The following is a 56,956-nucleotide window of genomic DNA, read 5'->3' as shown; positions in this document are numbered from 1 at the left end:
CTTCTGCCATGGCCAGGCCAGGCGTTACGAAGGACAACAGGGCTCCTAGCCCTGCGAATTTACGCAGAGTCATATTGTTTTCTCCTGGGGCGTTGGGTTTGGCGGCTTAGATTGCGTCGGTATCGGTTTCGCCGGTACGGATGCGAATAGCCTGTTCCAGATTGACCACGAAGATCTTGCCGTCACCAATCTTGCCGGTGTTGGCGGCTTTGGTGATCGCCTCGATAACCCGGTCCAGATCCTTGTCGTCAATAGCGACATCGATCTTCACCTTGGGCAGGAAATCAACCACATATTCCGCGCCGCGATACAGCTCGGTGTGACCTTTCTGCCGACCGAAGCCTTTGACCTCAGTAACGGTAATGCCCTGCACGCCGATTTCAGACAGCGACTCGCGCACGTCGTCCAACTTGAACGGCTTGATGATGGCAGTGACTAGCTTCATGAAACTTTCTCCCGAATTGGTGGACTTGCCCCAGGAAAACAAACCCGACTCAAGTCTAAGCGCAGTGCCTGGCTTTGTAACGCATCGTCGGCCCAAGTTGCCCGACCGGTGCCAGCTAACCACTCTGACGAAGCTCCCCGCTCCGCCGGCTGCACTGCATTCGTCACAGCGACTGCATCAGTGCATGGGTCATCAGCCACTAAGCAGAAACCTTGCCATCTGTGCCCAAACCTTCTGATTTCAGCCTCTTACCCACTGTGCCGGCTTATGCCGCCGCCCGAACCGGAGCAATACGCACAACAACAGTGCGACGACGCCCGGTCCCGTGCGCGAAAAGCGTGCACTCCTTGCTCGCCAATTGAATATAGACGCTGCGTGATACACTGCCCTCATCGTTATCAGGACACCTGCCATGCTTGCGCCCAAAGACCTCCTCGACGCCCTGAGTGGCCACGCCTCCCGCCTCTTGAGCGGCGATACACCCCTGCCCAAAAGCGAAATCGAAAGCCAGTTCAAGGCGCTTTTGCAAAGCGGGTTCAGCAAGCTGGATCTGGTGAGCCGGGAAGAATTCGACAGTCAGATGGTCGTACTGGCCCGGACCCGGGCGCGGTTGGAGAGTCTGGAGGCGAAGGTGGCGGAGTTGGAGGCGAAGGTAAATCCACCTACCGAATAACACCTCCGGTAGGAGCTGCCGAAGGCCGCGATTTTCTGTCTCGCCCCATTGCCCCCCCTATTGCCTCACAAAGTTGGCGTTCCAGTGTACAAGGCCGTGCGTATTCTAATGGTGCCGGGGAGGCCCCATCACCCGTTCAAATGATCACGCTCGGCAGGCGAAACCAAATGCTTTCTAGTAGCCCATCGCCATTGCATTTTTACACCGCCGTGCTATACAACGCTGGTTAACGTGCTGTTTGCTGTTGAACATAGGTTTACGAACATGCTTAAACCACATGAGGACACCGGCTAGTGGGCTAATGCTAGTCAACCCTATAAGTCTGGTAGTACCTGGAACGTCAAAAAAGTAACCACGGAGATTCAATGACTCTACCTGACGATTTTTCCCCTGATAAGTATTTAGAGTTACACCCAGATGTACTTAAGGCAGGATTAGATCCCGCACTGCATTACTTGAAATTCGGCATACCGGAAGGACGAGCTTACAAGGGTGCCGCACGTTATGTTGAAAAAAAATACAATCCATTACACCCAAAAATTGATGAAACCTATCATCACGACGGTTTGGCCTCCAGACACAACCATGACTTCATGATTGATCCCGCTTTCAGGGCCGCCTATGGTCGCGGCGTAGCTGCCACGGGCATGGATTACAAATGGTTCTGGAGAGTTCATGTTGGGCTTTGGGCCGCGAGATCTGCTGCGAAACTCACGGGTGACTTCGTGGAGTGCGGTGTCAATCGTGGATTTTTAAGTTCCGCAATTATGCATGACTTGGACTGGAACAAGACCAACCGAGTCTTTTATCTCTTAGACACTTTTGCTGGCCTCGATGAGCGTTATCTATCAGATGAAGAACGGGAGGGCGGTGTGTCTGAGCGTAACCGCAGAGAGATAACCTCCGGTTTCTATACAACCAATCTCGAGTCAGTGAAACAAAATTTTGCAGAGTGGCCAAGAGCAACCATTATTCAGGGCAGCATTCCGGACACGCTCCCCCAAATTGATTCGACCCAAATTGCATTCCTGCACATTGACTTGAACTGCACAATACCTGAAGTGGCGGCCATTGATTACTTGTGGGATCGCCTGGTACCTAATGCGTTTGTTTTGTTGGATGATTACGCCTACTTTGGCTATCAGCCGCAAAAAGAAGGCATGGATCAATGGGCAGAAAAAATGAATTTGTCGATTTTGAGTTTACCTACCGGTCAAGGTCTGTTGATCAAGCCTTGAGCTCGTATGAGGGAGATACGTCCAAGCATATGAGTAACAAAACTCTCGGTATCTATTGAGCATTCAGGTAGCGGCGGTCCGAGAGGCTGCCCTCCCTTATACCTTCCCCCGGCAACGTTTCCACGCCAGGGTTAGGGTGGGGACAATTTCTTCTACGCATCATTAATTTGTAACATCCGGTCCATATTTGACGGCTACATCCTCACGCCAACTCGCCATATCGCTACTACCCTTCCCAAACCGCAGGACGCGGTTTTTGCCCCCACCAAAGGAACTATCCATGTCTCTGGCCATTGTCCATAGCCGCGCCCAAGTAGGTGTGGAAGCGCCCGCCGTTACCGTCGAAGTCCATCTGGCCAATGGCTTGCCGTCGCTGACGATGGTCGGTTTGCCTGAAGCGGCAGTGAAGGAAAGCAAGGACAGGGTACGCAGCGCGATCATCAACTCGGGCCTGAATTTCCCGGCGCGGCGCATCACCCTGAACCTGGCGCCGGCGGATCTGCCCAAGGACGGCGGGCGGTTCGACCTGGCGATTGCCCTGGGGATCCTGGCGGCCAGCGTGCAGGTGCCGACCCTGATGCTGGACGATGTGGAATGCCTCGGCGAGTTGGCGTTGTCCGGCGCGGTACGTCCGGTGCGCGGTGTGTTGCCTGCGGCGCTGGCGGCGCGCAACGCCGGGCGTACGCTGCTGGTGCCGCGAGCGAATGCCGAGGAAGCCTGCCTGGCGTCAGGGCTGAAGGTGATCGCCGTGGATCATTTGCTCGAAGCGGTGGCGCACTTCAATGGCCATACCCCGGTGGTGCCTTACGTTTCCAACGGGCTGCTCTCGGCGAGCAAGCCCTATCCTGACCTGAATGAAGTACAAGGCCAGGTCGGGGCCAAGCGCGCGTTACTAATTGCTGCTGCGGGGGCTCACAACCTGTTGTTCAGCGGGCCACCGGGCACCGGCAAAACCTTGCTCGCGAGTCGTTTACCGGGGTTGTTGCCACCACTGGCTGAATGCGAGGCCCTGGAGGTCGCCGCGATTCAGTCGGTCGCCAGTTGCGTACCGTTGAGCCATTGGCCGCAGCGCCCGTTTCGCCAGCCGCATCACTCGGCGTCCGGCCCGGCGCTGGTGGGTGGCGGATCAAAACCGCAACCTGGGGAAATCACCCTCGCCCACCATGGCGTGTTGTTTCTCGATGAATTGCCCGAGTTCGACCGCAAGGTCCTGGAAGTCTTGAGGGAGCCCCTGGAGTCCGGCCACATCGTGGTTTCGCGCGCTCGTGACCGGGTGCGCTTTCCGGCGCGCTTCCAGTTGGTGGCGGCGATGAATCCCTGCCCCTGTGGATATCTTGGCGAGGCCAGCGGCCGATGCTCGTGTACGCCAGACATGGTGCAGCGCTACCGCAATAAACTCTCAGGCCCTTTACTGGACCGCATCGACCTGCACCTGACCGTCGCCCGGGAAGCCACGGCGTTGAGTCCCAAGGGCAAACCCGGTGACAATACAGCTACCGTAGCCGAGCAGGTGGCCGAGGCCCGCGAACGCCAGCAAAAGCGCCAGGGTTGTGCCAACGCGTTCCTGGATCTGCCGGGTTTGCGTCGGCATTGCAAGTTATCCACAACCGATGAAACCTGGCTGGAAACTGCCTGCGAACGGCTGACCCTGTCGCTGCGAGCTGCCCACCGCCTGCTCAAGGTCGCCCGTACGCTGGCGGACCTTGAGCGGGTGGATCAAATCAGCCGGGAGCACTTGGCCGAAGCATTGCAATACCGGCCCGCCACACCCTGATGGGCATCATGGCTTGCTCAGGTCCACCAGCGGCGTATTTCGTACCTCGGTTTCCTGGGCACCCTGGATTTCATCGATACGTTTGAGGGCTTTATCCACGGCGCCTTTATCCGCCAACAGGCTGTAGTGGATCTGGAACTGCTTCTGCTCTTTTGGCGCGATGGTGGGCACCAGGCCCAATGACCGTTGATACCGGCGGTTATAGGAAAAACTGGTGCCCGGCTCCAGCCCGGTCACGTATCCCTGACCTTGGGTATCGGTGTTTTTCCACAGGGAGAACACGGGAAGCGTCCCGGTGTTGAAGCCCACTGATACACCGAGGCTACCGGCCTTGTTGTGCAGCACGGTAAGTGTGTCGCCCTTGGCATCGGCATAAGGCACGACGTTGTAGACGGTTTCGTCGTAGTCCTTGGTTGGCGCCCGGTAGGTTTGCCAATCCGGCAGATCGCCTTTGGCCTTATCGTTGAACGGCGAGACCTGCTTGACCGGTGCCGCGAAGCGAGCCCCCTGCTCCAGGAACGGTGTACTGAAATTGCTGTGGTAGAGCGCCTGGTATTCCTTCGGATAGTCGCCGTTGTTGGTCAGGGTGTCCTTGAGTGCAAAGGTCACGCTGCCGGGCTCGGTCAACAGTTCGGTTTGTACCGAGAAATCGACTTTCTTGAAGGCTTGCTCCTTCAACTCGCCCCGCAGAGTAATCGCATAGGGCGGTTTTTCATCGATGTGCAGAGTCACTTTGTTGGCTGGGATGTTGGCGGCGCGGCCATGCAGGGTCAGCAGTTCGCCGTTGTCCATGCCCGGATGGCCGACCCATTCATAGCCACAGCGGGTCACCAGTTCGTTGAAGCCTTCGAGCCAGCCCAGCCCGCCGCGGCCGTTGAGTTCGATGAAAGACGGATTGACCACTTCCTTGACCGGCGAATCCCAGCCCATACGCACAGTCCCGACCGAAGCTTGCAGCACGTTCATGCCCCGCGTCGGGACGACCGAGAGCTTCATGGTGCCGTTGTCGATATCGACGATGCTGACGCCTTCCTGTCGACCACCATGCAGAGTGCGCATCGTCACGGAAAAGGGCTTGTCGGTTTTCACGCCTAGCTGCTGGCTGGTGATTTTCCAGGGTTGAGCGGCTTTATCGGTGTCGAGCAGGACGTAATCCCAGGCCATGGCATGGGACGTAGCGCTCAGGGCGCTGAGGGCAATGACAAGTTTGAGCGGAGTCATAGGAGCAGCCTTTTCTTGGAGTTGTGCGGTTTTTATAGACTTGAAGAAACGTTTCAGCAAGCTTAAAAACAGCGATAACCTTGAAAAAGGCAATGCTTGAACAAATTGCTTTTGCGCGGGGGGGGACGGGCTTGCTTTGTAATATCGCTAGGTCTGTTGCTCGGACGCTGGCTGCAAGGCCGCTATCGCGAGCAGGCTCGCTCCCACACTGATCGAGGATGGCCGCAAAATGTTTGTCCGCCGCCAAGCCCCTGTGGGAGCCCGCCCGCGATAGCGGTGGGTCAGTTGCGCTGATGTTGGCTATGCCGCCGCCTTCGCGAGCAGGCTCGCTCCCACACTGATCGAGGATGGCCGCAAAATGTTTGTCCGCCGCCAAGCCCCTATGAGAGCGAGCCTGCTCGCGATAGCGGTCGGTCAGTTGCGCTGATGCCAGCTATGCCGCCGCCTTCGCGAACAAGCCCACTCCCCTAGGGATCTTGGTGAACTTGCTCGCGATGGGTCTGCAGGACGCCTCAGCGGAACCGGTCAACCTCTTTGCGCAGGTCCTGCGCCAGCTTTTCCAGTTCCTTGGCGGTGATCGCCAGGTTAGAGACCACTTCGCGCTGTTCGCTGTTGGCCATGGCGATGCTTTGCAGGTTGCTGCTGAGCAGGGTCGCGGTGCTGCTCTGCTCCTGGGTGGCGGTGGTGATCGCCGCGAATTGCTGACCGGCCGAACGGCTTTGCTCGTCGATGCGCGCCAGGGCCGAGGCCACGTTGGCATTGCGCGACAAGCCTTCTTGCATCAACAAGTTGCCTTTTTCCATCGTGCTGATGGCGTTACCGGTTTCCTGCTGGATGCTGTTGATCATGCCGGAGATTTCGTCAGTCGCCTCACGGGTACGAGACGCCAGGCTACGGACTTCGTCAGCCACCACGGCAAAACCCCGGCCCTGCTCGCCCGCACGGGCGGCTTCGATGGCAGCGTTGAGCGCCAGCAGGTTGGTCTGCTCGGCGATCGAAGTGATGACACCGACGATGCCGCCGATTTCCTGGGACCGCTGGCCCAAAGTGTTGATGACCGTAGCGGTGCTGTTCAGGGCGCCAGCAATTTGCTCCAGCGACGAGGACGCTTCATCCATCGACGTACGACCGATGCGGGTTTGCTGGGCATTATCCTGGGCCAGACGCTCGGTGTTGCCCATGTTATCGGCGATGTTCAACGAGGTAGCGCTGAATTCTTCCACTGCGCCGGCCATGCTGGTGATTTCGCCGGACTGCTGCTCCATCCCTTCATACGCCCCGCTGGACAATCCGGACAGGGCCTGCGCGCGGCTGTTGACCTCTTGAGAGGCCTTGCGGATATGCTCGACCATGGTCGACAGGGCCTGGCTCATCTGGTTGAAGGCACGGGCCAGTTGACCGATTTCGTCGTGGCTCGACACGTCCAGACGCACGCTCAGGTCGCCGGCGCCCAGCGCCTCGGCCTGGCGCACCAGATCGCCCAGCGGTGCCAACTTGCTACGCAGCAACCACACCGCCGAGCCAACGGCCAGCAACATCGCCAGCAAGCTGCCGATAGCCAGTTGCGTACCGACACTCCAGGTCACGGCGCGAATCTCGGCTTTCGGCATGCTCGCCACCACCGCCCACGGACCGTCCTCGAACGGCACGGCGACGCTGTAGAAGTCTTCGGCGGTATCGCTCCAGAACGCACCTTTGCCCGGCTTCTTGACCAGTTCCTTGATGGTCGCAGTCGCCTTCTCCAGCGCCTGCACACCCGCTGGCGGAACCAACCACTTGTTTTGCTCATCCAGCACGGCCAGCGAACCGGTCTGACCGATACGGAAGCGCTTGAGGTTCTCGAACTGGGCGTTCTGTGCGTCGGTGTAATCAAATCCCACATACAACACGGCAATGATCTTACCGCTGCTATCGCGTACGGGTGTGTACTGCGACATGTAGAAGCGCCCGAAAAGCAGGGCCCGACCAATGTAGCTCTGCCCACTCATCACCGGGGCATAAGCCGGGCCGGCACGGTCGAGCAAGGTACCGATCGCCCGCGTACCGTCCTGCTTGGTTAATGAAGTGCTCACGCGAATGAAATCATCGCCGCTGCGCACAAACACCGTCGCCACCCCGGCGGTCGTCTGCTTGAAGTCATCAACTTCCTTGAAGTTGTTGTTCAGCACTTCGCTGCCCAGTCTCAGGCTTGGAGCCTGCACGCCTGCTACCGCGACCGGCTGGTCCGGGTGCACGCTCAGGCCCACGCTGAAGCGCTTATCGAATAGCCCGCTCAATCGCTGCGTGCTTTCACGCAAGGTGCCATGGAAGGTATTGAGCTGGTCGGCCATCAGGCGCGCTTCGCTTGCCAGGTGTTCTTCACGGGTCGCGAGGTTGGCGGAGTCCAGCGAGCGCAAGGCAAAGACGGTGCTGCCGGAGATCACAATCGCCAGTATCACGGCAAGGGCGAGGCCCAGCTGTGAGGCGATTCGGGCACGAGGTTGAGACATGACGGCTCCTGGCCAAGTGACCGGATCATCCTGATCACGTCGCACACTCGGCAATTTTATTCGGGTGATGTGTAGGCAGTCCCTTTCTAATACGAAAGTACTACCTCCACACATTCGGCGGCGAAACCGAATACTTGAGCGGTTTGGAAGGAATAATGCCGAGTGGCTAGCACGGGCGCTTCAACGATTCAGCCAAGACGTTTTACGTCGGGCAATTGCATGGCCTTGACTTCACCCTGGAGAAAATCGCTCAAACGGCGCAAACGTTCGCCCCCTGGCCGGGTTTTCGGCCAGACGAGGTAATAGTGCTCGCCGCTGGCGACGGCGGTAGGCCATGGCAGGCTCAAGCGCCCCTGGGCCACGTCCTCGGCCACCATCAACAGATCTCCCATGGACACGCCGTAGCCGCGCGCTGCCGCGATCATGCCCAGCTCCAGCGTATCGAACACCTGCCCGCCCTTGAGCGAGACCTGATCGGACAAGCCCATGCGCAAAAGCCAGTTGCGCCAGTCACGACGGTCCGGCGTGGGATGCAGCAGTTCTGCGCTGGCCAACCGCGCCACATCCCAGGGCTGGTCGTTCAGCAGGTTCGGCGCGCCTACCGGGATCAGTTCCTCGGGAAACAGCAAACTGGCCTCCCAGTCGGTAGGAAAATGTCCGTTTCCCAGTAATACCGCGCAATCGAAAGGTTCGGTGTTGAAGTCCACCGAGTCGACATCCATCCAGGCACTGGTCAGTTGCACCTCATTGCCGGGTTGCAGATGCCGGAAGCGACTCAGGCGCGCCAACAGCCAACGCATGGTCAGTGTGGACGGCGCCTTCATGCGCAGGATGCCATCTTCGCCATGCAAGGTATGACAAGCCCGTTCCAGCGCCATGAACCCCTCACGCACGCCCGGCAGCAGCAACCGCGCCGCTTCGGTCAGTTGCAAGTTGCGGCCACTGCGCTGGAACAGCCGACAGGCAAAGTGCTCTTCGAGTGTACGAATATGCCGGCTGACGGCACTTTGAGTAATCGACAGTTCTTCGGCCGCCCGGGTGAACGAGCTGTATCGCGCCGCCGCTTCGAATGCCCGCAACGCATAAAGAGGAGGGAGACGACGAGACATCGGGAAAGCTCCTATGGCGATATTCACGCACCCTATCAGAAAGCTCTCAGCATGAGTTTTAATCATGCCAGTGATCGCTTTTATCCTTTTGTGCAAACCGCTGAGAGCGCCGAGAATCGCCGTTTTACAGCCTTGTTTGAACATGGAGTGTGATGATCATGCAGCATCCGGTGCGAATCGAACTGTGGGCTATCCTGCGGCTGGCAGGGCCGTTGATTGCCTCGCAGTTGGCGCACATGCTGATGGTCCTGACCGACACCCTGATGATGGCGCGCCTGAGCCCCGAAGCATTGGCCGGCGGCGGGCTCGGCGCAGCGACCTATTCGTTCGTCTCGATTTTCTGCATCGGTGTGATCGCCGCGGTGGGCACGCTGGTGGCGATTCGTCAGGGCGCCGGTGATGTCGAAGGCGCCACCCGACTGACTCAGGCCGGGTTGTGGCTGGCCTGGTTGATGGCGTTGGTGGCCGGGCTTCTGTTGTGGAACCTCAAGCCGGTCCTGTTGCTGTTCGGCCAGACCGAAACCAACGTCCTCGCTGCCGGCCAGTTCCTGCTGGTGCTGCCATTCGCACTGCCCGGCTATCTGAGTTTCATGGCCCTGCGCGGCTTCACCAGCGCCATCGGCCGGGCCACGCCAGTGATGGTGATCAGTCTCGGCGGCACGGTGGCCAACTTCCTGCTCAATTACGCACTGATCACTGGCATGTTCGGTCTGCCAAAACTGGGCCTGATGGGAATCGGCCTGGTCACGGCCATCGTCGCCAACTGCATGGCCCTGGCGCTGGCCTGGCATATTCACCGGCATCAAGCCTACCGCGCGTATCCGTTGCTCAAGGGTCTGTCGCGGCCCAATCGTCAGTACCTCAAGGAACTGTGGCGCCTGGGTTTGCCAATTGGCGGCACTTACGCGGTGGAAGTCGGTCTGTTCGCGTTCGCCGCGCTGTGCATCGGCACCATGGGCAGCACGCCATTGGCGGCGCATCAGATCGCGCTGCAGATTGTCTCGGTGGCATTCATGGTCCCGGCGGGGATGTCGTATGCGATCACCATGCGCATCGGCCAGCACTACGGCGCCGGACAACTGCTGATGGCGCGGTTGGCCGGTCGGGTCGGAATTGGCTTCGGCGCTGCGGTAATGCTGGCGTTCGCCATGGTGTTCTGGCTGTTGCCAAACCCATTGATTGGCTTGTTCCTGGACCACGACGACCCGGCGTTTCGCGGGGTGATCGAGCTGGCGGTGAGCCTGTTGGCGGTAGCGGCGTGGTTCGAACTGTTCGACGGCGCGCAAACCATTGCCATGGGCTGCATACGCGGGCTCAAGGACGCCAAGACCACCTTCCTGGTGGGCCTGGGTTGTTATTGGCTGATTGGCGCACCAGCGGCATGGTGGATGGCCTTTCACCTGAATTGGGGGCCGACCGGCGTCTGGTGGGGCCTGGCCCTGGGGCTGGCCTGCGCGGCGGTGAGCCTGACGCTGGCATTTGAGTGGAAGATGAAGCGGATGATCCGCAGTGAACCTGGGCTCCGGCGTTTCGAAAGCATCCAGGCTGAATGAGATTCCCTATGTGGGAGCGGGCTTGCTCGCTCCCACAAGGGGTTGTGTTAGACCACGAGGACCCGCGTCGACTGGCTGCCGTCAAACGTCAGGTATTCAACCAACTCAGGCAACGGCAACGGCTTGCTGATCAAAAAACCCTGCACCTGATCGCAACCGTAACTTCGCAGCAAATCCAGTTGCTCCCGGGTTTCCACACCTTCGGCGACTACTTCCAGGTTGAGGTTGTGGGCCAGGTTGATCATCGCGTGGACCAACTTGCGATTCTCTTCGCGCTGTTCCATGCCACCGACAAAGCTCTTGTCGATCTTGAGCAAGGCGATGGGCAGGCTGTTGAGGTGCACGAACGAGGAGAAGCCGGTGCCGAAGTCATCCAGGGAAAAGCGCACGCCCAGGCGACCCAGGGCATCCATGGTCTGTTTGACCAGTTCGCTGCGGCGCATGACGGCGGTTTCGGTCAGTTCGAATTCCAGCCATTGAGCCTCGACACCCCGCTCGGCGATCAAACGGCTCAGGGTCGGCAACAACTGGCTGTCCTGAAACTGCCGGAACGACAGGTTGACCGCCATGTGCAACGGCGCCAATCCCCGCTCGCGCAGCGATTGCATGTCCCGTAGCGCCCGGGAAATCACCCAATAGCCCAGCGGCACGATCAGGCCGCTTTGTTCGGCCAGCGGCACGAACTCGCTGGGGGGTAACAGCCCGCGTTCGCTATGACGCCAGCGCACCAGGGCTTCGAGGCCGACGATGGTGCCGCCATCCAGGCTCAGCCGGGGTTGGTAATGCAACTCCAGTTCGTCGCGACGCAGCGCCCGGCGCAACTCGCTCTCCAGGTCAGCGAGGCTGCGGGCATTGCGATTGATGCGTTCGTTGAAGATGTGAAAGGTGCAGCCCTGCGTGCTCTTGGCCTGCTGCATGGCGATATGGGCGTGCCACATCAGCGGGTCCGCGCCGGCCTGGGCACGAGCATGGGCGATCCCCAGGCTGCAACCGATCAGCAGGCTTTCACCGTCTACCCAATAGGGTTCGGCCATGGCTTCGGTGATGCGCTCGGCCATCCATTCAGCCCGCTGAGGCGCCCGGCGGGTGTCGATCAGCAGCGCGAATTCGTCGCTGCCCAAGCGCGCCAGTTGATCGCCGGCCTCAAGCGAACCTTTGAGCCTCGACACTACTTGCAGGATCAAACGGTCACCGGCCTGGTGGCCAAGGGAGTCGTTGGCGTGGCGGAAGTTATCCAGATCCAGATGACCGAGCACCAGGCCACGGCCTTCGTTTTCAGCCAGGCGCGCCGTCAGCAGCGTCTGGAAACCCTGGCGATTGGCGATGCCGGTCAGTGGATCCTGTTCGGCGAGACGCTGCAGCGTGTTTTCCAGCACGCCACGCTCGCGCACATGGCGCAGGCAACGGCGCAGAGTGGCACCATCGAGTACATCACGTACCAGCCAATCGCTGACGCCATCAGGCGGGATCGTAGGCTCGTGCTCGAGCAACAGGACAGTCGGCAAACGGCAACGACCGGGTGCCGGTTGCAGCGCCGCAACAGTCAGCAGTACCGCGTTGTGGGTGTCTTCGAACAGGCTGCTGACCGACTCCCAGCTCGGGGCACTGATCAACACGACCGACGGCCCCATGGGGGTCAGGCACTCGCGCAAAATCGCTGACCATACCGGCTCTTCGGCCAATAGCAGCAAACGCAAGGGTTCGACAGACGTTGACAAGCTGACTCCCTAGACTCTGCAAGGTAATAGGCGCGGGGCATTATGACCTGCTGACCGCCAATGACCAATGCCAATGGTTCTCAAACACTTGCTTTAGACGGCTTTTTTTACGCTCAAAGTCGAACGTTAGACGCAAATTCGCCCCACATCCTGCGTGAAAGTAGCAAAAGCGGCAAATGACAATACTGTGTTACGTCACAAGTCGGACAGAGCAGCACAATTCTCTGAGCCTGTTAAAATGCCGGCCCATTTCGCAAACGACTCCCTGACCCTGTCATGTCCCGACTCAATCCCCGGCAGCAAGAAGCCGTGAACTATGTCGGCGGCCCTCTTTTGGTGCTCGCCGGTGCAGGCTCCGGCAAGACCAGTGTGATCACCCGCAAGATCGCGCACCTGATCCAGAACTGCGGTATCCGCGCCCAGTACATCGTCGCCATGACCTTCACCAACAAGGCCGCCCGGGAAATGAAGGAACGGGTCGGCGGCCTGCTGCGCGCCGGTGAAGGTCGTGGCCTGACGGTCTGCACCTTCCACAACCTGGGCCTGAACATCATCCGCAAGGAACATGCACGGCTGGGCTACAAGCCGGGTTTCTCGATTTTCGACGAGACCGATGTCAAGGCGCTGATGACCGACATCATGCAAAAGGAATACTCGGGCGACGACAGCGTCGACGAGATCAAGAACATGATCGGCGCCTGGAAAAACGATCTGATCCTGCCGCCCCAAGCCCTGGAAAACGCCCGCAATCCCAAGGAACAGACCGCCGCCATCGTCTACGCCCATTACCAGCGCACGCTCAAGGCGTTCAACGCGGTGGACTTCGACGACCTGATCCTGCTGCCGGTCAAGCTGTTCCAGGACCACGCCGACATCCTCGAAAAATGGCAGAACAAGGTCCGCTACCTGCTGGTGGATGAATACCAGGACACCAACGCCAGCCAGTATTTGCTGGTGAAGCTGCTGATCGGCATCCGTAACCAGTTCACCGTGGTGGGCGACGACGACCAGTCGATCTACGCCTGGCGCGGCGCGCGGCCGGAAAACCTGATGCTGCTCAAGGAAGATTACCCGTCGCTCAAAGTGGTAATGCTGGAGCAGAACTACCGCTCCACCAGCCGCATCCTGCGTTGCGCCAACGTGCTGATCTCCAACAACCCCCACGAGTTCGAAAAGCAACTGTGGAGCGAGATGGGTCACGGCGACGAGATCCGTGTGATCCGCTGTCGCAACGAAGACGCCGAAGCCGAGCGCGTGGCCATGGAAATCCTCAGCCTGCACCTGCGCACCGACCGGCCGTACAGTGATTTTGCCATCCTGTATCGCGGTAACTACCAGGCCAAGCTGATCGAGCTGAAGTTGCAGCATCACCAGATCCCGTATCGCCTGTCGGGGGGCAACAGCTTCTTCGGGCGCCAGGAAGTGAAGGACCTGATGGCTTACTTCCGCCTGATCGTGAACCCGGACGACGACAACGCCTTCTTGCGGGTGATCAACGTCCCGCGCCGGGAGATCGGCTCGACCACCCTGGAAAAACTCGGCAACTACGCCACCGAGCGCAAAATTTCGATGTACGCCGCCACCGATGAAATCGGCCTGGGCGAGCATCTGGACAGCCGCTTCACCGACCGTTTGGCGCGCTTCAAGCGCTTTATGGACAAGGTGCGCGAACAGTGCGCCGGCGAAGACCCGATCTCGGCGCTGCGCAGCATGGTCATGGACATCGACTACGAGAACTGGCTGCGTACCAACAGCTCCAGCGACAAGGCAGCGGACTACCGCATGGGCAACGTCTGGTTCTTGATCGAGGCGTTGAAAAACACCCTGGAAAAGGACGAAGACGGCGACATGACCGTCGAGGACGCCATTGGCAAACTCGTGCTGCGGGACATGCTTGAACGCCAGCAGGAAGAGGAAGACGGCGCCGAAGGCGTGCAGATGATGACTCTTCACGCCTCCAAGGGTCTGGAATTCCCCTACGTGTTCATCATGGGCATGGAAGAAGAAATCCTGCCCCACCGCTCCAGCATCGAAGCCGACACCATCGAAGAAGAGCGACGCCTGGCCTACGTCGGTATTACCCGCGCACGTCAGACGCTGGCCTTTACCTTCGCCGCCAAGCGCAAGCAATACGGCGAGGTGATCGACTGCGCCCCGAGCCGCTTCCTCGATGAGCTGCCGCCGGACGACCTGGCCTGGGAAGGCAATGACGACACACCGACCGAGGTCAAGGCCGTTCGCGGCAACAGCGCCCTGGCCGATATACGAGCGATGCTCAAGCGCTAGAATCGACTACTTTTTACCGAACTTTTTTCCAAATCCAGGGGCGCCGAAGGCGTCATTAAAGGAGGCTTGATGGAAGCCCTGCACCAGAAAATTCGTGAACACGGCATCGTACTTTCCGACCAGGTTCTGAAAGTCGATGCTTTTCTGAACCACCAGATCGACCCGCAATTGATGAAGCTGATCGGCGACGAATTTGCCGCGCTGTTCAAGGATTCGGGCATCACCAAGATCGTCACCATCGAAGCCTCGGGCATTGCCCCAGCGATCATGACCGGCCTGAACCTGGGCGTTCCGGTGATTTTCGCCCGCAAGCAACACTCCCTGACCCTCACGGAAAACCTGTTGTCCGCGACCGTGTATTCGTTCACCAAAAAGACCGAAAGCACCGTGGCCATCAGCCCCCGTCACCTGACCAGCAGTGACCGGGTGCTGATCATTGATGACTTCCTGGCCAACGGCAAAGCGTCCCAGGCGCTGATCTCCATCATCAAGCAGGCCGGCGCCACCGTGGCCGGCTTGGGAATCGTGATCGAAAAGTCGTTCCAGGGTGGACGCGCGGAGCTGGATGCCCAGGGGTATCGGGTTGAATCCCTGGCCCGCGTGCAATCGCTGGCCGGGGGGGTCGTGACGTTTATCGACTGACCACCCTGCATCCGGCCTGTGGGAGCAAAGCTCGCTCGCGAGGCGGCCTGACAGCCGGCCTGGTTCTTTCGGCTGTATACCCATCGGACCAGTTTGAGCAGAACCTGCATCCCTGTGGGAGCGAGCCTGCTCGCGATAGCGGTGGATCTTTGTTACATCGATGTGCCGACAGATCGCTATCGCGAGCAGGCTCGCTCCCACAGGGGGTTTTGCAACCTGTTAAGGCGCGGTGATCTTAAGACCAGCGAGCAACAAGCGCTGGCCCAGCTCTTCTTTCAGCCCTTCGGGGCTCGCCAGCTGCATCCGCTCCAAATGCTCGGGAAACTCCGACGGCGGCGGCGCATCCAGCGCCGCCTTGCCCAGCTCCAGCATTTCGGTGAGTTTGAACTTGCTCTTGAGCCAGTTCAGCGCTCGCAGCAGGTCCCGTTCTACACCGTCAAAATCACAACCCAGCGGGTATTCCGGAAACAGATTCGGATGCCGCGCCTCGATGGCGTGCAAGCGCACCGAGGTGTTATCAGTGAACCGTGGATCAAGGCGGAAATCCTTCGGCAACTTGCCGGCATTTTGCGCCTGCTCGATCAGCTCCGGCTGGAAGCGTGAGTCGCTGATGTTCAGCAGCGCCTCGATCACTGCGGCATCAGTCTTGCCCCGCAGGTCAGCGATACCGTATTCAGTCACCACGATGTCTCGCAGGTGCCGGGGAATGGTGCAATGGCCGTATTCCCAGACGATGTTCGAACTGATCTCTCCCCCCGCCTCGCGCCAACTGCGCAGGAGCAAAATGGAACGCCCGCCCTCCAGCGCATGGCCTTGGGCAACGAAGTTGTACTGCCCGCCCACGCCGCTGAGTACGCGACCATCTTCCAGCTGATCCGCCACCCCGGCGCCCAGCAAGGTCATGGTGAAAACCGTGTTGATGAAGCGTGCGTCGAGTCGCTGCAGACGCTTGAGTCGTTCCTGGCCGTACAATTCGTTGATGTAACTGATGCGGGTCATGTTGAATTCGAGGCGCCGACTCTGTGGCAGCTCGCGCAAGCGCTCGTAAAAGCTGAGCGGACCGAGGAAAAATCCGCCATGGATGCAAATGCCGTCGGGTTGCGCCGCCTCGTCGAGGGTGCCGGCGTTGGCCTGTTCCTGGGTCGGCTCGTCGGGATAGACCTTGCGCCGGATGATCCCGGCCTCCGCCAGCACCAGCAAGCCGTTGACGAACATTTCGCTGCAGCCGTACAACCCTTTGGCAAACGGTTCGACCCCGCCCTCGCGCTCGATCAACTGCGCCCACTGGCTGAGATTCAGCTCCGCCAGCAACGCCTGGTAACCGGCATTATCGGCCTGACGCGCCAGCAACGCCGCCGTCAACGCATCGCCCATGGAGCCGATGCCGATCTGCAACGTACCGCCGTCTCGCACCAGAGTACTGGCGTGCAGGCCGATCATATGATCCTGAAACCCCACCGGCATGTTCGGCGTGGAAAAAAGCGCGTGGCTGTCCTTTTCATCGATCAGCAGGTCGAACGTGTCGATGCCAACTTCCGCATCACCGGGCATGTAGGGCAAATCGCTGTGAACCTGGCCCACCATGAGGATGGTCTCCCCCGCCGCGCGCCGCTTGGCGATCATCGGCAACAGGTCGAGAGTGATGTCCGGGTTGCAACTCAGGCTCAGGCGGTCAGGATGCTGCGCATCACTGGCCACCAGTTGCGCGATCAGGTTCAAGCCGGCAGCGTTGATGTCCCGCGCGGCGTGGCTGTAGTTGCTGCTGACGTAATCCTGCTGGGCCGACGCGCTGTGTAACAGGCTGCCCGGTTGCAGGAAGAATTGCTGGACGTGGATGTTGGCCGGCAGGCTGTCGCGGTGCAGATCGGCGAGGTAATCCAGTTCCGGATAATCGCCAAAGACCCGTTCGATAAAGGGTTCGAGAAAACGCTTCTGCAACCCATCACCCAGGTTTGGTCGGCCCAGGCTCAGAGCGGTGTAGATGGTCAGGTGTCGCTCGGGCAATTGCGCGATACGCCGGTACAGGGCGTTGGCGAACAGATTGGGTTTGCCCAACCCCAGAGGCATCCCCAGATGAATGTGCGCCGGCAGGCGCGCGAGTACGTCATCCACCGCCTGTTCGATTGAACACAACTGCACCATCCGACCCTCCGGGACATTCCATGAATGTGGGTTGGACCGAGCTTGCCGGGTCTTGGTTGCGATGAACAGTCTTTGTAAAACCACCGGGCACAAAAAAGCCGCTCGCAAGCGGCTTTCTTGCGGAAGATGCTGGTTATTACAGACCCGACATCTCTTTGATGGCGCCCTTGAGTTCGTCATCCGAGCAATCGGCGCAAGTACCTTTAGGCGGCATGGCATTGATGCCAGAGATAGCTTTGGCAAGCAGCCCATCAAGGCCGCCTTCTTTCTTGGCACGTTCACCCCATGCCGCTGCATCGCCGATCTTCGGAGCATCCAGCAGGCCGGTGCCGTGGCAAGCGTTGCAGTGTTTTGCAATAACATCCTTCGGCGTCTTGGCTCCACCTCCGCCAGCCGAAGCCACGACTTCCATGCCCTTGCATTCCTGCCCCTGAACGCAGACCTGGCCGACCGGTTCAAGGCGCTTGGCGATTTCGTCGTTGGGCGCCGCTTGGGCGCTGGCTGCCCATAGGGCCAATACGGTTGCTGGTACAGCCAGCATTTTCATAATTAGATTCACGCGTACACCCTCAATGGTGGCTAGTCACGCCTGCGGCCACGGTTTGCAGGCGGGCGCAAGTATAGCGGTAAGGCCGTCACACTGAAACAACCCCAAAGTCGCAAGGGTCTTGTTTGTCATGACAGCTTATCTTTCGGGCGCCTTTGCCGTGCAGGCCCGGCGCCTCTTTTCCTAGAAATTGGCCGGTGTGGCTGCGCTGATCAGTCGCGCCGGCGCATCGAACGGATTACGGAAACGATGTGGTTTGGTGCTCTCGAAATAGTAGCTGTCGCCCGCTTCGAGTACGAATGTTTCGACGCCGACCACCAATTCCAGCCGCCCTTCCACCAGGATCCCGGTTTCCTCACCCTCATGGGTAAGCATCTCGTCACCGGTATCGGCGCCAGGCGGGTAGATTTCGTTCAGAAAGGCAATCGCCCGGCTCGGATGCGCCCTGCCCACCAGCTTCATGGTGACGGCACCGTCGGAAATGTCGATCAATTCGTTGGCTTTGTAGACGATCTGAGTCGGTTTCTCCTGAAGGATTTCCTCGGAGAAAAACTCGACCATGGACATGGGAATCCCGCCAAGAACCTTACGCAGCGAGCTGATCGAGGGGCTGACACTGTTTTTCTCGATCATCGAAATGGTGCTGTTGGTGACGCCCGCGCGCTTGGCGAGTTCACGCTGGGAAAGGCCTTTGAGTTTACGAATGGATTGCAGTCGTTCACCGACGTCCAATGCTGGAGCCTCCAGGGAATCAGGTTGTGTGGAAAGTGAGCGTTATCATGGCGACAGCGTTCAGTATTTACAACACTTTGACCCCAATCCCGTGCGGTGAAGCGACTTTCGGTAGGTTGCGCTTTTGCGTCAGCCCCCGGAATAGAGCCGTGGCACCCGTCGCAGGTTGCAGAAAATCTGATAAGGAATCGTGCTGGCCGCTTTTGCGACATCGCTGGCCAGGATCGTCTTGCCCCACAGTTCCACGGTCGAACCGAGCCCGGCCTGGGGGATATTCGTCAAGTCGACACACAGCATGTCCATGGAGACCCGTCCAACCAGCTGACTGCGCTGCCCGTGCACCAGCACCGGCGTACCGTTCGGCGCCTGGCGCGGGTAACCGTCGGCGTACCCCATGGCAACCACGCCGACCCGCGTCGGTTGCGCGGTGACAAAACGGGCGCCATATCCCACCGGCTCGCCGGCGGGCAATTCACGCACGCTGATGATCTTCGACTCCAGTGTCATGACCGGCTGCAGCCGCGCGGCAACGGCGTTGGCTTCCTCGAAGGGTGTCGCGCCGTACAGCATGATGCCTGGCCGCACCCAGTCGCTGGGCATTTGCGGCCAGCCCAGCACTGCTGGGGAGTTGCGCAAACTGATCTGCGCTGCCAGCCCCTGGCGGGCCGCCTCGAACACCGCCAGTTGCTCGGTGCTGCTGGGATCGTGCAGCTCGTCGGCGCGGGCGAAGTGACTCATCAACACGATCTTCGCCACCTTGCCGCTGGCCAGCAGTCGACGATAGGCCGCCTGATAATCCGCCGGATGCAGCCCCACCCGATGCATCCCCGAGTCGAGCTTGAGCCAGACCGTAATCGGCTTGTTCAGGGTCGCGTTTTCAATCGCTTCGAGCTGCCACAACGAATGCACCACACACCAGAAATCGTGTTCGACGATCAGCGACAGTTCATCGGCCTCGAAGAATCCTTCCAGCAGCAAGACCGGCCCACGAATCCCGCCGGCCCGCAGTTCCAGCGCTTCTTCGATGCACGCCACGGCGAAACCGTCGGCCGTGTCCTGCAAAGCCTCGGCGCAGCGCACCGCGCCATGCCCATAGGCATCGGCCTTGATCACCGCAAGGGCTTTGGCCCCCGTGACTTCGCGGGCCAATTGGTAGTTGTGACGCAAAGCTTGAAGGTCGATCAGGGCACGGGCTGGACGCATGGCGGCAGGCTTCTAGGCGGACTCGGTAAAAAAACGGTGCTGGCTGACGGCGTGAACCACCAACAGCACCGCAAGAGGGATCGTTTTCCGGGTTTAAGGCAGCGCCGCCACGACGGACAGTTCCACCAGGATTTCCGGTTCGCACAGCTTGGCTTGCACAGTGGCCCGGGCCGGCGCGACGCCGCGGGGCAACCATTTGTCCCAGATCGCGTTCATGCCTTCGAAATGGGCGTCAATGTCCTTCAGGTAGATCGTCACCGACAACAGATGATTTTTGTCGGTCCCGGCCAGGTCCAGCAAACGCTCGATATTGGCCAGGGTTTCGCGGGTCTGCTGCTCGATACCGGCACTCATGTCCTCGCCAACCTGCCCGGCCAGGTAAACGGTGCCGTTGTGCAGGACGGCCTGACTCATGCGGTCATTGGTGAGCTGGCGCTGGATTGACATGTTTTGCAGACTCCTGGTGTTTACTGCCATAACGGGAAATATCGAGGCCTTCGGCGCTGATCTGTGGTTTTTTCTTCGCCATCAAATCCGCCAGCAAGCGACCGGAACCACAGGCCATGGTCCAACCGAGGGTGCCATGGCCGGTGTTCAGGAACAGGTTCTTGAACGGAGTGGCCCCCACGATCGGCGTGCCATCCGGGGTGGTCGGACGCAGGCCGGTCCAGAAACTGGCCTGGGCCAGATCGCCGCCCTGAGGATAAAGGTCGTTGACGATCATCTCCAGGGTTTCACGCCGCCGCGGGTTGAGGGACAGGTCAAAACCGGCGATTTCCGCCATGCCGCCGACGCGGATGCGGTTGTCGAACCGGGTAATCGCGACCTTGTAGGTTTCGTCGAGAATGGTCGAGGTCGGTGCCATCGCCGGGTTGGTGATCGGCACGGTCAGGGAATAGCCCTTGAGCGGATACACCGGCGCACGAATGCCCAGCGGCTTGAGCAATTGCGGCGAATAGCTGCCCAAGGCCAGGACGTAGCGGTCGGCGGTTTCCAGCTTGCCGTCGATCCAGACGCCGTTGATGCGATCACCGGCGTAGTCCAGGCGCTGGATATCCTGGCCAAAGCGGAATTGCACACCGAGTTTCACAGCCATTTGCGCCAGACGCGTGGTAAACATCTGACAGTCGCCAGTCTGGTCATTGGGCAGCCGCAAGGCGCCGGCCAGGATATCGGTGACATTGGCCAATGCCGGCTCGACGCGGGCAATGCCTTCACGGTCCAGTACTTCAAAGGGCACACCGGACTCTTTCAGCACGGCGATGTCTTTGGCCGCGCCATCAACCTGAGCCTGGGTACGGAACAATTGAGTAGTCCCCAGACTGCGGCCTTCGTAGGCAATCCCGGTTTCGGCGCGCAGTTCGTCGAGGCAGTCGCGGCTGTACTCGGACAGGCGCACCATGCGTTCCTTGTTGACGGCATAACGATTGGCGGTGCAGTTGCGCAGCATCTGCGCCATCCACAGGTACTGGTCGATGTCGGCGGTGGCCTTGATCGCCAGCGGTGCATGGCGCTGCAGCAGCCACTTGATGGCCTTGAGTGGCACACCTGGCGCGGCCCACGGCGAGGCATAACCCGGCGATACCTGGCCGGCGTTGGCAAAACTGGTTTCCATGGCTGGCGCCGGCTGACGATCAACCACCACGACTTCAAACCCGGCACGGGCCAGGTAGTAAGCACTGACGGTACCGATGACGCCGCTACCTAAAACCAGAACGCGCATGTTGATGCCCTCATCGCGGATAACCGCTGACGTTTTGTTGTACAGCCCCTAATGTGCGCAGTTTAGAAAAGATCAGGCAGTGCTTTTCACTATATAAATGCCTATATTTGGCGAGAATTCTCGGCAAAAACCCTTTTCATGGAGGCGCATCACCTGTGCGGACCAACACTCAGACCAAACGTGAGCTGGACAAGATCGATCGCAACATCCTGCGCATCCTCCAGGCAGATGGACGAATTTCCTTTACGGAGCTTGGGGAAAAGGTCGGCCTCTCCACCACGCCCTGCACCGAGCGGGTTCGTCGCCTGGAGCGCGAGGGCATCATCATGGGCTACAACGCCCGGCTCAATCCGCAGCATTTGAAGGGTAGTCTGCTGGTGTTTGTCGAAATCAGCCTCGACTACAAGTCCGGCGACACCTTTGAAGAGTTCCGGCGCGCGGTGCTGAAATTGCCTCACGTGCTCGAATGCCATCTGGTTTCAGGCGACTTTGACTATCTGGTGAAAGCGCGGATTTCCGAGATGGCTTCGTACCGCAAGCTGTTGGGCGACATCCTGCTCAAACTGCCCCACGTGCGCGAATCCAAGAGTTACATCGTGATGGAGGAAGTGAAGGAGAGCTTGAACCTGCCGATTCCGGATTGAGGGCAGCCTTCTGGCAACGGTCGTCTGGATGGCTGCTTCGCGAGCGGGCTCGCTCCCACATCAGGCGGTGGGCAACGGAGATCCATTGTGGGAGCGAGCCTGCTCGCGAAAGCCCCGACTCGGTATCCCTGCCTGCTAAACCAACACCTGCCGGGTGCTGGCCATGTACTCATGAATTTGCTTCTCGACCCGGGGATGGATCAACTCCACCGGCCGTCGTCCGTTGGGACACGGCAAGGTGGCGGTGGTGCCGAACAACCGGCAGATCAGCGGCCGCTCGTCATAGACCGTGCAGCCATTGGGCCCCAGGTGCACGCAGTCGAGCGCTTCCATGGCCGCGTCCTGTTCGGCGCGGGTCTTGCGTGGCAAGCGGGCCATTTCCTCGGGCGAGGTGGTCACTGGCCCACAGCAGTCATGACAGCCCGGTACGCACTCGAACGAGGGAATCTGTTGGCGCAGCGTGCGGATCTTTTGACTGTTACAGCTCATCGAGGCGGCTACCAAGGCGGGACAATCCAGGATTCTGCACGAAAAGCCTTATCCCAGACAGCGCCAACCGACCGGTGTTGCCCGTGGATGAATCCCCGGCTTATGCTCCGTAAAATTTCTCAAACACGATAATCAGGATTACGCACATGAACGCCCGTGTTCAGCAACCTGTCCCGAGCCATTCGCACGCCGCCTCTTACTACGCCGCCAGTAGCCTGCCGCAACCGGACCATCCGCTGCTGCAAGGCGAACTGGTGGCGGATGTCTGCGTGGTAGGCGGCGGGTTCTCGGGGTTGAACACGGCGATCGAACTGGCCGAGCGCGGCATGAGCGTAGTGCTGCTGGAAGCGCACAAGATCGGCTGGGGTGCCAGCGGGCGCAACGGCGGCCAGTTGATTCGCGGCGTCGGTCACGGCCTCGATCAATTCGCCCCGGTCATCGGTGCCGACGGCGTACGCCAGATGAAACTCATGGGCCTTGAGGCGGTGGAAATCGTCCGACAACGGGTCGAGCGTTTTCAGATCCACTGCGACCTCACCTGGGGTTATTGCGACCTCGCCAACAAAGCGGGCGATCTGGATGGTTTCGCTGAGGACGCCGAGGAGCTGCGCAGTCTGGGTTATCGCCATCAGACCCGGCTGCTGCAAGCCCACGAAATGCACAGTGTGGTGGGTTCGGATCGCTACATCGGCGGCCTGATCGACATGGGCTCGGGCCATCTGCATCCGCTGAACCTGGCCCTTGGCGAAGCCAGCGCCGCGCAGCAACTGGGGGTCAGGCTGTTTGAACAATCAGCGGTCACACGCATTGATTACGGTCCTGAAGTGAAGGTGCATACCCAACAGGGCGCGGTCCGGGCCAAGACCCTGGTGCTGGGCTGCAACGCTTACCTCAATGGACTGAACAACGACCTCAGCGGCAAAGTACTGCCCGCCGGCAGCTACATCATCGCCACTGAACCTTTGAGCGAGGCTCAGGCCCAGGCATTATTGCCGCAAAACATGGCGGTCTGTGATCAACGGGTGGCGCTGGATTACTACCGGCTTTCAGCGGATCGACGCTTGCTGTTCGGCGGGGCCTGCCATTACTCGGGGCGCGATCCGCAAGACATCGGCGCGTACATGCGTCCGAAAATGCTCAAGGTGTTCCCGCAACTGGCGCAGGTGAAAATCGACTATCAATGGGGCGGGATGATCGGCATCGGCGCCAACCGCTTGCCGCAGATCGGCCGACTCAAGGATCAGCCCAACGTGTACTACGCCCAGGCCTATTCCGGTCATGGGGTGAATGCCACGCACCTGGCCGGCAAGCTATTGGCCGAGGCCATCAGCGGACAGCAAGGCGGTGGCTTCGATCTGTTCGCCCAGGTGCCGCACATGACCTTCCCGGGCGGGAAGCATCTGCGCTCGCCACTGTTGGCGTTGGGGATGCTGTGGCATCGGTTGAAAGAGTTGGTCTAAAGAACTTCAGCACTACGGATGACGCTATCGCGGGCAAGCCTTGCTCCCACAGGTCAATTTCAAATCTGTGGGAGCAAGCAAATCGGTGGGAGCAAGGCTTGCCCGCGATAGCAATCTCAGGACCCACACCGCTTTAAAGCCGCCAGAACGGCTTCAACCCCTCCTCCCGCGCCTGCTCCCGACTGAGTCCGATATCACGCAACTGTTCGGGTGTTAGTTCCAACAAGGCCTTGCGTGTATGCAGGCGACACCAGAACAGGGCCCAGCGGCTCAGGCCGGACGGGGCACTGCGCAACACCGCATTGCGTAGCTCCTTTTCCTGCCCCGCCGCCAGCTCCTGGCTGTGTAACGTCAGCCGCACATCGCTCAAGCCGTTCATTTTGATCGCTCCTGTTTACTTGGGTAGCCAGAGCTTTCATGATGCGCGGACGGCCAGAACCAATACAGATTCAAACAGTGTGTTTTATATACATACAGATTGCGACTTTTTGACGCTGAATTGTCTTTTTCCACCCCAACTGTATTGGTTCCCGTTGTCCACTTCATCGAGAGCGCGCCATGACCCTTTATGTGAACCTCGCCGAATTGCTCGGCACCCGCATCGAACAGGGCTTCTACCGTCCCGGTGACCGGCTGCCGTCAGTACGCGCGCTGAGCATGGAGCACGGCGTCAGCCTGAGTACGGTGCAGCAGGCCTACCGCGTGCTGGAGGACAGTGGGCTGGCGATGCCAAAACCCAAATCAGGGTATTTCGTCCCGGCCAGCCGCGAACTGCCGGACCTGCCGGTAGTGGGTCGCCCAGCCCAACGGCCGGTGGACATTTCCCAATGGGACCAAGTGCTGGAACTGATACGCGCGGTGCCGCACAAGGATGTGGTGCAACTAGGCCGCGGCATGCCGGATATCAACTCGCCGACCATGAAACCGCTGCTGCGCAGCCTGGCGCAGATCAGCCGCCGGCAAGACATGCCGGGCCTGTATTACGACAACATCTACGGCAACCTCGCGTTGCGCGAACAGATTGCTCGCCTGTCGCTGGACTCCGGTTGCAAACTGGGCGCCGGCGACCTGATCGTCACCACGGGCTGTCACGAAGCGCTGTCGGTCAGCATCCGCGCCACCTGTGAACAGGGCGATATCGTCGCGGTGGACTCACCCAGCTTTCACGGCGCCATGCAAACCCTCAAAGGCCTGGGCATGAAGGCCCTGGAAATCCCCACCGACCCGCTCACCGGTATCAGCCTGGAAGCCCTTGAGCTGGCGCTGGAGCAATGGCCCATCAAGGCCATACAGTTGACGCCAAGTTGCAACAACCCGTTGGGCTACATCATGCCCGAGGCCAACAAGCGCGCCTTGCTGACCTTGGCGCAGCGCTTCGATGTGGCGATTATCGAGGACGATGTGTACGGGGAACTGGCCTACACCTACCCGCGGCCCCGCACGATCAAATCCTTCGACGACGATGGTCGCGTCCTGCTCTGCAGTTCTTTTTCCAAGACATTGGCTCCGGGCTTGCGAGTTGGCTGGGTCGCACCGGGCCGCTATCTGGAACGGGTACTGCACATGAAATACATCAGCACCGGCTCCACCGCACCACAACCGCAGATTGCCATTGCGGAGTTCCTCAAGGGCGGACATTTCGAACCGCATTTGCGTCGGATGCGCAGCCAATACCAACGCAATCGCGACATCATGATCGACTGGGTCAGCCGTTATTTTCCGCCCGGCACCCGCGCCAGCCGCCCGCGGGGCAGCTTTATGCTCTGGGTCGAGTTACCCGAAGGCTTCGACACACTCAAGCTCAATCGGGTCCTGCATGACCAAGGCGTGCAGGTAGCGGTCGGCAGCATATTTTCAGCCTCGGGCAAGTACCGCAATTGCCTGCGCATGAACTACGCTGCCAAACCAACGGCACAGATCGAGGACGCCGTACGCAAGGTCGGCGCCGCGGCCATTGCGTTGTTGAACGAAACCCGACTCGACGCCGTCTGAGCTTTACTCAGGGAAGCAGCACCCACAAGCCGATCAACGCAAACAAGCGGAACGAGCCTACGTGAGACCCAGACCCATCCTGCCTGTGCTCCTGCTAGTTACCTCGTTACTGGGCGGCTGCGCCAGTTTTGACATCACCCGCGAACCCTCCCAAGCGCTACCGGCAACCGAATCTTCGTTTGGCCGCTCGGTACAGGCCCAGGCCGCTCCACACGAGGGACGCTCGGGCTTTCGCCTGCTATCTGACAGTACCGACGCCTTCTCCGCCCGGGCCGAACTGATCCGCAACGCCCAAAGCAGCCTGGATTTGCAGTACTACATCGTTCATGACGGCATCAGCACGCGAATGCTGGTGGATGAATTGCTCAAGGCCGCTGACCGGGGCGTGCGCGTGCGCATCCTGCTGGATGACACCACCAGCGATGGCCAGGATCAGACCATCGCAACCCTCGCCGCTCATCCGCAGATCCAGATCCGCCTGTTCAACCCACTCCATCTGGGGCGTGCCACCGGGGTAACCCGCAGCCTGGGGCGGCTGCTCAACCTGTCACTGCAACACCGGCGCATGCACAACAAACTCTGGCTGGCGGACAACAGCATGGCCATCGTAGGCGGGCGCAACCTGGGGGATGAATATTTCGACGCTGAACCCAATCTGAACTTTACCGACATCGACCTGCTTGGCGTTGGGCCGGTGGCCGAACAATTGGGGCACAGCTTCGACCAATACTGGAACAGCGCCCTGAGCAAACCCATCGAACAATTCCTGTCCCGTCGGCCAACCGCCCAGGATCTGGCCAACAGCCGCCTGCGCCTGCAAGAGTCACTGGAGCAGACGCACAAGGAAAATCACGCGCTTTACCAGCAGTTGACTTCCTACCGGACCCAACCGCGCCTGGACACCTGGCGCAGTCAGTTGATCTGGGCCTGGAACCAGGCGTTGTGGGATGCACCCAGCAAAGTACTGGCCGATGATGAGCCAGACCCGCAGTTGTTGCTGACCACACAATTGGGCCCGGAGCTGACGGGGGTCAAGGAAGAACTGATCATGATTTCGGCCTACTTCGTGCCCGGCCAGCCTGGGCTGGTGTACCTGACCAGCCGCTCCGATGCCGGGGTGGCGGTGAGTCTTTTGACCAACTCCCTGGAAGCCACCGACGTACCGGCGGTGCACGGCGGGTACGCGCCGTATCGCAAGGCTTTGCTGCAACATGGCGTACGGCTGTACGAACTGCGCCGCCAGCCCGGGGAGACGGGTGGCAGCAGCCCACACTTGTTCTACAGCAAGTCCTACGGCGAATCGGACTCCAGCCTGCATAGCAAGGCGATCATCTTCGACCGGCAGAAATCCTTCATCGGCTCGTTCAATTTCGACCCGCGTTCAGTGCTGTGGAACACTGAAGTCGGTGTGCTGGTCGACAGCCCGGAACTCGCCGGCCAGGTACGCGAACTGGCCTTGCAGGGCATGGCGCCGGCCCTGAGTTACCAGGCCCGCCTGAAGGACGGGAAGCTGGTATGGACCACCGAAGACAACGGCCAACTGCATGACCTGGAACGCGAACCCGGCAGTTGGTGGCGCCGCTTCAACGCCTGGTTCGCCACCACCGTTGGGTTGGAGCGAATGCTGTAGGAACCACAGGTTCACTACGTCCCCAAGGCTGCACTTGGTTCAGGCAGGTTGCGTGGCGCCAAACGCTCCTTGGCGCAACAACAGAATCACCAACCCGAACGCCCCCGCCGCCATGAACAAGGGCAGCGCATGCCCACTGACCCACTGACTGCCCGCCCCCGCCGCCAGCGGACCAATCAGGCAACCGATCCCCCACAACTGCGCAATATGGGCGTTGGCCCGCACCAGTGCATCGTCGCGATAACGCTCGCCGATCAGAATCAGTGACAAGGTGAACAACCCGCCCGCGCTGGCGCCAAACAGCACCCACAGTGGCCAGATCAGCAAGGTATCGATCAGCAGTGGAACCGCCAGGCTCGACAACATCAGCGCCACTGCGCAGCCCGTGAACAGCGACCGGCGTGACAGGCGGTCAGCAAGGGCGCCAATGGGCAACTGCAACAACGCATCACCGACCACTACAGTACTGACCATCGCCAGCGCGATGTCGGCGCTGAAGCCCTGACGCAAACAGTAAACCGGCAGCAAGGTCAGGATCATTGCCTCGAACGCCGCGAACAAGGACACCGCCCAGGCGATTGCCGGCAACCCCCGACAAAACGCCCATAGATCCTTGAAAGTGACGCCGCAGGCTTCACTGGTGGGTGCGCCGCTACGTCCCAGCAACAGCAATGGCGAGACCAGCAGCAGACCGACACCCACCCAGAAGCCGTAATCGTGATCAGTCCCCAGCGCGCCCAGCAGCAAAGGGCCAGACAACTGACTCAGGGCGTAGCTGCTGCCGTACAGCGCCACCAACCGTCCGCGCCATTGTTCGATCACCAGTTGGTTGATCCAGCTTTCGCCAAGAATGAACACCAGGGTCAGGACTACGCCAATCATCAGCCGCAGCGCCAACCAGACCGGATAGCTGGGCAACAGCGCCAGCAACCCGATGGATAGCGCCCCACCCCATAGGCACAAGCGCATCAACGCCGCCGTGCCAAAACACGCCGCGAGCCGGCTCGACACCTTGGCCCCGACCAGCACCCCAACGGCCGGCATGGCGGCCATCACTCCGATGGCAAACGAACCATAACCCCAGCCTTCCAGACGCAGCGACACCAGCGGCATGCTCACGCCCAGGGCAAGGCCGACACTCAGGACAGACGCCAACACGGCGAAATAGGTCGCCCAACGCATTTCCACGCTCCTGTGGATGGTTATCGATTTTCAGGCATCACCACAAAACACTGTGGGAGCGAGCCTGCTCGCGATAGCGGAGCAACATTCAACAGAGTCGTCGACTGTCACACCGCTATCGCGAGCAGGCTCGCTCCCACAGGGGACCAGCGCTGCATGCAGCCCCGAACAGGATCCGGGGCCGTCCCTGTCAGAGCTTGATCCAGGTCGCCTTCAGTTCGGTGTACTTGTCGAACGCATGCAGCGACTTGTCGCGGCCGTTACCCGACTGCTTGAAGCCGCCGAACGGTGCGGTCATGTCGCCGCCGTCATACTGGTTGACCCATACACTGCCAGCACGCAACGCCTTGGCAGTCAGGTGAGCCTTGGAAATGTCCTTGGTCCATACCGCCGCGGCCAGGCCGTACGGCGTGTCGTTGGCGATCTGGATGGCCTCTTCGGCGGTGTCGAAAGCGATGACCGACAACACCGGACCGAAAATCTCTTCCTGGGCGATTTTCATGGCGTTGCTCACACCGTCGAAAATCGTCGGTTCGACATAGGTACCGCCGGTTTCTTCGAGGATCCGCTTGCCGCCGGCCACCAGCTTGGCGCCGTCGCTGTGACCGGCCTCGATGTAGGACAGCACGGTGTTCATCTGCTGGGTATCCACCAGAGCGCCGACATTGGTGGCCGGATCCAGGGGGTTGCCAGGTTTCCAGCCCTTGAGGGCCTCAATCACCAGTGGCAGGAAGGTGTCCTTGATGGAACGCTCCACCAACAGCCGCGAGCCGGCGGTGCAGACTTCGCCCTGGTTGAAGGCGATAGCGCTGGCGGCGGATTCGGCGGCGGCTTGCAGGTCCGGGGCATCGGCAAAGACGATGTTCGGGCTCTTGCCGCCAGCTTCCAGCCAGACACGCTTCATGTTGGATTCGCCAGAGTAAACCATCAATTGCTTGGCGATTTTGGTGGAGCCGGTGAACACCAGGGTATCAACGTCCATGTGCAAGGCCAGGGCCTTGCCGACGGTATGACCGTAGCCAGGCAGGACGTTGAGCACGCCTTTGGGAATACCGGCCTCGACAGCCAGCGCAGCAATGCGGATGGCCGTCAGCGGGGATTTTTCCGACGGTTTGAGCACCACCGAGTTACCGGTGGACAGCGCCGGGCCGAGTTTCCAGCAGGCCATCATCAGCGGGAAGTTCCACGGCACGATAGCGCCGACGACGCCCACCGGTTCACGGGTCACCAGGCCCAACTGATCGTGCGGGGTCGCGGCCACCTCGTCGTAGATCTTGTCGATGGCTTCACCGCTCCAACTGAGCGCTTGAGCTGCACCGGGGACGTCGATGTTCAGGGAGTCGCTGATCGGCTTGCCCATGTCCAGGGTTTCGAGCAGGGCCAGCTCTTCGGCGTTCTGCTTGAGCAGACCGGCGAAACGAATCATCGTCGCTTTGCGCTTGCTCGGCGCCAGGCGCGACCAGACGCCGGAATTGAAGGTCGCGCGGGCGTTTTCGACGGCGCGCTGGGCGTCGGCGACATCGCAACTGGCGATCTTGCCCAGCACACGGCCGTCCACCGGGCTGAGGCATTCAAAGGTTTCGCCAGACACCGCATCGGTGTATTCGCCGTTGATGAAGGCACGGCCTTCGATGGTCAGGTCGCGGGCGCGTTGTTCCCAGTCGGCACGAGTCAGGGTGGTCATGCGAGTGTCCTCCTCTTATTGAGTACGAACGCCACGCTAGGCGTAGCGCTCCAAGAATTCTGCCCTGCCAGCCTGTTTTCGGCGCTGTTTTCGGCGCGGGGCACCCGCCACCCTAAACCAGCGGCTGGTAATGTTTCAATATATTTGACACAACGCTGGCAAACGGCCTTGCGATGTTCGTTTTAATAAACATAGACTTTGGCTCTTCCAGCCATTCGCGCCGTCATTACCGGGGGAATTACCGTATGAGCATCCAGGACATCGTCGATTTCAGCCAGGCCAATACCACCGCCGAACGCTATCGCCCGGACCCGGCCAAAGTGCTCAAGGGCGACCCCGAGCAAGCGGTGTTCAATCACTACAACAGCCCTTGCGGGCAAATGAATGCAGGTGTGTGGGAAGGTGCAGTCGGCCAGTGGACTGTGAACTACACCGAACATGAGTACTGCGAAATCGTCCAGGGCGTTTCCGTGCTGCGCGACAGCGAGGGCAATGCCAAGACCCTGCGGGCCGGCGACCGTTTCGTGATCCCGGCGGGGTTCAAGGGCACTTGGGAAGTGTTGGAGCCGTGTCGCAAGATTTATGTGGTGTTTGAACAGAAGGCTTGAGGATTTGCATCGTTAGATCTGGCCTCATCGCGAGCAGGCTCGCTCCCACAGGGAGTTGTGTTTGCCTAAAACTCAGGCATTACACAGCTGCAATGTGGGAGCGAGCCTGCTCGCGATGAGGCCCCGACCGGCAACAAAATCCGGCAACAAAAAAGGCCCGTATCTCGCGATACGGGCCTTTTTCGTAAGTAGGGAAAAATCAATTACTTGATTTTGCCTTCCTTGTAGATCACGTGCTTGCGAACAACCGGATCATATTTCTTGATCTCGATTTTGTCCGGGGTAGTACGCTTGTTCTTGTCGGTAGTGTAGAAGTGACCAGTACCGGCGCTCGAGATCAAACGAATCAATTCACGCATGATTAGCTCCCTTAAATCTTGCCATCGCGGCGAAGTTCGGCGAGCACGACACTGATGCCACGCTTGTCGATGATACGCATGCCTTTGGCAGATACGCGCAGACGCACAAAACGTTTCTCTTCTTCAACCCAGAAGCGGTGATGCTGCAGGTTCGGCAGGAAACGACGACGGGTTTTGTTGTTTGCGTGGGAAATATTATTCCCAGTCACCGGACCCTTACCGGTAACTTGACAGACTCTCGACATGCCTCAGCCCTCTAAAACCACATGCCCAACCCGGCATGGGTTGGCCGCTTAATCTCTCAGTCATTTGGCGCCAGGCGCCGCGTTTCTTTAAGGGTCTTACCGGCTACACCTACAGTGAAGGAACCGGGCCCCTAGAAAAGAGCGCTGCTTTATACCAGAAAGACCACAGCGCAACAACAGCCGGTGTGATTTGTCTTCGTTGGAAAGCGCCGAGCAACGCCCCCGAACGGCTGGGGCACAGGCTGGCGCCGCCTTTGACCGCTCGTCGCTGCCGGCCGGTTTTTTTAACCGATGCCGAGCTTGAGCCGCTAATACTGCGGCGCAGGGTGCCGGAAAATGCAAAAAGGGGATAGTCATTTTCCAACGAGGCCACTAGGGTAGGTCTTTTCCAGACTGCACATGCAGATGGGCCTTCGACTTGCACAGGAAACCGACCATGCGCCTCGCTGCCCTCCCACTGTTGCTCGCCCCTCTGCTGATCAGCCCGCTGGCTCAGGCAGCCGCCCTGAGCGTTTGTACCGAGGCCAGCCCGGAAGGGTTCGATGTCGTTCAATACAACTCGCTGACCACCACCAATGCGTCCGCCGACGTGCTGATGAATCGCCTGGTGGATTTCGACACCGCCAGCGGCAAGGTCATCCCCAGTCTCGCCGAGAGCTGGGAAGTCTCGTCCGATGGACTGACCTATGTGTTCAAGCTGCGCCCCCAGGTCAAATTCCACCGTACCGAGTACTTCACACCGCGCCGCGATCTGACCGCCGAGGACGTGAAGTTCAGCTTCGAGCGCATGCTTGACCCGGCGAATCCCTGGCACAAGGTCGCGCAGAGCGGTTTCCCCCACGCCCAGTCCATGCAGCTACCGACGCTGATCAAGAAAATCGACGCGCTGGATCCGCTGACTGTGCGCTTCATCCTCGATCACGCGGACTCGACCTTCCTGGCCACCTTGAGCATGGGCTTTGCCTCCATCTATTCGGCTGAATACGCCGACCAATTGATGAAAGCCGGCACACCAGAAGTGCTCAACAACCAGCCCATCGGCACCGGCCCGTTCATTTTCAGTCGGTTCCAGAAAGACGCTTCGATTCGCTACAAAGCCAACCGCGACTATTTCGACGGCAAGCCTCAAGTGGATCCACTGATCTTCGCCATCACGCCAGACGCGAATGTGCGCCTGCAAAAACTGCGGCGCAACGAATGCCAGATCGCTCTGTCACCCAAGCCGCAGGACGTACAGGCCGCCAAGCAGGAGCCTACGTTGAAAGTGGCGCAGACCGACGCTTTCATGACCGCATTCGTGGCGATCAACAGCCAGCATCCGCCCTTCGACAAGCCCGAGGTTCGACAAGCCGTCAACCTGGCCTTCGACAAGGCCAGCTACCTCAAGGCGGTCTTCGAAGGTACCGCCGAAGCGGCCAAGGGCCCCTACCCACCGAACACCTGGAGCTATGCCAAAAACTTGCCCGGCTACGCCTATGACCCTGCCAAGGCCCGTGACCTTCTGGCCAGGGCAGGTTTGAAGGAAGGCTTTCAGACCACCATCTGGACCCGCCCTTCCGGCAGCCTGCTGAACCCCAACCCCAGCCTGGGCGCGCAACTGTTGCAGGCCGACCTGGCGCAAATCGGCATTCAGGCCGAGATCCGGGTGATCGAATGGGGCGAACTGATCCGTCGCGCCAAAGCCGGCGAACATGATTTGCTGTTCATGGGCTGGGCCGGCGACAACGGTGACCCGGACAACTTCCTCACGCCGCAGTTTTCCTGCGCGGCGGTCAAGTCCGGCACCAACTTCGCCCGTTACTGCAACCCGGACCTGGATAAAGTGATCAGCGCCGGCAAGACCACGAGCGAACAAGGCGTGCGCACCAAGCTCTACGAACAGGCCCAGGCACAAATCCAGCAACAGGCCCTGTGGCTACCCCTGGCGCACCCGACCGCGTTCGCGCTCACCCGCAAGGATGTGCAGGGTTATGCGGTGAGTCCGTTTGGGCGCCAGGATTATTCGAAGATAAGCTTCAAGCCGTAAGCTTCAAGCTTCAAGCGCAAGTCAAGAGCAAACCGCTCTAGCTTGAAGCTTGAAGCTTGAAGCTTGAAGCTTGAAGCTGATAGCTTCCCGCTACTTCACATCCACCCACACTCCGCCATCGACAACGGCTCCCCGTCGCCGACGATGAAATGGTCGAGCACCCGCACGTCGATCAGCTCCAGGGCCTCCTGAAGCCGCTCAGTGAGCACCCGGTCGGCCTGGCTGGGCTCGGTGTTGCCGGAAGGGTGGTTGTGGCACAGGATCAGCGCAGCGGCGTTGTGGGCCAGGGCCCTCTTGACCACCTGCCGGGGATGGACACTGGCGCTGTCGATAGAACCGCGAAACAGCGCCTCGAAGGTCAGTACCTGATGCTTGGAATTAAGAAACAGGCAACCGAACACCTCGTGGGGTTCGTGGCGCAGCATGGACTTCAAATACTCACGAACCGCGAATGGGCTTTCCAGCGATGTCTTTTCCCGCACCTGTTCAGCCAAATGCCGCCGACTCATTTCCTGAGCCGCCTGCAGTTGGGCAAACTTCGCCGGCCCGAGCCCCATGTGATTGCTGAACGTGATCTGATCCGCTTCAAGCAGCGCGCGCAGGCTGCCAAATTGAATCAACAGTTGTCGCGCCAGATCTACCGCGCTTTTGCCGGACACCCCGGTCCGTAAAAAAATCGCCAGCAATTCGGCGTCCGAAAGACTTCCCGCCCCTAACGCCAGCAACCTCTCCCTTGGCCGCTCGGCCACCGGCCAATCGCGAATACTCATAGCATCTCCCTGATTGTGGGCGCCGCTGTTCCGTAGCGGTCGCTGTGATATCGTAGCCCATCTTTTTTGCAGGCGATTTGCACCCAGGCAGGCTGCTGCCCCGGGGTTCGCCCTGCACTGACCACTGAAATCGAAAGGCAGGCCTATGCAGCGGCTGTATCGGAAACGCATCGTTCTGGGCGTCGGCGGCGGCATTGCCGCCTACAAGAGCGCCGAGCTGGTCCGCAGGCTTATCGACCAGGGCGCGGAAGTGCGGGTCGTCATGACCCGTGGCGGCAGTGAATTCATCACCCCGCTGACCATGCAGGCCCTGTCCGGGCACCCGGTCCACCTGGATCTGCTCGACCCGGCGGCTGAAGCCGCCATGGGTCATATCGAACTGGCCAAGTGGGCCGACCTGGTGCTGATCGCCCCGGCCACGGCCGACCTGATCGCCCGCTTGGCCCAAGGCATCGCCGATGATTTGCTGACCACCCTGGTGCTCGCCACCGACGCCGTGGTTGCCATCGCGCCGGCCATGAACCAGGCCATGTGGCGCGATCCGGCCACCCAGGCCAACCTGCAACTGCTCCAAAGTCGCGACCTGAAAATCTTTGGCCCGGCTTCCGGCAGCCAGGCCTGCGGCGATGTCGGCATGGGTCGCATGCTCGAAGCCAATGACCTGGCCCAGTGCGCCGCCGACTGTTTCCAACGCCAGGCCCTGACCGGCAAGCATGTGCTGATCACCGCCGGACCGACCCAGGAAAACATCGACCCGGTGCGCTACATCACCAACCACAGCTCCGGGAAAATGGGCTTCGCCCTGGCCGAAGCCGCCGTGGAAGCCGGTGCCCGGGTCACGCTGATCACCGGCCCCGTGCATTTGCCAACCCCTGATCGGGTGACCCGCATCGACGTGGTCAGCGCCCGGGACATGCTGGCGGCCTGCGAAGCGGCCATCCCGTGCGACCTGTTCATCGCCTCGGCGGCGGTGGCGGACTACCGCCCCGAAGTCGTCGCCCCGCAAAAATTGAAGAAAGACCCTACAAGCGGCGACGGTCTGCTACTACAAATGGTGCGTAACCCGGACATCCTCGCTACCATTGCTACCCGTCCCGACCGCCCGTTCAGTGTCGGCTTCGCCGCCGAAACCGAGCACCTGCTCGATTACGCCGCGCGTAAGCTCAAGGACAAGAACCTGGACCTGATAGTCGCCAACGACGTCGCCAACCCGAGCATCGGTTTCAACAGCGAAGAAAACGCCTGCAGCGTGATCGACCGCCAGTTGCACGCCACACTTTTCGCCCAGACCAGCAAGAGCAAGATTGCCCGCCAGCTGATCACTTTTATCGCCGAACGGCTGAACCAGGTTTAATTGACATGCACGCTCTACAAGCCAAGATCCTCGACCCTCGCATCGGCACCGAATTCCCGCTGCCGCACTACGCCACACCGGGCTCCGCCGGCCTCGACCTGCGGGCGATGCTCAAGCAGGACACGCTCCTGGAGCCGGGCCAGACCTTGCTGATCCCAACCGGCCTGTCGGTGTATATCGGCGACCCGGGCCTGGCCGCCCTGATTCTGCCGCGCTCGGGCCTGGGCCATAAGCATGGCATCGTGCTGGGCAACCTGGTGGGCCTGATCGATTCCGATTACCAGGGCGAACTGATGGTGTCGTGCTGGAACCGCGGTCATACGACATTCAATATCGCCGTGGGCGAGCGCATCGCCCAACTGATGCTGGTACCGGTGGTCCAGGCCCACTTCGAACTGGTAGAAGAGTTCGACGAGAGCCAGCGCGGCGCTGGCGGCTTCGGACATTCCGGCAGTCACTGATCTGCTGCTTCAGGCCGGGCGCCCTTCCCGGCCCGTTTATTAAGCTTCTGTTTCAGGACGAAAAATGCGCCCAGGCTCGCTGCAAGGTTTCCCGCCCGGAATCAACGTATTAGGCGATGGAGGTCGAGGTAACGCTGTCTCATGGCACTTTCCCACCACGAACTCTCTGTCAAAAACGCCGTCATACCCTTCAGTTTGAGCCTGCCGACGCGAACCGTCGGCCTCTCCAGTCATTTTCCTGATAGAGCGCCCCGCCCATGAACACCCCAGCCGCAATCGCCCCGATCTTTCCTGACAGCATCTTCCGCGCCTACGACATCCGTGGCGTGGTACCGGAAACCCTCACCGCCGAAACCGCCTATTGGATCGGCCGCGCCATCGGCTCCCAGAGCCTGGCCCAAGGTGAACCGAACGTGTGCGTCGGTCGCGATGGCCGCTTGTCCGGCCCCGAGCTGGTTGAACAATTGATCAAAGGGGTTGCCGACAGCGGGTGCCATGTCAGCGACGTGGGCCTGGTGCCGACGCCAGCGCTGTACTACGCCGCCAACGTTCTGGCCGGTAAATCCGGTGTGATGCTCACCGGCAGTCACAACCCGTCGAACTACAACGGCTTCAAGATCGTCATCGCCGGCGACACCCTCGCCAACGAGCAGATCCAGGCCCTGCACACCCGCCTCAAGACCAATGACCTGAGCAGCGGCCAAGGCAGCGTCACCAAGGTGGATATCCTCGAGCGCTACAACGATGAAATCGTCAAGGACGTGAAGCTTGCCCGTCGGCTGAAAGTGGTGGTTGATTGCGGCAACGGCGCGGCCGGCGTGATCGCCCCACAACTGATTGAAGCCCTGAACTGCGAAGTCATCCCGCTGTTCTGCGAAGTGGACGGCAACTTCCCCAACCATCACCCGGACCCGGGCAAGCTGGAAAACCTGCAAGACCTGATCGCCAAGGTCGAGGAAACCAACGCCGACCTGGGCCTGGCCTTCGACGGCGATGGCGACCGCGTGGGCGTAGTCACCAACACCGGCAGCGTCGTGTTCCCGGACCGCCTGCTGATGCTGTTCGCTCGCGACGTGGTGGCGCGCAACCCGAACGCGGAGATCATTTTCGACGTTAAATGCACCCGCCGCCTGGTGCCGCTGATCAAGGAATACGGCGGTCGCCCACTCATGTGGAAAACCGGCCATTCGTTGATCAAGAAGAAAATGAAGCAAAGCGGCGCCCTGCTGGCCGGCGAGATGAGCGGTCACATCTTCTTCAAGGAGCGCTGGTTCGGTTTCGACGACGGCATCTACAGCGCCGCGCGCCTGCTGGAGATCCTCAGCAAAGAGAAATCCACGGCCGAAGAGCTCTTCGCGACCTTCCCGAACGATATTTCTACGCCGGAAATCAATATCCATGTGACCGAAGAGAGCAAATTCAGCATCATTGATGCACTGCACGACGCTCAATGGGGCGAAGGGGCCGAACTGACCACCATCGACGGTGTGCGGGTCGACTATCCCCAAGGCTGGGGCCTGGTTCGCGCGTCCAACACCACGCCGGTGCTGGTGCTGCGTTTCGAAGCCGACAACGAAGCCGAACTGCAGCGCATCAAGGATGTGTTCCACACCCAACTCAAACGTGTTGCACCCGATCTTCAACTACCGTTCTGATTTTTGAAGCACCACCGGAGCCCTGAATGACCCTCGAACGCGAAGCCGCCGCCAATACCGCCAAGGTCCTGTCCGAAGCGTTGCCTTATATCCGACGCTATGTCGGCAAGACCCTGGTGATCAAATACGGCGGCAACGCGATGGAGAGCGAGGAGCTGAAAACCGGCTTCGCCCGCGACATCGTGCTGATGAAGGCCGTGGGCATCAACCCGGTGGTCGTTCACGGTGGCGGCCCACAGATCGGTGACCTGCTCAAGCGCCTGTCGATCGAGAGCCACTTCATCGACGGCATGCGCGTCACCGACTCGCAGACCATGGATGTGGTGGAAATGGTCCTCGGCGGCCAGGTCAACAAGGACATCGTCAACCTGATCAACCGTCATGGCGGCAGCGCCATCGGCCTGACAGGTAAAGACGCCGAGCTGATCCGGGCGAAAAAACTCACCGTCACCCGCCAGACGCCGGAGATGACCCAGCCGGAAATCATCGACATCGGCCATGTGGGCGAAGTGGTCGGGATCAACACCGACTTGCTGAACCTGCTGGTCAAGGGCGACTTCATCCCGGTAATCGCGCCCATCGGCGTCGGTGCCAACGGTGAGTCGTACAACATCAACGCCGACCTGGTGGCGGGCAAGGTTGCCGAAGCACTGAAAGCCGAAAAGCTGATGCTGCTGACCAACATCGCCGGCCTGATGGACAAGACCGGCAAGGTCCTGACCGGATTGTCGACTCAACAGGTCGATGAACTGATCGCCGACGGCACCATCTACGGCGGCATGCTGCCGAAGATCCGCTGCGCACTGGAAGCGGTCCAGGGCGGCGTTGGCAGCTCCTTGATCATCGACGGCCGCGTACCGAATGCGATTTTGCTGGAAATCTTCACCGATACCGGCGTGGGTACGTTGATCAGCAATCGCAAGCGTCCGTAAGCGACACCCATAAAAAAGACCCCGCTCAGCCAGACTGAGCGGGGTCTTTTTTTACACCACTTTTCAGATGATGTTTTTGTGGCGAGGGAGCTTGCTCCCGCTCGATTGCGCAGCGATCGCCAACATGTTGGGGCCGCTGCGCGGCCCAGCGGGAGCAAGCTCCCTCGCCACAAGATCAAAATCAGGAGCCATTTCAGACGCCGAACTGCGCCCGATAAGCCTCAACCGCCGGCAAATGCTGCTTGAGCTGCGGGTCGTCGGCCAAAAACTCCAGCACCTGGTTCAGCGACACAATGCTGATCACCGGGATGCCGAAATCGCGCTCCACTTCCTGGATCGCCGACAACTCACCGTTGCCGCGCTCCTGACGGTTCAGGGCGATCAGCACACCGGCGGCCTTGGCGCCTTCCTGGGAACTGATGATCTGCATCACTTCACGAATGGCGGTGCCGGCGGTGATCACATCGTCGATGATCAGCACTTCACCGGTCAGCGGCGCGCCCACCAGGCTGCCCCCTTCGCCATGGGCCTTGGCTTCCTTGCGGTTGAAGCACCAGGGCAGGTCGCGGCCGTGGTGTTCGGCCAGGGCGACGGCGGTGGTGGCGGCCAGAGGGATGCCTTTGTAGGCCGGGCCAAACAGCACGTCGAACGGAATGCCGCTCTCGACGATGGCCGCCGCGTAGAAACGGCCCAATTGCGCCAGGGCGATACCGGTGTTGAACAGGCCGGCATTGAAGAAATACGGACTCGTGCGCCCGGACTTGAGGGTGAACTCACCGAAGCGCAAAACGCCGCGATCGATGGCAAAACGAATGAAATCGCGCTGATACGCCTGCATGAAAAAAGCCCCAAATACCGCGGATTTAGCTAAATAGGTACACGCCGTGTATCATACACGCACGTGATTTTTGGGGCCATTTATGCGGATCATCAGTGTGAACGTCAATGGTATTCAGGCTGCAGTGGAGCGTGGGTTGCTCAGTTGGCTGCAAGCACAGAATGCCGACGTCATCTGCCTGCAGGACACCCGCGCCTCCGCCTTTGAACTGGACGATGCAGCCTTCCAACTGGATGGTTACTTCCTTTATGCCTGCGATGCCGAAGTCCCCGCCCAGGGTGGCGTGGCTTTGTACTCGCGGCTGCAACCGAAGGCTGTCATCAACGGTCTCGGTTTCGAGACGGCGGACCGCTACGGGCGCTACCTGCAAGCCGATTTCGACAAGGTCAGCATCGCGACCTTACTGCTCCCTTCGGGGCAGAACGGCGATGAAGATTTGAATCAGAAATTCAAGTTGATGGACGATTTCGCCCGTTATCTGGATAAACAGCGGCGCAAACGTCGCGAGTACATTTATTGTGGCTCGCTGTACGTGGCGCAACAGAAGCTGGATATCAAGAACTGGCGCGACAGCCAGCAATCCCCGGGCTTCCTGGCGCCGGAACGGGCCTGGATGGACGAGATTGTCGGCAACATGGGCTATGTTGACGCCCTGCGGGAAGTCAGTCGTGAAGGCGACCAATACAGCTGGTGGCCGGATAACGAACAGGCCGAGATGCTCAACCTCGGCTGGCGTTTCGACTACCAGTTGCTGACGCCTGGCCTGCGCCGTTTTGTACGTAGCGCCCGCCTGCCACGCCAGCCGCGGTTCTCGCAGCACGCGCCGCTGATCGTGGATTACGACTGGACGCTGACAATCTGAGTGTCGTTTCGCAGCCACAAAAAAACCGACAGCGATGTCGGTTTTTTTGTGGACAACTCTTTCTACTGTGGGAGCGAGCCTGCTCGCGATGGCGCAGTTGCATTCAACATTGATGTTGACTGACACACAGCTATCGCGAGCAGGCTCGCTCCCACAGCGGAATACTCATCGATCATTATTTGACCAGCCGCCAGGTAAACGGATAGCGATACGGCTGCCCTTCATTGGCCTTCACGCCACCGATGATGGTCAGCACCAGCGCACCGATAGCCACCAGCCCGAACAGGAAGAAGCCGATCACCACAATCATCAATAGCAGGCTGATCGCAGAGGCAATTGCCACAGTGATCTGGAAGTTGAGCGCTTCCTTGCCTTGGGCATCGATGAACGGGTCAGTCTCGCGCTTGAGTTGCCAGAGCACCAGCGGGCCGATCAGCGTACCGAACGGAATCCAGATGCCCAACAAGGCAGACAAGTGACAGAACATCGCCCATTGACGCGCCTCCTTGCTGGGCTGGGGCAGTAGGACTTGCTCATCACTCATGACGTTCTCCTTGCCTGAAGCGCGAAACGGTCAGTCAGCCAGTGCGGCTTTTTGCAGTTCGAAAATCTCGTTCATGCCTTTCTTCGCCAGCTCCAGCATAGCGCTCAATTCTTCCGGCTGGAACGGCGCGCCTTCGGCGGTGCCCTGGATTTCGATGAAGCCGCCTGCGCTGGTCATGACCACGTTCAGGTCGGTCTCGGCGGCGGAGTCTTCCAGGTAGTCCAGGTCCAGCACCGGCTCGCCCTGATACATACCCACGGAGACCGCGGCGATCATCTGCTTGAGCGGATCGCCGCCCTTGAGGCCGCCACGCTTCTTGATCACTTTCAAGGCATCGGCCAGCGCGACCATGGCGCCGGTGATGGACGCGGTGCGAGTGCCGCCGTCGGCCTGGATCACGTCGCAATCGACATACAGCGTCACGTCACCGAGCTTGGACATGTCCAGCGCGGCACGCAGCGAACGGCCAATCAGGCGCTGGATTTCCAGGGTACGCCCGCCCTGCTTGCCACGGCTGGCCTCGCGCTGGTTGCGCTCACCGGTGGAGCGCGGCAGCATGCCGTATTCGGCGGTCAGCCAGCCTTGCCCCTGGCCCTTGAGGAACCGTGGCACACCGTTTTCGACGCTGACGGTGCAGATGACTTTGGTATCACCGAACTCGACCAGTACAGATCCCTCGGCGTGTTTGGTGTAGTTGCGGGTAATGCGGATCGAGCGAAGCTGATCGGCAGCGCGACCACTTGGACGTTTCATAGGGAACACCTGTACAAAGGACGGAAAACTGCCGAGCATTATAGAGCCGTGGGCCGCCATAGGGCAGTTTAAACGTCGCGCAGTTCCAAAAAACCGTTGCGGCAAGCCAAGCCCCTTTGACCCCCAGACCGACGAGCCGCAGCGCTTTGTCACATGCACGGTTTGGGGGCGTGCGTCTCACTGCGCTACAATCCCGCGCCTTTGCTGCCCTTCGGCTTTTATCCACAGATACCAGGCGCTACGACGACCCGTTGCGAGCGCCTGCATTGCGAGGAATCTCCATGGTGCACAGCATGACCGCCTTCGCCCGCGTCGAGAAAGCCGGCATCCAAGGCACGCTGAGCTGGGAACTGCGCTCGGTCAACAGCCGTTACCTGGAGCCGCACCTGCGCCTGCCCGAATCCTTCCGTGACCTTGAAGGCAGCGTCCGTGAAGCCCTGCGCCAAGGCCTGTCCCGGGGCAAACTGGAATGCACCCTGCGCTTCACCGAGGAAAGCACCGGCAAGGCCTTGCAGGTGGACCGCGAGCGCGCCACGCAACTGGTGGCTGCCGCCGAAACCGTCGCCAGTCTGATCAAGCACCCCGCCGCCCTAAACCCGCTGGAAGTCCTGGCCTGGCCCGGCGTGCTGGTAGGTGATGCAAGCGACCCGCAGGCCCTGAATGCCGAAGCGCTGGCGCTGTTCAACCAAGGCCTGAAAGAACTCAAGGCCGGCCGCGAGCGTGAAGGCGCGGAGCTGGCCCGGTTGATCAACGAGCGCCTGACCTCCATAGAGGAAGACGTCGTCACCCTGCGCGAACTGGTCCCGCAAATGCTCGCCACCCAACGCCAGAAAGTGCTCGACCGCTTCACCGATATGAAGGCCGAGCTGGACCCGCAGCGCCTGGAACAGGAAATGGTCATGCTCGCGCAAAAGAGCGACGTGGCCGAAGAACTGGATCGCCTGAGCACCCACATCATCGAAGTTCGCCGGGTGCTCAAATCCGGTGGTGCGGCCGGTCGCCGCCTGGACTTCCTGATGCAGGAACTCAACCGCGAAGCCAACACACTGGGCTCCAAAGCCTTCGACCCGCGCAGCACCCAGGCTGCGGTCAACCTCAAGGTGTTGATCGAGCAAATGCGCGAACAAGTGCAGAACATTGAGTAAGGCTAACCCGACATGACCCACAGCACCGGCACTCTCTACATCATTTCCGCGCCTTCGGGCGCCGGCAAGACCAGCCTGGTCAAGGCACTGATCGACGCCGAGCCGCAGATCCGTGTCTCGGTCTCGCACACCACCCGCGCCATGCGCCCGGGCGAGGTGGACGGGGTGAATTATCACTTCGTCGACCGCGAACAGTTCGTGAAAATGGCCGAACACGGGGACTTCCTGGAGCGCGCCGAAGTCTTCGGCAACCTCTACGGCACCTCGCAAAGCTATCTGCAGCAAACCCTGGATGAAGGCCATGACCTGATCCTGGAAATCGACTGGCAGGGTGCCGAGCAAGTCCGCAAGCTGATGCCCCAGGCCCGCTCGATCTTTATCCTGCCACCGAGCCAGCAGGCCTTGCGCCAGCGCCTGACCAATCGCGGCCAGGACAGCGACGACATCATCGAAGGCCGGATGCGCGAAGCGGTCAGCGAAATGAGCCACTACGTCGACTACGATTACCTGATCATCAACGACGATTTCGCCCATGCGCTGGACGATCTGAAGGCGATTTTCCGCGCCAGCCAGCTGCAGCAGAAACGCCAGCAGCAACGTTTCGGTAAATTATTGGCCGAACTGCTGGGCTGAACAGCCCTTCCCAAAACCGCTGCGACGGCTTTACATTGGAGCTTGCAGCGGGTCGAGGGGCTGGTTAAAAAATCAGCGCTTCCCTAAACGCTGGCGTTTTTTTAAACTGTCGAGTCCGCTCGCCCAACCGGGCAGCGCGCATATTGCATTCGCTCCGAGGAATACCATGGCCCGCGTAACCGTTGAAGACTGCCTAGAACACGTGGAAAACCGCTTTGAGCTGGTCATGCTCTCTACCAAGCGTGCCCGTCAACTGGCCACCGGTGGCAAAGAGCCGTTGGTCCAGTGGGAAAACGACAAGCCTACCGTGGTAGCGCTGCGTGAAATCGCCGAAGGCCTGATGAGCTACGAGTTCATCGCCAACGCTGAAATCGTTGAAGACGAACCGCTGTTCGCAGCGTTCGAGGACGAGTCCAACGAGGCGGTCTAAGCCTATGCCTGGTCGACGTAGCACGGCGCGGGGTCACAGCAAACGGCAGGAGTCATTATCATGCCGAGCATAGACGCCCTCGCCGATCGCTTATCGGCCTACCTCGGCACGGACCAGGTCAATCTGGTCCGCCGAGCCTATTTCTACGCCGAACAAGCCCACGACGGCCAGCGCCGCCGCAGCGGCGAGGCGTACGTCACGCACCCACTTGCGGTAGCGAACATTCTTGCCGACATGCACATGGACCATCAGAGCCTGATGGCCGCGATGCTGCATGACGTGATCGAAGACACCGGGATTGCCAAGGAAGCGCTGCAAGCGCAGTTCGGCGAAACCGTGGCCGAACTGGTCGACGGGGTCAGCAAACTGACCCAGATGAACTTCGAGACCAAGGCCGAGGCCCAGGCCGAAAACTTCCAGAAAATGGCCATGGCCATGGCACGCGACATTCGCGTGATCCTGGTCAAGCTCGCCGACCGGCTGCACAACATGCGAACGCTGGAAGTGTTGTCCGGTGAGAAACGCCGGCGAATCGCCAAGGAAACCCTGGAAATCTATGCGCCCATCGCCAACCGCCTGGGCATGCACGCGATCCGTATCGAGTTCGAAGACCTCGGTTTCAAGGCCATGCACCCGATGCGCTCGGCGCGGATCAACCAGGCCGTCAAGCGCGCCCGGGGCAACCGCAAGGAAATCGTCAACAAGATCGAAGAATCCTTGAGCCACTGCCTGACCATCGACGGCATCGAAGGCGAGGTCAGTGGCCGACAGAAACACCTCTATGGCATCTACAAGAAGATGCGCGGCAAGCGTCGGGCCTTCAACGAGATCATGGACGTCTACGCGTTCCGGATCATCGTCGACAAGGTCGATACCTGCTACCGCGTATTGGGCGCTGTACATAATTTGTACAAACCATTGCCCGGGCGTTTCAAGGACTACATCGCGATCCCCAAGGCCAACGGCTACCAATCGCTGCACACCACGCTGTTCGGCATGCACGGCGTACCGATCGAAATCCAGATCCGCACCCGTGAAATGGAAGAGATGGCCAACAACGGCATCGCCGCGCACTGGCTGTACAAATCCAGCGGCGACGAACAACCCAAGAGCACCCATGCCCGAGCCCGTCAGTGGGTCAAGGGCGTGCTGGAAATGCAGCAGCGGGCCGGCAACTCCCTGGAATTCATCGAAAGCGTGAAGATCGACCTGTTCCCGGACGAGGTCTACGTTTTCACCCCCAAAGGCCGGATCATGGAGCTGCCTAAAGGCTCCACGGCGGTGGACTTTGCCTATGCGGTACACACCGATGTTGGCAACAGCTGCATCGCCTGCCGGATCAACCGTCGCCTGGCGCCGTTGTCCGAACCGCTGCAAAGCGGCTCCACAGTGGAAATCGTCAGCGCAGCCGGCGCGCGGCCAAACCCGGCATGGCTCAACTTCGTGGTCACCGGCAAGGCCCGCACGCACATCCGCCACGCCTTGAAGCTACAACGCCGCTCTGAATCCATCAGCCTGGGCGAGCGCCTGCTCAATAAAGTACTGAACGGCTTCGACAGCTCCCTGGACAAGATCCCGGCCGAACGCGTGCAGATCATGCTCAGCGAATACCGCCTGGAACTGATCGAAGACCTGCTGGAAGACATCGGCCTGGGCAATCGCATGGCCTACGTCGTCGCCCGCCGCCTGCTCGGCGAAGGCGAACAGTTGCCAAGCCCCGAAGGCCCCCTGGCCATTCGCGGCACCGAAGGCCTGGTGCTCAGTTATGCCAAGTGCTGCACGCCGATCCCTGGCGATCCGATTGTCGGCCATCTGTCCGCCGGCAAAGGCATGGTGGTGCACCTGGACAACTGCCGCAACATCAGCGAAATCCGCCACAATCCGGAAAAATGCATCCAGCTTTCCTGGGCCAAGGATGTCACCGGCGAATTCAATGTCGAGCTGCGGGTCGAACTGGAGCACCAACGTGGCCTGATCGCCCTGCTGGCCAGCAGCGTCAACGCCGCCGACGGCAATATCGAAAAAATCAGCATGGACGAACGAGATGGCCGCATCAGCGTCGTCCAACTGGTGGTCAGCGTGCACGACCGCGTACACCTGGCCCGCGTGATCAAGAAACTGCGCGCCCTGACTGGCGTCATCCGCATCACTCGCATGCGCGCATAGCTCTCCATCCATTACAAGGAGTCATAAATGACCAAGACCGTTATCACCAGCGACAAAGCCCCGGCCGCCATCGGTACGTATTCCCAGGCAATCAAGGCGGGCAACACCGTGTACATGTCGGGCCAGATCCCGCTGGACCCAAAAACCATGGAACTGGTAGTAGGCTTCGAAGCCCAGACCGTGCAGGTGTTCGAGAACCTCAAGGCCGTGGCCGAGGCTGCCGGCGGTTCGTTCAAGGACATCGTCAAGCTCAACATCTTCCTCACCGACCTGAGCCACTTCGCCAAGGTCAACGAGATCATGGGCAAGTACTTCGACCAGCCTTACCCTGCTCGCGCTGCCATCGGCGTGGCTGCCCTGCCAAAGGGTTCGCAGGTTGAGATGGACGCCATCCTGGTCATCGAGTAACAAGCCCGGCGCAGCCTCCCCCCGCTGCGCCGTTTTCGTTTAAGGATTCCACCATGCGCAAAGCGCTTGCTCTTTCGCTGGCTGCCCTGCTGTTGGGCGGCTGCGCCAGCGACCCTGCCGACCGTGATATCAGCGGCACCTGGATCAACCAGGCGGCGATCGACGCCGCCGCCAAGGGCGGCCCGCTGCGCGAGGCGTTGCAGGCCTATGGGCCGAACCTGGAATGGGACGTCAACACCCGGGCCGGCCAGGCGCGTTACACCAACGGCTTCGAGAATGTCGAAGGCAAGCTGCTGGGCGAAGAAGACGGTGCGTGGAAAGTCGATTTCTACGGCAGTTCCGCCAGCGAACTGCAACGCGACGGCGACCAGTTGAACCAGTCCGCCACCGAGAACGAGCCGCAGCAAGTGTTTGAGCGCGCCCAGGCCCAGGTGCCGGCAGGTGCGCCGCTGGGCGCCAGTTTCGAGCGGGCGCTGTATGCCGCCTACCTGGGTGGCACCTGGAACATCATCAACGGCCCAGGCCAAGGCGCCAACGTGCAGTTCCAACCCGACGGCCAGGTCACCGGCCTGCCGGGCGCCGACCGCTACGCCCTGTGCCTGGCCGGCGACTGCGCATCCATGAGCGGCGGCAACGACAACATCTGGTTGCAACAGAACGGTCAGGGCAACACCTGGATCTTCTCCCGCGACGGCAAGAGGCTGGAAATTTTCCAGACCGTGAATGCGGCACTGGCGGATGAAATGCCTTCGTTCACGCCGGGTGATCGGCAGTGGGTGTTGGAAAAGCAGTAACGCGAATCCCCTGTGAGAGCACGCCTGTGGGAGCCTGTGGGAGCAAAGCTTGCTCGCGATGACGTCGCCACATACAACACTTCTGTTGGCTGTAAAACCGCTATCGCGAGCAAGCTTTGCTCCCACAGGCTCCCACAGGCTTGCTCCCACAGTTTGTTTTGGGGGGCAGGCGAATCAGCAACGCCCCTCCAGAATCGCCGCATACCCCTCACGAAAACTCGGATACTGCGGTGTCCAGCCTAAGGCCTTCGCCCGTGCGTTGCTGCAGCGTTTGCTGCCGGCGCGGCGGACGCTGGCGTTTTCAGCCCATTGAGTGACGCCCATGTAATCACGCAGCCAACCCACCACCTCGGCCAGCGCGGCGGGAGCGTCGTCCACGCCGATGTAGCAATCGTCCAACGCCTTGCCCTGGCGGTCGGCTTCCAGCAGAAACGCCAACAGACCCGCCGCGTCGTCAGCATGAATGCGGTTGGCGTACAGGGGCGGGTCTTCCACCACGCTATAGCCCTGGCGCACCTGGCTCAGCAACCATTCGCGGCCCGGACCATAGATACCGGTCAGACGCACACGGCTGGCCGGGATGCCGCTGTCGAGCGCCACCTGTTCAGCTTCGAGCATCAGCCGGCCGGAATAGCCACCGGCCACGGTGGGCGAGGTTTCATCGACCCACTCGCCACCCTGCTGCCCGTAGACGCTGCTGCTGGACACAAAAAGCAGTCGTTTTGGCTGCTGTCCGTGCTGCTTCAACCAGCTCAACACATGCTGTAAGCCTTGGACATAAGCTGCGCGGTAACCCGCTTCGTCATGCTCGGTGGCGGCGACGCTGTACACCAGATAATCCAGCGCACCGGCGGGCCAATCAGCGGGACATTGCTCGCTGAACAGATCTCCCGCCACCCCGACCACCCCGGCCGGCAACTGCGAAACGGTACGGCGCAAGCCGTAGACCTGCCACTGCTGGGCCCGTAGCTGGCTCGCCAGGCGGCCGCCGATATCACCGCAGCCGGCGATCAAAACAGAAGGCGCGGACATCAAAATCTCCTTTCATAAAGCCGCAGACTAGCTGCCTGAGGGGACGAGCGGCTAGCAATGCAGGAAAAAAAGATACTGTATTACTTTTGTTAACAAGAATTACTTGCAATAATGCCTGCCACTTTTGTTCTCGGCCCCACGAGGCCTGGAAGAACATCAACCTTCTTTTTCTCTCAGGTCCGGCCAGCATGACACGCTATCTCTCCTCCGCTTCGCCAACCAACCGACCTCGCGCCTGGAGCGCTATGGCAGCCCTGCTGCTCAGCCTGCTGCTGGTCCCCGCCGCCGCGCTCGCCGATGCCCAAGCGCCAGCCACGACCCCGGCCACCGCACCCGCCGCCAGCCAGGCGCCGGTCGATGCCGCCGAACCTGTAGCAGTCCCTCAGGCGAGCGAGCCGGCCCAGGCCGTCGACGCCAGCGCCGAAGACACGCCTCAAATGCTCGAAGCCGATAACACCTTGGGCATGGCCCACGATCTGTCGCCATGGGGCATGTACCAGAACGCCGACATTATCGTGAAAATCGTCATGATCGGCCTGGCCATCGCCTCGATCATCACCTGGACCATCTGGATCGCCAAGGGCCTCGAGCTGATGGGCGCCAAGCGCCGCTTGCGCGGTGAAATCGCCCATCTGAAAAAAGCCACCACCCTCAAAGAGGCCAGCGCCTCTGCGGCCAAAGAAGGCACCCTGGCCAATCTGCTGGTTCACGACGCCCTCGAAGAGATGCGCCTGTCGGCCAACAGTCGCGAGAAGGAAGGCATCAAGGAACGCGTGAGCTTCCGTCTCGAGCGTCTGGTCGCGGCCTGCGGTCGCAACATGAGCAGCGGCACCGGCGTGCTCGCCACCATCGGTTCCACGGCGCCGTTCGTAGGCCTGTTCGGCACCGTGTGGGGCATCATGAACAGCTTCATCGGCATCGCCAAGACCCAGACCACCAACCTCGCTGTCGTGGCGCCCGGCATTGCCGAAGCCCTGCTCGCAACGGCTCTGGGTCTGGTCGCGGCGATCCCGGCGGTGGTCATCTACAACGTGTTCGCCCGCTCCATTGCCGGTTACAAGGCCCAGGTCTCCGACGCTTCGGCCGAAGTGCTGTTGCTGGTCAGCCGCGACCTCGACCACCTGCCACCCGAGCGTGGCTCGCAACCGCACATGGTGAAAGTGGGGTAATCGGCCATGGGCCTGCATTTGAAAGAAGGCGCAGACGACGATCTGGCCGAGAACCATGAAATCAACGTCACGCCGTTCATCGACGTGATGCTGGTGCTGTTGATTATCTTCATGGTGGCCGCTCCGCTCGCCACCGTGGACATCAAGGTCGACCTCCCGGCCTCGACGGCCAAGCCATCGCCACGGCCGGAGAAACCGGTATTCCTGAGCGTCAAGGCCGATCAGCGACTATTCCTGGGCGAAGACGAGGTCAAGGCCGATAGCCTCGGCGCGACTCTCGACGCCCGGACCCAGGGCAAAAAGGACACGACGATCTTCTTCCAGGCCGATAAAGGCGTGGATTACGGTGACCTGATGAACGTGATGGATGCCCTGCGCGCCGCCGGATACTTGAAGGTCGGCCTGGTCGGACTCGAGACGGCGCCCAAGAAATGATCACGACGCGCCAAAAGCTGACGCGTTACAGCGGTAGCCTGGCCGTGGTGCTGGGCGTGCATGCGCTCGCCATTGCCCTGGCGCTGAACTGGACGTCAAACCCGCCCATTGAATTGCCGCCCCAGGCGATGATGGTCGAGCTGGCGCCGGTTCCGGCCCCACCACCGCCTGCACCGCCAAAAGTCGTCACGCCACCGCAGCCGCCGGAACCGGTCGAAGAACTACCGCTGCCTAAAATCGCCGAAGCCGAGAAACCGGAAATTTCGGTGCCCAAACCGGTCAAGCCAAAGCCCAAGCCTAAACCGCCCAAGCCCAAGCCCAAACCCGTGGAGAAAAAACCGGAACCGCCCAAGGAAGAACCGTCGGAGCAAAAGCCCAGCGACACTCAACCGACCAAGGCACCCACCGAGAAATCCGCGCAACCAGCGCCTGGCCCTTCACCCGCGCAAATGGCGGCCAAGGCCAGTTGGCAAGGCACATTGCTCGCGCACTTGGGCAAGTACAAGAAATACCCCGCCAGCGCCCAGTCGCGCGGTAAGGAAGGATTGAACCGTTTACGGTTCGTGGTGGACGCCGAAGGCAACGTGTTGTCCTTCGAGCTGGTGAGCAAGTCCGGCAACGCCGCCCTGGACCGGGCGACCCTGGAAATGATTCGCCGCGCCCAACCGCTGCCCAAGCCACCGGCCGACATGCTGGTTAACGGCTCCATCGAAATCGTCGCGCCGTTTGTGTACTCCATCGACAAGCGTCGGCGTTAACCCATTGGCAAGCCCCTGTTACAGGGGCTTCTTGTTTGCTGAAGGAAATGTATCTGTAGAGCAAGGGGCTGTGGGAGCAAAGCTTGCTCGCGATACCGACGCCTCGGTTCCAGAGAAGACCGCGTTAGCTTCATCGCGGGCAAGTCTCGCTCCCACAAATAAATCCATATTCATCGATAAATCCCCTCGCCACACCCACATTAGATAGTGTCACACCGCGCCCCCAGTCTGATAACGTGCGTCTATCGATTGCAGCCGGTATGCTTGGCTCGCAACTTCACGGACGCTTGCCATGACCCTCACAGAATTACGCTACATCGTCACCCTCGCCCAGGAGCAGCATTTCGGCCATGCGGCCGAGCGTTGCCATGTCAGCCAGCCGACGCTTTCGGTGGGCGTGAAAAAGCTTGAAGACGAGCTCGGCGTGCTGATTTTCGAGCGCAGCAAAAGCGCCGTGCGCCTGACCCCGGTGGGCGAAGGTATCGTTGCCCAAGCGCAAAAAGTGCTGGAGCAGGCCCAGGGCATCCGTGAACTGGCCCAGGCCGGCAAAAACCAGCTGACCGCCCCGCTGAAAGTCGGCGCCATCTACACCGTCGGCCCGTACCTGTTCCCGCACCTGATTCCGCAACTGCACCGGGTCGCCCCGCAGATGCCGTTGTACATCGAAGAAAACTTCACCCATGTGCTGCGCGACAAACTGCGCAACGGCGAACTGGACGCGATCATCATCGCCCTGCCGTTCAACGAAGCCGATGTCCTGACCCTGCCGCTCTACGACGAGCCGTTCTACGTGTTGATGCCGGCCCAGCATCCGTGGACCCAGAAAAAAACCATCGACGCCGCCCTGCTCAACGACAAGAGCCTGCTGCTGCTCGGCGAAGGCCACTGCTTCCGCGATCAGGTGCTCGAAGCCTGTCCGACCCTGGCCAAAGGCAGCGAAGGCGCCAAGCACACCACGGTGGAATCCAGCTCCCTGGAAACCATTCGCCACATGGTCGCCTCGGGCCTGGGCATTTCGATTTTGCCGCTGTCGGCAGTGGACAGCCATCATTACGCCCCTGGCGTGATCGAGGTTCGCCCACTGACGCCGCCCGTGCCGTTCCGCACCGTTGCCATCGCCTGGCGCGCCAGCTTCCCGCGACCCAAGGCCATCGAGATCCTCGCTGACTCGATCCGCCTGTGTTCCGTGGCCAAGCCGCCCACTGCCAAGTAAGCCGCGGCCATGACTGAGCTGTCGAAAGTGCCGGTCACGGCACTCAAGGGTGTCGGTGAAGCCATGGCCGAGAAGCTGGCCAAGGTCGGCCTGGAGAACCTCCAGGATGTGCTGTTCCACCTGCCGCTGCGTTATCAGGACCGCACCCGCGTCGTGCCCATCGGGCATTTGCGCCCGGGGCAGGACGCCGTGATCGAAGGCACCGTCAGCGGCGCCGACGTGGTCATGGGCCGGCGCCGTAGCCTGGTGGTGCGCCTGCAGGACGGCACCGGCGGGCTGAGCCTGCGCTTCTATCACTTCAGCAATGCGCAAAAGGAAGGCCTCAAGCGTGGCACCCGCGTGCGCTGCTACGGTGAAGCACGGCCCGGGGCGTCCGGGCTGGAGATCTATCACCCGGAGTACCGCGCCATCACCGGCGATGAGCCGCCGCCGGTGGATGAAACCCTGACCCCGGTCTACCCGCTCACCGAAGGCCTGACCCAACAGCGCCTGCGCCAGCTCTGCCAACAAACCCTGACCCTGCTCGGCCCCAGTAGCCTGCCCGACTGGCTGCCCAACGAACTGGCCCGGGATTATCAACTGGCGCCGCTGGCTGATGCGATTCGCTACCTGCACCATCCGCCGGCCGATGCCGATGTCGACGAGCTCGCCCTCGGTCATCACTGGGCCCAGCACCGGCTGGCCTTTGAAGAGTTGCTGACCCATCAACTGTCCCAGCAACGTCTGCGCGAAAGCCTGCGCTCCCTGCGGGCCCCCGCGATGCCCAAGGCCAAGGACTTTCCGGCCCGCTACCTGGCCAACCTCGGTTTTAAACCCACGGGGGCCCAGCAGCGGGTCGGCAACGAAATCGCCTACGACCTGAGCCAGCCCGAACCGATGCTGCGGCTGATCCAGGGCGATGTCGGCGCCGGCAAGACCGTGGTTGCCGCGCTCGCCGCGCTCCAGGCCCTGGAGGCCGGTTATCAGGTGGCGTTGATGGCCCCCACCGAGATTCTTGCCGAGCAGCATTTCATCACCTTCCAGCGCTGGCTCGAACCGCTGGGAATCGAAGTCGCCTGGCTGGCCGGTAAGCTCAAGGGCAAGAATCGCGCAGCGGCCCTGGCGCAAATCGCGGCTGGCGCACCGATGGTGGTCGGCACCCATGCCTTGTTCCAGGACGAAGTGCAGTTCAAGAACCTGGCGCTGGTGATCATCGACGAACAACACCGTTTCGGCGTGCAGCAGCGCCTGGCCTTGCGGCAGAAGGGCGTGGGCGGGCGAATGTGCCCTCACCAATTGATCATGACCGCCACGCCGATTCCGCGGACCCTGGCCATGAGCGCGTACGCCGACCTCGACACCTCGGTCCTCGACGAATTGCCTCCCGGGCGCACGCCGGTCAATACCGTGCTGGTCACCGACACCCGGCGCGTCGAAGTGATCGAGCGCGTGCGCGGCGCCTGCGCCGAAGGGCGACAGGCCTATTGGGTGTGCACGCTGATCGAAGAATCGGAGGAGCTGACCTGCCAGGCCGCAGAAACCACTTACGAAGACCTCACCGCCGCCCTCGGTGAGTTGAAGGTCGGACTGATCCACGGGCGCATGAAACCCGCCGAGAAAGCCGCCGTGATGGCCGAATTCAAGGCCGGCGCCCTACAACTTCTGGTCGCTACCACGGTGATCGAAGTCGGCGTCGATGTACCCAATGCCAGCCTGATGATCATCGAGAACCCCGAGCGCCTGGGCCTGGCGCAGTTGCACCAGCTACGCGGCCGGGTCGGCCGGGGCAGTGCCGCCAGCCATTGCGTCTTGCTGTATCACCCGCCGCTGTCGCAGATTGGTCGCCAGCGCCTGGGCATCATGCGCGAAACCAACGACGGGTTCGTCATCGCCGAAAAAGACCTGGAACTGCGCGGGCCCGGTGAAATGCTCGGCACGCGCCAGACCGGCCTGCTTCAATTCAAGGTAGCCGACCTGATGCGCGACGCCGATCTGCTCCCCGCCGTACGCGACGCCGCCCAGGCGTTGCTGGAACGTTGGCCGGAGCATGTCAGCCCACTGCTGGATCGCTGGTTGCGTCATGGGCAGCAATACGGCCAAGTATGAGCACGTCCTCAGTTTCTGGACGCGCCTGCCCGGCAAGCTGGTTATACTGCTCAACTTGTAGGAAAACGGATACAGACCATGACAGAAGCTGCCCTCGTCCCCGAAACCCCGCACGCTCCGTCTGTTATTCGGCTGTTGCTCGAGAAACTGGGCATCGGCTTTGACGAAGTCATCGAACGACCAGGCCTGAACCCCGCCCGTAAAGTGCAGGCCGTTCTGTTACACGATGCCGTTGGCGCTCTCATGGTGCTGTTCCCGCAAAGCCAACTGCTGGACCTCAACCGCTTGGCCGAACTCACCGGTCGCAAACTCACGGCGGTGCCTACTGACCGTCTGGAGCGCATGCTCGGCAAGCACAACCTGAGCCTGCTGCCCGGTCTGCCGGCGCTGACCAGCTCCCCTTGCCTGTATGAAGAAAGCCTGCTGCGCGAGCCGAAGCTGCTGATCAACTCAGGCGAACCGGGGCTGCTGCTGGAAGTGACCAGCGAGGCCTTCAAGACCATGCTCACCAAGGCCAGCGCCGCGACGTTCGGCGAAGCCGTGAGCAACATCACCCCGAACCTGGACCGTCCGCACGACGACCGCGCGGAAATCACCCAGGCTGTGCAGGCGTTCACCGCCCGGCGTATCCAGCAACGGCTGGAAGAAACCATCGAAATTCCGCCACTCGCCGAAACGGCGCAAAAGATCATCAAGCTGCGGGTCGACCCTGACGCCACCATCGATGACATCACCGGCGTCGTGGAAACCGACCCGGCCCTGGCCGCGCAAGTGGTGAGCTGGGCCGCCTCGCCGTACTACGCCTCGCCCGGCAAGATCCGTTCGGTGGAAGACGCCATCGTCCGGGTACTGGGCTTCGACCTGGTGATCAACCTGGCACTGGGCCTGGCCTTGGGCAAGACCCTGAGCCTGCCCAAGGACCACCCGCAACACACCACACCGTACTGGCATCAGTCGATCTACACCGCCGCCGTCATCGAGGGCCTGACCCGCGCCATGCCGCGCGCCCAGCGTCCTGAAGGCGGCCTGACCTACCTGTCCGGCCTGCTGCACAACTTCGGTTACCTGTTGCTGGCCCATGTCTTCCCGCCGCACTTCTCGTTGATCTGCCGGCACTTGGAGGTCAACCCGCACCTGTGCCACAGCTACGTGGAACAGCACCTCTTGGGCATCAGTCGCGAGCAGATCGGTTCATGGCTGATGCGCTACTGGGACATGCCCGATGAACTGGCCACCGCCCTGCGCTTCCAGCACGACCCGCACTACGACGGCGAATATGCCGCCTACCCGAATCTGGTGTGCCTGGCCGTGCGCCTGCTGCGCGCCCGGGGCATTGGCTCAGGCCCCGACGAGGAAATTTCCGACGCACTGCTCGAACGCGTCGGCCTGAGTCGCGAAAAAGCCAATGAAGTGGTCAGCAAGGTGCTTGAGGCCGAAGTGCTGCTGCGCGAACTGGCTTCGCAGTTCAGCCATGGTTGAATCGACTCTTCCGGTCACTGCAGGTGAGTGAAGCTCTTGTGGCGAGGGAGCTTGCTCCCGCTCGACTGCACCCGTAGGAGCTGTCGAGTGCAACGAGGCTGCGATCTTTTCCCCGACAATTGAGTCACAAGCGAAAGATCAAAATCAAAAGATCGCAGGCTACGCCAGCTCCTACAAAGCCCAGCGGGAGCAAGCTCCCTCGCCACAGGGTGAATCACTTGGCTTTGGCCTTCTTCGGCTTCAAATACTTGGTCAACCCCTGAAACCAGATCACCAGCGCCGGGTTGCCCTTGATCTGGATCGACTTGTCCTGAATCCCGGTCATGAACGCCAATTGCTTGTTCTTCGCCTGCATCGTGGCAAAGCCATAAGCCGCGTCCTTGAAAGCGATGGCGAACGCAGGCGTCGGGTAGGTGCCGGACTGGCTGGTGATGCGCTGGTCTTTCACCGTGAAATGCCGGGCGACCTTGCCGTCCAGGGTTTGCAGTTGAAACACCAGTTCCTTATCGCCCAACTGCTGCTGGAACGCCGGATTAGTCCGGCTGGCCCTGCCCATCAACAACCCCAGCATCCACAGCAGAAAGCGAAATTTCATGGGCACGGCCTCGTAAGAAAGATAAATGGCGGGGGCAGTTTAGCGATTCCACGGTGGAACGCCATCATCGGATCGCTTTAGCGGAAGATAAGCTTGTTTTCACGCAAGATGACCGCCAAGTCACAAAACTAAAAATCAAAAGATCGCAGCCTTCGGCAGCTCCTACAGAGGTCGGTGTAGGAGCTGCCGAAGGCTGCGATCCTTTGATCTTTTCCCCCGCCAAACCCTCGGACATTTCCTTCAAAACGCAGCGTTGTTCATGAACTAGGCAGCGCTTCCGAGCGCCGCTAACCTCTATTCGTCATCAAAAACGGTGACACGGACGTGCAAGTCCGGGTAAAAGAACGCCCCAACAATGCCACCAGCCATTTAACGAGCATTCGTGCCTGTGTTTTATGGCGGCTGTGTGCGGGAGACTCTCAAGGTCTGCCGAGGTTTGGGCGAGTTACTCGGTCTTGCACACTCGCACACAGCTGCCACCCTTCATCGCGTGCAAGCGAGCCAGGGCGGCTCCAGATTGAATTGGAAGCCCAAGCCATGTTCAAAGTAACGCCTAATCCGCCGCAAAGCGGCCACAAATCCCGCGTCCAAGCGCAGGAAGAAAAAAAGCTCGAAGACGCCGCCACCCGCG

Annotated in this window: 52 protein-coding genes and 2 pseudogenes (1 of these 54 cut by a window edge); 29 read left to right on the top strand and 25 right to left on the bottom strand. The window is 60.5% G+C overall.

Annotated elements, in window-relative coordinates:
- Both MA884_RS07395 and glnK read right to left on the bottom strand, forming a co-directional pair.
- Positions 1-73: the start of an ammonium transporter gene (locus tag MA884_RS07395; RefSeq protein WP_256229788.1), read on the bottom strand. 1,253 nt of this gene lie to the left of the window's left edge; only the first 73 of its 1,326 coding nucleotides appear in the window; it begins with the start codon at positions 71-73; its stop codon lies beyond the left edge, outside the window.
- A gap of 33 nt (positions 74-106) precedes the next feature.
- Positions 107-445, bottom strand: a complete 339-nt coding sequence (gene glnK / locus MA884_RS07390) for a P-II family nitrogen regulator (RefSeq protein WP_002555808.1) — start codon at positions 443-445, stop codon at positions 107-109.
- 412 nt (positions 446-857) lie between these two features.
- On the opposite strand from glnK, the gene MA884_RS07385 reads away from it, so the two are divergent.
- The 3 genes from MA884_RS07385 (at position 858) to MA884_RS07375 (ending at position 4,130) form a co-directional block, all read left to right on the top strand.
- Complete coding sequence (locus MA884_RS07385; RefSeq protein ID WP_058543112.1) at positions 858-1,118, top strand: accessory factor UbiK family protein; 261 nt, start codon at positions 858-860, stop codon at positions 1,116-1,118.
- A 365-nt stretch (positions 1,119-1,483) separates the two neighbouring features.
- A complete protein-coding gene (locus MA884_RS07380; protein ID WP_256229787.1) occupies positions 1,484-2,356 on the top strand; it encodes a TylF/MycF/NovP-related O-methyltransferase in 873 nt (290 codons plus the stop codon).
- Between the two features lie 280 nt (positions 2,357-2,636).
- Entirely contained in the window at positions 2,637-4,130 is a 1,494-nt protein-coding gene (locus tag MA884_RS07375; protein WP_256229786.1) for a YifB family Mg chelatase-like AAA ATPase, read from the top strand.
- 6 nt (positions 4,131-4,136) lie between these two features.
- Here MA884_RS07375 and MA884_RS07370 read toward each other — a convergent pair whose 3' ends face one another.
- The 4 genes and pseudogenes from MA884_RS07370 to MA884_RS07360 form a co-directional block, all read right to left on the bottom strand.
- Positions 4,137-5,351 carry an aldose 1-epimerase family protein gene (locus MA884_RS07370; RefSeq protein ID WP_256229785.1) on the bottom strand — a complete coding sequence of 405 codons (1,215 nt, stop codon included), beginning with the start codon at positions 5,349-5,351 and terminating at the stop codon, positions 4,137-4,139.
- Between the two features lie 512 nt (positions 5,352-5,863).
- Entirely contained in the window at positions 5,864-6,586 is a 723-nt protein-coding gene (locus MA884_RS27990; protein ID WP_371134748.1) for a methyl-accepting chemotaxis protein, read from the bottom strand.
- A 180-nt stretch (positions 6,587-6,766) separates the two neighbouring features.
- Positions 6,767-7,681 (bottom strand): annotated as a pseudogene (locus MA884_RS27985) (Cache 3/Cache 2 fusion domain-containing protein); the annotation flags it as partial.
- Between the two features lie 347 nt (positions 7,682-8,028).
- Positions 8,029-8,949, bottom strand: a complete 921-nt coding sequence (locus MA884_RS07360) for a LysR substrate-binding domain-containing protein (RefSeq protein ID WP_256229783.1) — start codon at positions 8,947-8,949, stop codon at positions 8,029-8,031.
- Positions 8,950-9,107: 158 nt separating this feature from the next.
- On the opposite strand from MA884_RS07360, the gene MA884_RS07355 reads away from it, so the two are divergent.
- Positions 9,108-10,502, top strand: coding sequence for a NorM family multidrug efflux MATE transporter (locus MA884_RS07355; protein WP_256230012.1), 1,395 nt, complete (start codon positions 9,108-9,110; stop codon positions 10,500-10,502).
- A gap of 47 nt (positions 10,503-10,549) precedes the next feature.
- On the opposite strand, the gene MA884_RS07350 is transcribed toward MA884_RS07355, so the two are convergent.
- Complete coding sequence (locus MA884_RS07350) at positions 10,550-12,220, bottom strand: bifunctional diguanylate cyclase/phosphodiesterase (RefSeq protein ID WP_256229782.1); 1,671 nt, start codon at positions 12,218-12,220, stop codon at positions 10,550-10,552.
- 276 nt (positions 12,221-12,496) lie between these two features.
- Between MA884_RS07350 and rep the strand changes: the two genes are divergently transcribed.
- Both rep and MA884_RS07340 read left to right on the top strand, forming a co-directional pair.
- A complete protein-coding gene (rep, locus tag MA884_RS07345; RefSeq protein WP_256229781.1) occupies positions 12,497-14,506 on the top strand; it encodes a DNA helicase Rep in 2,010 nt (669 codons plus the stop codon).
- A 69-nt stretch (positions 14,507-14,575) separates the two neighbouring features.
- Positions 14,576-15,148, top strand: coding sequence for a xanthine phosphoribosyltransferase (locus tag MA884_RS07340; RefSeq protein ID WP_256229780.1), 573 nt, complete (start codon positions 14,576-14,578; stop codon positions 15,146-15,148).
- Between the two features lie 219 nt (positions 15,149-15,367).
- Here MA884_RS07340 and MA884_RS07335 read toward each other — a convergent pair whose 3' ends face one another.
- The 6 genes from MA884_RS07335 to dadA all read right to left on the bottom strand — a co-directional run bounded on the left by MA884_RS07335 (position 15,368) and on the right by dadA (position 21,495).
- Complete coding sequence (locus tag MA884_RS07335; RefSeq protein ID WP_256229779.1) at positions 15,368-17,290, bottom strand: acetyl-CoA hydrolase/transferase C-terminal domain-containing protein; 1,923 nt, start codon at positions 17,288-17,290, stop codon at positions 15,368-15,370.
- A gap of 136 nt (positions 17,291-17,426) precedes the next feature.
- Entirely contained in the window at positions 17,427-17,849 is a 423-nt protein-coding gene (locus MA884_RS07330; protein WP_256229778.1) for a cytochrome c5 family protein, read from the bottom strand.
- Positions 17,850-18,020: 171 nt separating this feature from the next.
- On the bottom strand, positions 18,021-18,569 hold the full coding sequence (locus MA884_RS07325; RefSeq protein ID WP_256229777.1) for a cupin domain-containing protein: 549 nt from the start codon (positions 18,567-18,569) through the stop codon (positions 18,021-18,023).
- A gap of 129 nt (positions 18,570-18,698) precedes the next feature.
- Positions 18,699-19,772, bottom strand: coding sequence for an alanine racemase (gene alr, locus MA884_RS07320; RefSeq protein WP_256229776.1), 1,074 nt, complete (start codon positions 19,770-19,772; stop codon positions 18,699-18,701).
- Between the two features lie 93 nt (positions 19,773-19,865).
- A complete protein-coding gene (locus MA884_RS07315) occupies positions 19,866-20,219 on the bottom strand; it encodes a RidA family protein (protein ID WP_256229775.1) in 354 nt (117 codons plus the stop codon).
- A complete protein-coding gene (dadA, locus tag MA884_RS07310; RefSeq protein ID WP_256229773.1) occupies positions 20,191-21,495 on the bottom strand; it encodes a D-amino acid dehydrogenase in 1,305 nt (434 codons plus the stop codon). Before dadA ends, MA884_RS07315 begins: the two co-directional genes overlap by 29 nt.
- Positions 21,496-21,650: 155 nt before the next feature.
- Between dadA and MA884_RS07305 the strand changes: the two genes are divergently transcribed.
- On the top strand, positions 21,651-22,139 hold the full coding sequence (locus tag MA884_RS07305; RefSeq protein ID WP_003206849.1) for an Lrp/AsnC ligand binding domain-containing protein: 489 nt from the start codon (positions 21,651-21,653) through the stop codon (positions 22,137-22,139).
- Between the two features lie 135 nt (positions 22,140-22,274).
- Here MA884_RS07305 and MA884_RS07300 read toward each other — a convergent pair whose 3' ends face one another.
- On the bottom strand, positions 22,275-22,628 hold the full coding sequence (locus MA884_RS07300) for a YkgJ family cysteine cluster protein (RefSeq protein WP_003206850.1): 354 nt from the start codon (positions 22,626-22,628) through the stop codon (positions 22,275-22,277).
- Between the two features lie 146 nt (positions 22,629-22,774).
- On the opposite strand from MA884_RS07300, the gene MA884_RS07295 reads away from it, so the two are divergent.
- Complete coding sequence (locus MA884_RS07295) at positions 22,775-24,088, top strand: FAD-binding oxidoreductase (RefSeq protein ID WP_256229772.1); 1,314 nt, start codon at positions 22,775-22,777, stop codon at positions 24,086-24,088.
- Positions 24,089-24,221: 133 nt separating this feature from the next.
- On the opposite strand, the gene MA884_RS07290 is transcribed toward MA884_RS07295, so the two are convergent.
- Complete coding sequence (locus tag MA884_RS07290; protein ID WP_256229771.1) at positions 24,222-24,467, bottom strand: DUF1127 domain-containing protein; 246 nt, start codon at positions 24,465-24,467, stop codon at positions 24,222-24,224.
- A 179-nt stretch (positions 24,468-24,646) separates the two neighbouring features.
- On the opposite strand from MA884_RS07290, the gene MA884_RS07285 reads away from it, so the two are divergent.
- Together MA884_RS07285 and MA884_RS07280 are read left to right on the top strand one after the other, a co-directional pair.
- Positions 24,647-26,080: a PLP-dependent aminotransferase family protein gene (locus tag MA884_RS07285; protein WP_256229769.1), complete on the top strand. Its 1,434-nt coding sequence runs from the start codon at positions 24,647-24,649 to the stop codon at positions 26,078-26,080.
- A 61-nt stretch (positions 26,081-26,141) separates the two neighbouring features.
- Entirely contained in the window at positions 26,142-27,710 is a 1,569-nt protein-coding gene (locus MA884_RS07280; RefSeq protein ID WP_256229767.1) for a phospholipase D family protein, read from the top strand.
- A gap of 39 nt (positions 27,711-27,749) precedes the next feature.
- On the opposite strand, the gene MA884_RS07275 is transcribed toward MA884_RS07280, so the two are convergent.
- The gene (locus MA884_RS07275) at positions 27,750-28,892 is read right to left on the bottom strand and encodes an MFS transporter (RefSeq protein WP_256229766.1); all 1,143 of its coding nucleotides are present in this window, start codon (positions 28,890-28,892) and stop codon (positions 27,750-27,752) included.
- 190 nt (positions 28,893-29,082) lie between these two features.
- A complete protein-coding gene (locus MA884_RS07270) occupies positions 29,083-30,576 on the bottom strand; it encodes an aldehyde dehydrogenase (protein ID WP_256229765.1) in 1,494 nt (497 codons plus the stop codon).
- A 245-nt stretch (positions 30,577-30,821) separates the two neighbouring features.
- Between MA884_RS07270 and MA884_RS07265 the strand changes: the two genes are divergently transcribed.
- Positions 30,822-31,184 (top strand): cupin domain-containing protein, encoded by a 363-nt coding sequence (locus MA884_RS07265; RefSeq protein ID WP_256229764.1) that lies wholly within the window; start codon positions 30,822-30,824, stop codon positions 31,182-31,184.
- Between the two features lie 203 nt (positions 31,185-31,387).
- Here MA884_RS07265 and rpmG read toward each other — a convergent pair whose 3' ends face one another.
- Positions 31,388-31,543: a 50S ribosomal protein L33 gene (gene rpmG, locus MA884_RS07260; RefSeq protein WP_003177274.1), complete on the bottom strand. Its 156-nt coding sequence runs from the start codon at positions 31,541-31,543 to the stop codon at positions 31,388-31,390.
- A gap of 11 nt (positions 31,544-31,554) precedes the next feature.
- Entirely contained in the window at positions 31,555-31,788 is a 234-nt protein-coding gene (gene rpmB, locus MA884_RS07255) for a 50S ribosomal protein L28 (RefSeq protein ID WP_003229474.1), read from the bottom strand.
- Between the two features lie 436 nt (positions 31,789-32,224).
- Here rpmB and MA884_RS07250 point away from each other — a divergent pair, with 436 nt between their 5' ends.
- Complete coding sequence (locus MA884_RS07250; protein WP_256229763.1) at positions 32,225-33,814, top strand: ABC transporter substrate-binding protein; 1,590 nt, start codon at positions 32,225-32,227, stop codon at positions 33,812-33,814.
- Positions 33,815-33,909: 95 nt separating this feature from the next.
- On the opposite strand, the gene radC is transcribed toward MA884_RS07250, so the two are convergent.
- Entirely contained in the window at positions 33,910-34,584 is a 675-nt protein-coding gene (radC, locus tag MA884_RS07245) for a DNA repair protein RadC (protein WP_256229762.1), read from the bottom strand.
- A 145-nt stretch (positions 34,585-34,729) separates the two neighbouring features.
- Between radC and coaBC the strand changes: the two genes are divergently transcribed.
- The 4 genes and pseudogenes from coaBC (at position 34,730) to argB (ending at position 38,986) form a co-directional block, all read left to right on the top strand.
- Positions 34,730-35,938: a bifunctional phosphopantothenoylcysteine decarboxylase/phosphopantothenate--cysteine ligase CoaBC gene (coaBC, locus tag MA884_RS07240; RefSeq protein ID WP_256229761.1), complete on the top strand. Its 1,209-nt coding sequence runs from the start codon at positions 34,730-34,732 to the stop codon at positions 35,936-35,938.
- A 5-nt stretch (positions 35,939-35,943) separates the two neighbouring features.
- Positions 35,944-36,399: a dUTP diphosphatase gene (dut, locus tag MA884_RS07235; RefSeq protein ID WP_256229759.1), complete on the top strand. Its 456-nt coding sequence runs from the start codon at positions 35,944-35,946 to the stop codon at positions 36,397-36,399.
- Positions 36,400-36,650: 251 nt separating this feature from the next.
- A pseudogene (locus MA884_RS07230) lies at positions 36,651-38,054 on the top strand (phosphomannomutase/phosphoglucomutase); the annotation flags it as partial.
- Positions 38,055-38,080: 26 nt separating this feature from the next.
- Positions 38,081-38,986, top strand: a complete 906-nt coding sequence (argB, locus tag MA884_RS07225; RefSeq protein WP_092394989.1) for an acetylglutamate kinase — start codon at positions 38,081-38,083, stop codon at positions 38,984-38,986.
- 193 nt (positions 38,987-39,179) lie between these two features.
- Here argB and pyrE read toward each other — a convergent pair whose 3' ends face one another.
- Positions 39,180-39,824 (bottom strand): orotate phosphoribosyltransferase, encoded by a 645-nt coding sequence (gene pyrE, locus MA884_RS07220; protein WP_256229757.1) that lies wholly within the window; start codon positions 39,822-39,824, stop codon positions 39,180-39,182.
- Positions 39,825-39,906: 82 nt separating this feature from the next.
- Between pyrE and MA884_RS07215 the strand changes: the two genes are divergently transcribed.
- The gene (locus MA884_RS07215) at positions 39,907-40,686 is read left to right on the top strand and encodes an exodeoxyribonuclease III (protein ID WP_003177265.1); all 780 of its coding nucleotides are present in this window, start codon (positions 39,907-39,909) and stop codon (positions 40,684-40,686) included.
- Positions 40,687-40,861: 175 nt separating this feature from the next.
- Here the strand turns inward: MA884_RS07215 and MA884_RS07210 are convergent, their stop codons facing one another.
- Positions 40,862-41,230, bottom strand: coding sequence for a DUF4870 domain-containing protein (locus tag MA884_RS07210; RefSeq protein WP_256229756.1), 369 nt, complete (start codon positions 41,228-41,230; stop codon positions 40,862-40,864).
- A 30-nt stretch (positions 41,231-41,260) separates the two neighbouring features.
- Entirely contained in the window at positions 41,261-41,983 is a 723-nt protein-coding gene (rph, locus tag MA884_RS07205; RefSeq protein WP_047226169.1) for a ribonuclease PH, read from the bottom strand.
- 281 nt (positions 41,984-42,264) lie between these two features.
- On the opposite strand from rph, the gene MA884_RS07200 reads away from it, so the two are divergent.
- The 6 genes from MA884_RS07200 to MA884_RS07175 all read left to right on the top strand — a co-directional run bounded on the left by MA884_RS07200 (position 42,265) and on the right by MA884_RS07175 (position 47,559).
- Entirely contained in the window at positions 42,265-43,128 is an 864-nt protein-coding gene (locus tag MA884_RS07200) for a YicC/YloC family endoribonuclease (RefSeq protein WP_256229755.1), read from the top strand.
- A 12-nt stretch (positions 43,129-43,140) separates the two neighbouring features.
- Positions 43,141-43,761 (top strand): guanylate kinase, encoded by a 621-nt coding sequence (gene gmk / locus MA884_RS07195; RefSeq protein ID WP_047226171.1) that lies wholly within the window; start codon positions 43,141-43,143, stop codon positions 43,759-43,761.
- A gap of 166 nt (positions 43,762-43,927) precedes the next feature.
- Positions 43,928-44,191, top strand: a complete 264-nt coding sequence (gene rpoZ / locus MA884_RS07190; RefSeq protein ID WP_003177259.1) for a DNA-directed RNA polymerase subunit omega — start codon at positions 43,928-43,930, stop codon at positions 44,189-44,191.
- 60 nt (positions 44,192-44,251) lie between these two features.
- On the top strand, positions 44,252-46,357 hold the full coding sequence (gene spoT / locus MA884_RS07185; protein WP_047226172.1) for a bifunctional GTP diphosphokinase/guanosine-3',5'-bis pyrophosphate 3'-pyrophosphohydrolase: 2,106 nt from the start codon (positions 44,252-44,254) through the stop codon (positions 46,355-46,357).
- A 27-nt stretch (positions 46,358-46,384) separates the two neighbouring features.
- Complete coding sequence (locus MA884_RS07180; RefSeq protein WP_256229754.1) at positions 46,385-46,765, top strand: RidA family protein; 381 nt, start codon at positions 46,385-46,387, stop codon at positions 46,763-46,765.
- Positions 46,766-46,818: 53 nt separating this feature from the next.
- The gene (locus MA884_RS07175; RefSeq protein WP_256229753.1) at positions 46,819-47,559 is read left to right on the top strand and encodes a hypothetical protein; all 741 of its coding nucleotides are present in this window, start codon (positions 46,819-46,821) and stop codon (positions 47,557-47,559) included.
- 174 nt (positions 47,560-47,733) lie between these two features.
- Here MA884_RS07175 and MA884_RS07170 read toward each other — a convergent pair whose 3' ends face one another.
- Complete coding sequence (locus tag MA884_RS07170) at positions 47,734-48,591, bottom strand: SDR family oxidoreductase (protein WP_256229752.1); 858 nt, start codon at positions 48,589-48,591, stop codon at positions 47,734-47,736.
- A 188-nt stretch (positions 48,592-48,779) separates the two neighbouring features.
- On the opposite strand from MA884_RS07170, the gene exbB reads away from it, so the two are divergent.
- The 6 genes from exbB (at position 48,780) to MA884_RS07140 (ending at position 55,730) form a co-directional block, all read left to right on the top strand.
- Positions 48,780-49,760, top strand: coding sequence for a tonB-system energizer ExbB (exbB, locus tag MA884_RS07165; RefSeq protein ID WP_256229751.1), 981 nt, complete (start codon positions 48,780-48,782; stop codon positions 49,758-49,760).
- 6 nt (positions 49,761-49,766) lie between these two features.
- On the top strand, positions 49,767-50,195 hold the full coding sequence (exbD, locus tag MA884_RS07160; protein WP_256229750.1) for a TonB system transport protein ExbD: 429 nt from the start codon (positions 49,767-49,769) through the stop codon (positions 50,193-50,195).
- Complete coding sequence (locus tag MA884_RS07155; RefSeq protein WP_256229748.1) at positions 50,192-50,953, top strand: energy transducer TonB; 762 nt, start codon at positions 50,192-50,194, stop codon at positions 50,951-50,953. Before exbD ends, MA884_RS07155 begins: the two co-directional genes overlap by 4 nt.
- A 292-nt stretch (positions 50,954-51,245) precedes the next feature.
- Positions 51,246-52,166, top strand: a complete 921-nt coding sequence (locus MA884_RS07150; RefSeq protein ID WP_256229747.1) for a hydrogen peroxide-inducible genes activator — start codon at positions 51,246-51,248, stop codon at positions 52,164-52,166.
- A gap of 9 nt (positions 52,167-52,175) precedes the next feature.
- A complete protein-coding gene (gene recG / locus MA884_RS07145; RefSeq protein ID WP_256229746.1) occupies positions 52,176-54,251 on the top strand; it encodes an ATP-dependent DNA helicase RecG in 2,076 nt (691 codons plus the stop codon).
- A gap of 78 nt (positions 54,252-54,329) precedes the next feature.
- Positions 54,330-55,730 carry an aminoacyl-tRNA deacylase and HDOD domain-containing protein gene (locus tag MA884_RS07140; protein WP_256229745.1) on the top strand — a complete coding sequence of 467 codons (1,401 nt, stop codon included), beginning with the start codon at positions 54,330-54,332 and terminating at the stop codon, positions 55,728-55,730.
- Positions 55,731-55,944: 214 nt separating this feature from the next.
- On the opposite strand, the gene MA884_RS07135 is transcribed toward MA884_RS07140, so the two are convergent.
- A complete protein-coding gene (locus MA884_RS07135; protein ID WP_256229744.1) occupies positions 55,945-56,325 on the bottom strand; it encodes a helicase in 381 nt (126 codons plus the stop codon).
- Positions 56,326-56,956: the final 631 nt, after the last annotated feature.

It is taken from the genome of Pseudomonas sp. Q11 (genome assembly GCF_024494355.1).
GTDB lineage: Bacteria > Pseudomonadota > Gammaproteobacteria > Pseudomonadales > Pseudomonadaceae > Aquipseudomonas > Aquipseudomonas hefeiensis.
This window is presented reverse-complemented; position numbering and strand designations above follow the sequence as displayed.

Bases quoted from the DNA above. Each gene is read 5' to 3' on its own strand.
- glnK (WP_002555808.1), bottom strand. From the start codon at position 445: ATGAAGCTAGTCACTGCCATCATCAAGCCGTTCAAGTTGGACGACGTG.
- MA884_RS07385 (WP_058543112.1), top strand. From the start codon at position 858: ATGCTTGCGCCCAAAGACCTCCTCGACGCCCTGAGTGGCCACGCCTCC.
- MA884_RS07380 (WP_256229787.1), top strand. From the start codon at position 1,484: ATGACTCTACCTGACGATTTTTCCCCTGATAAGTATTTAGAGTTACAC.
- MA884_RS07375 (WP_256229786.1), top strand. From the start codon at position 2,637: ATGTCTCTGGCCATTGTCCATAGCCGCGCCCAAGTAGGTGTGGAAGCG.
- MA884_RS07370 (WP_256229785.1), bottom strand. From the start codon at position 5,351: ATGACTCCGCTCAAACTTGTCATTGCCCTCAGCGCCCTGAGCGCTACG.
- MA884_RS27990 (WP_371134748.1), bottom strand. From the start codon at position 6,586: ATGGCCGGCGCAGTGGAAGAATTCAGCGCTACCTCGTTGAACATCGCC.
- MA884_RS07360 (WP_256229783.1), bottom strand. From the start codon at position 8,949: ATGTCTCGTCGTCTCCCTCCTCTTTATGCGTTGCGGGCATTCGAAGCG.
- MA884_RS07355 (WP_256230012.1), top strand. From the start codon at position 9,108: ATGCAGCATCCGGTGCGAATCGAACTGTGGGCTATCCTGCGGCTGGCA.
- rep (WP_256229781.1), top strand. From the start codon at position 12,497: ATGTCCCGACTCAATCCCCGGCAGCAAGAAGCCGTGAACTATGTCGGC.
- MA884_RS07340 (WP_256229780.1), top strand. From the start codon at position 14,576: ATGGAAGCCCTGCACCAGAAAATTCGTGAACACGGCATCGTACTTTCC.
- MA884_RS07335 (WP_256229779.1), bottom strand. From the start codon at position 17,290: ATGGTGCAGTTGTGTTCAATCGAACAGGCGGTGGATGACGTACTCGCG.
- alr (WP_256229776.1), bottom strand. From the start codon at position 19,772: ATGCGTCCAGCCCGTGCCCTGATCGACCTTCAAGCTTTGCGTCACAAC.
- MA884_RS07315 (WP_256229775.1), bottom strand. From the start codon at position 20,219: ATGTCAATCCAGCGCCAGCTCACCAATGACCGCATGAGTCAGGCCGTC.
- dadA (WP_256229773.1), bottom strand. From the start codon at position 21,495: ATGCGCGTTCTGGTTTTAGGTAGCGGCGTCATCGGTACCGTCAGTGCT.
- MA884_RS07300 (WP_003206850.1), bottom strand. From the start codon at position 22,628: ATGAGCTGTAACAGTCAAAAGATCCGCACGCTGCGCCAACAGATTCCC.
- MA884_RS07295 (WP_256229772.1), top strand. From the start codon at position 22,775: ATGAACGCCCGTGTTCAGCAACCTGTCCCGAGCCATTCGCACGCCGCC.
- MA884_RS07290 (WP_256229771.1), bottom strand. From the start codon at position 24,467: ATGAACGGCTTGAGCGATGTGCGGCTGACGTTACACAGCCAGGAGCTG.
- MA884_RS07285 (WP_256229769.1), top strand. From the start codon at position 24,647: ATGACCCTTTATGTGAACCTCGCCGAATTGCTCGGCACCCGCATCGAA.
- MA884_RS07275 (WP_256229766.1), bottom strand. From the start codon at position 28,892: ATGCGTTGGGCGACCTATTTCGCCGTGTTGGCGTCTGTCCTGAGTGTC.
- MA884_RS07270 (WP_256229765.1), bottom strand. From the start codon at position 30,576: ATGACCACCCTGACTCGTGCCGACTGGGAACAACGCGCCCGCGACCTG.
- MA884_RS07265 (WP_256229764.1), top strand. From the start codon at position 30,822: ATGAGCATCCAGGACATCGTCGATTTCAGCCAGGCCAATACCACCGCC.
- rpmG (WP_003177274.1), bottom strand. From the start codon at position 31,543: ATGCGTGAATTGATTCGTTTGATCTCGAGCGCCGGTACTGGTCACTTC.
- rpmB (WP_003229474.1), bottom strand. From the start codon at position 31,788: ATGTCGAGAGTCTGTCAAGTTACCGGTAAGGGTCCGGTGACTGGGAAT.
- MA884_RS07250 (WP_256229763.1), top strand. From the start codon at position 32,225: ATGCGCCTCGCTGCCCTCCCACTGTTGCTCGCCCCTCTGCTGATCAGC.
- radC (WP_256229762.1), bottom strand. From the start codon at position 34,584: ATGAGTATTCGCGATTGGCCGGTGGCCGAGCGGCCAAGGGAGAGGTTG.
- coaBC (WP_256229761.1), top strand. From the start codon at position 34,730: ATGCAGCGGCTGTATCGGAAACGCATCGTTCTGGGCGTCGGCGGCGGC.
- dut (WP_256229759.1), top strand. From the start codon at position 35,944: ATGCACGCTCTACAAGCCAAGATCCTCGACCCTCGCATCGGCACCGAA.
- argB (WP_092394989.1), top strand. From the start codon at position 38,081: ATGACCCTCGAACGCGAAGCCGCCGCCAATACCGCCAAGGTCCTGTCC.
- pyrE (WP_256229757.1), bottom strand. From the start codon at position 39,824: ATGCAGGCGTATCAGCGCGATTTCATTCGTTTTGCCATCGATCGCGGC.
- MA884_RS07215 (WP_003177265.1), top strand. From the start codon at position 39,907: ATGCGGATCATCAGTGTGAACGTCAATGGTATTCAGGCTGCAGTGGAG.
- MA884_RS07210 (WP_256229756.1), bottom strand. From the start codon at position 41,230: ATGAGTGATGAGCAAGTCCTACTGCCCCAGCCCAGCAAGGAGGCGCGT.
- rph (WP_047226169.1), bottom strand. From the start codon at position 41,983: ATGAAACGTCCAAGTGGTCGCGCTGCCGATCAGCTTCGCTCGATCCGC.
- MA884_RS07200 (WP_256229755.1), top strand. From the start codon at position 42,265: ATGGTGCACAGCATGACCGCCTTCGCCCGCGTCGAGAAAGCCGGCATC.
- gmk (WP_047226171.1), top strand. From the start codon at position 43,141: ATGACCCACAGCACCGGCACTCTCTACATCATTTCCGCGCCTTCGGGC.
- rpoZ (WP_003177259.1), top strand. From the start codon at position 43,928: ATGGCCCGCGTAACCGTTGAAGACTGCCTAGAACACGTGGAAAACCGC.
- spoT (WP_047226172.1), top strand. From the start codon at position 44,252: ATGCCGAGCATAGACGCCCTCGCCGATCGCTTATCGGCCTACCTCGGC.
- MA884_RS07180 (WP_256229754.1), top strand. From the start codon at position 46,385: ATGACCAAGACCGTTATCACCAGCGACAAAGCCCCGGCCGCCATCGGT.
- MA884_RS07175 (WP_256229753.1), top strand. From the start codon at position 46,819: ATGCGCAAAGCGCTTGCTCTTTCGCTGGCTGCCCTGCTGTTGGGCGGC.
- MA884_RS07170 (WP_256229752.1), bottom strand. From the start codon at position 48,591: ATGTCCGCGCCTTCTGTTTTGATCGCCGGCTGCGGTGATATCGGCGGC.
- exbB (WP_256229751.1), top strand. From the start codon at position 48,780: ATGACACGCTATCTCTCCTCCGCTTCGCCAACCAACCGACCTCGCGCC.
- exbD (WP_256229750.1), top strand. From the start codon at position 49,767: ATGGGCCTGCATTTGAAAGAAGGCGCAGACGACGATCTGGCCGAGAAC.
- MA884_RS07155 (WP_256229748.1), top strand. From the start codon at position 50,192: ATGATCACGACGCGCCAAAAGCTGACGCGTTACAGCGGTAGCCTGGCC.
- MA884_RS07150 (WP_256229747.1), top strand. From the start codon at position 51,246: ATGACCCTCACAGAATTACGCTACATCGTCACCCTCGCCCAGGAGCAG.
- recG (WP_256229746.1), top strand. From the start codon at position 52,176: ATGACTGAGCTGTCGAAAGTGCCGGTCACGGCACTCAAGGGTGTCGGT.
- MA884_RS07140 (WP_256229745.1), top strand. From the start codon at position 54,330: ATGACAGAAGCTGCCCTCGTCCCCGAAACCCCGCACGCTCCGTCTGTT.
- MA884_RS07135 (WP_256229744.1), bottom strand. From the start codon at position 56,325: ATGAAATTTCGCTTTCTGCTGTGGATGCTGGGGTTGTTGATGGGCAGG.